Origin of the sequence: Mycolicibacterium stellerae (assembly GCF_003719305.1) — a bacterium.
Classification (GTDB): Bacteria; Actinomycetota; Actinomycetes; order Mycobacteriales; family Mycobacteriaceae; genus Mycobacterium; species Mycobacterium stellerae.
Genome location: NZ_RARC01000004.1, coordinates 1 through 56,521, shown reverse-complemented (window position 1 = coordinate 56,521; position 56,521 = coordinate 1). Strand labels below are relative to the sequence as shown.

59 protein-coding genes (1 of these 59 cut by a window edge) are annotated in these 56,521 nt (G+C 65.4%); 27 read left to right on the top strand and 32 right to left on the bottom strand.

The window, feature by feature from the left end; genetic code table 11:
* The 15 genes from D6M19_RS07470 to D6M19_RS07400 form a co-directional block, all read right to left on the bottom strand.
* Positions 1–884: the 5' portion of a M24 family metallopeptidase gene (locus D6M19_RS07470; RefSeq protein WP_123024567.1), read on the bottom strand. Its footprint begins 382 nt before the window's first position; only the first 884 of its 1,266 coding nucleotides appear in the window; the start codon lies at positions 882–884; its stop codon lies beyond the left edge, outside the window.
* On the bottom strand, positions 881–2,047 hold the full coding sequence (locus tag D6M19_RS07465; RefSeq protein ID WP_123024566.1) for an amidohydrolase family protein: 1,167 nt from the start codon (positions 2,045–2,047) through the stop codon (positions 881–883). The genes D6M19_RS07470 and D6M19_RS07465 overlap by 4 nt, the downstream gene beginning before the upstream one ends.
* Positions 2,048–2,080: 33 nt before the next feature.
* Entirely contained in the window at positions 2,081–3,319 is a 1,239-nt protein-coding gene (locus D6M19_RS07460; RefSeq protein WP_123024565.1) for a cytochrome P450, read from the bottom strand.
* Between the two features lie 11 nt (positions 3,320–3,330).
* Positions 3,331–3,525 (bottom strand): ferredoxin, encoded by a 195-nt coding sequence (locus D6M19_RS07455; RefSeq protein ID WP_123024564.1) that lies wholly within the window; start codon positions 3,523–3,525, stop codon positions 3,331–3,333.
* Between the two features lies 1 nt (position 3,526).
* Entirely contained in the window at positions 3,527–4,237 is a 711-nt protein-coding gene (locus tag D6M19_RS07450) for a TetR/AcrR family transcriptional regulator (protein ID WP_123024563.1), read from the bottom strand.
* An 83-nt stretch (positions 4,238–4,320) separates the two neighbouring features.
* Entirely contained in the window at positions 4,321–5,133 is an 813-nt protein-coding gene (locus D6M19_RS07445; protein ID WP_123024562.1) for an SDR family NAD(P)-dependent oxidoreductase, read from the bottom strand.
* Positions 5,134–5,221: 88 nt separating this feature from the next.
* Entirely contained in the window at positions 5,222–6,061 is an 840-nt protein-coding gene (locus D6M19_RS07440) for an alpha/beta fold hydrolase (protein WP_123024561.1), read from the bottom strand.
* Positions 6,046–6,636 carry an NADPH-dependent FMN reductase gene (locus D6M19_RS07435; protein WP_123024771.1) on the bottom strand — a complete coding sequence of 197 codons (591 nt, stop codon included), beginning with the start codon at positions 6,634–6,636 and terminating at the stop codon, positions 6,046–6,048. Before D6M19_RS07435 ends, D6M19_RS07440 begins: the two co-directional genes overlap by 16 nt.
* 9 nt (positions 6,637–6,645) lie before the next feature.
* Positions 6,646–7,635: a cyclase family protein gene (locus D6M19_RS07430; RefSeq protein WP_123024560.1), complete on the bottom strand. Its 990-nt coding sequence runs from the start codon at positions 7,633–7,635 to the stop codon at positions 6,646–6,648.
* Positions 7,619–8,464, bottom strand: a complete 846-nt coding sequence (locus D6M19_RS07425) for a coniferyl-alcohol dehydrogenase (RefSeq protein WP_123024559.1) — start codon at positions 8,462–8,464, stop codon at positions 7,619–7,621. Before D6M19_RS07425 ends, D6M19_RS07430 begins: the two co-directional genes overlap by 17 nt.
* 23 nt (positions 8,465–8,487) lie before the next feature.
* Positions 8,488–9,825: an LLM class flavin-dependent oxidoreductase gene (locus D6M19_RS07420; protein ID WP_123024558.1), complete on the bottom strand. Its 1,338-nt coding sequence runs from the start codon at positions 9,823–9,825 to the stop codon at positions 8,488–8,490.
* A complete protein-coding gene (locus tag D6M19_RS07415; protein ID WP_123024557.1) occupies positions 9,822–11,585 on the bottom strand; it encodes an FAD-binding protein in 1,764 nt (587 codons plus the stop codon). The genes D6M19_RS07420 and D6M19_RS07415 overlap by 4 nt, the downstream gene beginning before the upstream one ends.
* Positions 11,582–12,502: a 3-carboxyethylcatechol 2,3-dioxygenase gene (locus tag D6M19_RS07410; protein ID WP_234834747.1), complete on the bottom strand. Its 921-nt coding sequence runs from the start codon at positions 12,500–12,502 to the stop codon at positions 11,582–11,584. Before D6M19_RS07410 ends, D6M19_RS07415 begins: the two co-directional genes overlap by 4 nt.
* Positions 12,450–14,156, bottom strand: a complete 1,707-nt coding sequence (locus D6M19_RS07405; protein WP_123024556.1) for a bifunctional 3-(3-hydroxy-phenyl)propionate/3-hydroxycinnamic acid hydroxylase — start codon at positions 14,154–14,156, stop codon at positions 12,450–12,452. Before D6M19_RS07405 ends, D6M19_RS07410 begins: the two co-directional genes overlap by 53 nt.
* A complete protein-coding gene (locus D6M19_RS07400; protein WP_123024555.1) occupies positions 14,153–15,016 on the bottom strand; it encodes an alpha/beta fold hydrolase in 864 nt (287 codons plus the stop codon). The genes D6M19_RS07405 and D6M19_RS07400 overlap by 4 nt, the downstream gene beginning before the upstream one ends.
* A gap of 131 nt (positions 15,017–15,147) precedes the next feature.
* On the opposite strand from D6M19_RS07400, the gene D6M19_RS07395 reads away from it, so the two are divergent.
* Both D6M19_RS07395 and D6M19_RS07390 read left to right on the top strand, forming a co-directional pair.
* Complete coding sequence (locus D6M19_RS07395; RefSeq protein WP_123024554.1) at positions 15,148–15,849, top strand: IclR family transcriptional regulator; 702 nt, start codon at positions 15,148–15,150, stop codon at positions 15,847–15,849.
* Between the two features lie 29 nt (positions 15,850–15,878).
* Entirely contained in the window at positions 15,879–17,492 is a 1,614-nt protein-coding gene (locus D6M19_RS07390) for an FAD-dependent oxidoreductase (RefSeq protein ID WP_123024553.1), read from the top strand.
* On the opposite strand, the gene D6M19_RS07385 is transcribed toward D6M19_RS07390, so the two are convergent.
* Both D6M19_RS07385 and meaB read right to left on the bottom strand, forming a co-directional pair.
* Positions 17,489–18,724, bottom strand: a complete 1,236-nt coding sequence (locus tag D6M19_RS07385) for a cytochrome P450 (protein ID WP_234834746.1) — start codon at positions 18,722–18,724, stop codon at positions 17,489–17,491. The two genes, D6M19_RS07390 and D6M19_RS07385, sit on opposite strands and share 4 nt — an antisense overlap.
* Before the next feature lie 40 nt (positions 18,725–18,764).
* Positions 18,765–19,640, bottom strand: a complete 876-nt coding sequence (gene meaB, locus D6M19_RS07380; protein WP_123024552.1) for a methylmalonyl Co-A mutase-associated GTPase MeaB — start codon at positions 19,638–19,640, stop codon at positions 18,765–18,767.
* 103 nt (positions 19,641–19,743) lie between these two features.
* Here meaB and D6M19_RS07375 point away from each other — a divergent pair, with 103 nt between their 5' ends.
* Positions 19,744–20,508 carry an SDR family oxidoreductase gene (locus D6M19_RS07375; protein ID WP_123024551.1) on the top strand — a complete coding sequence of 255 codons (765 nt, stop codon included), beginning with the start codon at positions 19,744–19,746 and terminating at the stop codon, positions 20,506–20,508.
* On the top strand, positions 20,505–21,239 hold the full coding sequence (locus D6M19_RS07370) for an SDR family NAD(P)-dependent oxidoreductase (RefSeq protein WP_123024550.1): 735 nt from the start codon (positions 20,505–20,507) through the stop codon (positions 21,237–21,239). Before D6M19_RS07375 ends, D6M19_RS07370 begins: the two co-directional genes overlap by 4 nt.
* Positions 21,240–21,386: 147 nt before the next feature.
* On the opposite strand, the gene D6M19_RS07365 is transcribed toward D6M19_RS07370, so the two are convergent.
* The 9 genes from D6M19_RS07365 to D6M19_RS07320 form a co-directional block, all read right to left on the bottom strand.
* A complete protein-coding gene (locus D6M19_RS07365) occupies positions 21,387–22,304 on the bottom strand; it encodes a TauD/TfdA dioxygenase family protein (RefSeq protein WP_123024549.1) in 918 nt (305 codons plus the stop codon).
* A gap of 21 nt (positions 22,305–22,325) precedes the next feature.
* On the bottom strand, positions 22,326–23,396 hold the full coding sequence (locus D6M19_RS07360; RefSeq protein WP_123024548.1) for a PhnD/SsuA/transferrin family substrate-binding protein: 1,071 nt from the start codon (positions 23,394–23,396) through the stop codon (positions 22,326–22,328).
* A gap of 35 nt (positions 23,397–23,431) precedes the next feature.
* Entirely contained in the window at positions 23,432–24,163 is a 732-nt protein-coding gene (locus tag D6M19_RS07355; protein WP_123024547.1) for an ABC transporter ATP-binding protein, read from the bottom strand.
* On the bottom strand, positions 24,150–25,022 hold the full coding sequence (locus tag D6M19_RS07350) for an ABC transporter permease (protein WP_123024546.1): 873 nt from the start codon (positions 25,020–25,022) through the stop codon (positions 24,150–24,152). Before D6M19_RS07350 ends, D6M19_RS07355 begins: the two co-directional genes overlap by 14 nt.
* Position 25,023: 1 nt before the next feature.
* Complete coding sequence (locus D6M19_RS07345) at positions 25,024–25,962, bottom strand: TauD/TfdA dioxygenase family protein (RefSeq protein WP_123024545.1); 939 nt, start codon at positions 25,960–25,962, stop codon at positions 25,024–25,026.
* 257 nt (positions 25,963–26,219) lie between these two features.
* The gene (locus D6M19_RS07335; protein WP_123024543.1) at positions 26,220–26,987 is read right to left on the bottom strand and encodes an enoyl-CoA hydratase/isomerase family protein; all 768 of its coding nucleotides are present in this window, start codon (positions 26,985–26,987) and stop codon (positions 26,220–26,222) included.
* Positions 26,988–27,017: 30 nt separating this feature from the next.
* Complete coding sequence (locus tag D6M19_RS07330; RefSeq protein ID WP_123024542.1) at positions 27,018–28,109, bottom strand: acyl-CoA dehydrogenase family protein; 1,092 nt, start codon at positions 28,107–28,109, stop codon at positions 27,018–27,020.
* Positions 28,096–28,908, bottom strand: a complete 813-nt coding sequence (locus D6M19_RS07325; protein ID WP_123024768.1) for an acyl-CoA dehydrogenase family protein — start codon at positions 28,906–28,908, stop codon at positions 28,096–28,098. The genes D6M19_RS07330 and D6M19_RS07325 overlap by 14 nt, the downstream gene beginning before the upstream one ends.
* Positions 28,886–30,289, bottom strand: a complete 1,404-nt coding sequence (locus tag D6M19_RS07320) for a class I adenylate-forming enzyme family protein (RefSeq protein ID WP_123024541.1) — start codon at positions 30,287–30,289, stop codon at positions 28,886–28,888. The genes D6M19_RS07325 and D6M19_RS07320 overlap by 23 nt, the downstream gene beginning before the upstream one ends.
* A 110-nt stretch (positions 30,290–30,399) precedes the next feature.
* On the opposite strand from D6M19_RS07320, the gene D6M19_RS07315 reads away from it, so the two are divergent.
* Positions 30,400–30,681, top strand: coding sequence for a 2Fe-2S iron-sulfur cluster-binding protein (locus tag D6M19_RS07315; RefSeq protein ID WP_123024540.1), 282 nt, complete (start codon positions 30,400–30,402; stop codon positions 30,679–30,681).
* On the opposite strand, the gene D6M19_RS07310 is transcribed toward D6M19_RS07315, so the two are convergent.
* The 4 genes from D6M19_RS07310 to D6M19_RS07295 are packed head-to-tail and all read right to left on the bottom strand — an operon-like array spanning position 30,636 to position 34,680.
* Entirely contained in the window at positions 30,636–31,715 is a 1,080-nt protein-coding gene (locus D6M19_RS07310) for a CaiB/BaiF CoA transferase family protein (RefSeq protein WP_123024539.1), read from the bottom strand. The genes D6M19_RS07315 and D6M19_RS07310 overlap by 46 nt on opposite strands.
* Complete coding sequence (locus tag D6M19_RS07305; RefSeq protein ID WP_123024538.1) at positions 31,712–32,668, bottom strand: LLM class F420-dependent oxidoreductase; 957 nt, start codon at positions 32,666–32,668, stop codon at positions 31,712–31,714. The genes D6M19_RS07310 and D6M19_RS07305 overlap by 4 nt, the downstream gene beginning before the upstream one ends.
* A 1-nt stretch (position 32,669) precedes the next feature.
* Positions 32,670–33,071, bottom strand: coding sequence for a cobalamin B12-binding domain-containing protein (locus D6M19_RS07300; protein WP_123024537.1), 402 nt, complete (start codon positions 33,069–33,071; stop codon positions 32,670–32,672).
* A 31-nt stretch (positions 33,072–33,102) separates the two neighbouring features.
* The gene (locus tag D6M19_RS07295; protein WP_123024536.1) at positions 33,103–34,680 is read right to left on the bottom strand and encodes a methylmalonyl-CoA mutase family protein; all 1,578 of its coding nucleotides are present in this window, start codon (positions 34,678–34,680) and stop codon (positions 33,103–33,105) included.
* A 187-nt stretch (positions 34,681–34,867) separates the two neighbouring features.
* Between D6M19_RS07295 and D6M19_RS07290 the strand changes: the two genes are divergently transcribed.
* The 5 genes from D6M19_RS07290 (at position 34,868) to D6M19_RS07270 (ending at position 39,736) form a co-directional block, all read left to right on the top strand.
* Entirely contained in the window at positions 34,868–35,707 is an 840-nt protein-coding gene (locus D6M19_RS07290) for an SDR family oxidoreductase (protein ID WP_123024535.1), read from the top strand.
* Positions 35,704–37,197: a class I adenylate-forming enzyme family protein gene (locus D6M19_RS07285; RefSeq protein ID WP_123024534.1), complete on the top strand. Its 1,494-nt coding sequence runs from the start codon at positions 35,704–35,706 to the stop codon at positions 37,195–37,197. Before D6M19_RS07290 ends, D6M19_RS07285 begins: the two co-directional genes overlap by 4 nt.
* Entirely contained in the window at positions 37,194–37,496 is a 303-nt protein-coding gene (locus D6M19_RS07280; protein ID WP_123024533.1) for a hypothetical protein, read from the top strand. Before D6M19_RS07285 ends, D6M19_RS07280 begins: the two co-directional genes overlap by 4 nt.
* Positions 37,497–37,595: 99 nt before the next feature.
* Complete coding sequence (locus D6M19_RS07275) at positions 37,596–38,420, top strand: putative hydro-lyase (RefSeq protein WP_123024532.1); 825 nt, start codon at positions 37,596–37,598, stop codon at positions 38,418–38,420.
* Between the two features lie 2 nt (positions 38,421–38,422).
* A complete protein-coding gene (locus D6M19_RS07270; RefSeq protein WP_123024531.1) occupies positions 38,423–39,736 on the top strand; it encodes an MFS transporter in 1,314 nt (437 codons plus the stop codon).
* Here D6M19_RS07270 and D6M19_RS07265 read toward each other — a convergent pair.
* The gene (locus tag D6M19_RS07265) at positions 39,726–40,808 is read right to left on the bottom strand and encodes an NAD(P)H-dependent amine dehydrogenase family protein (protein WP_123024530.1); all 1,083 of its coding nucleotides are present in this window, start codon (positions 40,806–40,808) and stop codon (positions 39,726–39,728) included. The genes D6M19_RS07270 and D6M19_RS07265 overlap by 11 nt on opposite strands.
* Before the next feature lie 126 nt (positions 40,809–40,934).
* Between D6M19_RS07265 and D6M19_RS07260 the strand changes: the two genes are divergently transcribed.
* The 15 genes from D6M19_RS07260 to D6M19_RS07195 all read left to right on the top strand — a co-directional run bounded on the left by D6M19_RS07260 (position 40,935) and on the right by D6M19_RS07195 (position 53,402).
* Entirely contained in the window at positions 40,935–41,531 is a 597-nt protein-coding gene (locus D6M19_RS07260; RefSeq protein ID WP_123024529.1) for a TetR family transcriptional regulator, read from the top strand.
* Positions 41,532–41,631: 100 nt separating this feature from the next.
* Positions 41,632–42,357, top strand: a complete 726-nt coding sequence (locus D6M19_RS07255; protein WP_123024528.1) for a hypothetical protein — start codon at positions 41,632–41,634, stop codon at positions 42,355–42,357.
* A 12-nt stretch (positions 42,358–42,369) separates the two neighbouring features.
* A complete protein-coding gene (locus D6M19_RS07250; protein WP_123024767.1) occupies positions 42,370–42,975 on the top strand; it encodes a TetR/AcrR family transcriptional regulator in 606 nt (201 codons plus the stop codon).
* A gap of 145 nt (positions 42,976–43,120) precedes the next feature.
* On the top strand, positions 43,121–44,650 hold the full coding sequence (locus D6M19_RS07245; protein WP_123024527.1) for a nitric oxide reductase activation protein NorD: 1,530 nt from the start codon (positions 43,121–43,123) through the stop codon (positions 44,648–44,650).
* 14 nt (positions 44,651–44,664) lie between these two features.
* Entirely contained in the window at positions 44,665–45,441 is a 777-nt protein-coding gene (locus tag D6M19_RS07240; RefSeq protein ID WP_123024526.1) for a CbbQ/NirQ/NorQ/GpvN family protein, read from the top strand.
* A 14-nt stretch (positions 45,442–45,455) separates the two neighbouring features.
* Positions 45,456–45,584, top strand: coding sequence for a hypothetical protein (locus tag D6M19_RS35095; RefSeq protein ID WP_268812303.1), 129 nt, complete (start codon positions 45,456–45,458; stop codon positions 45,582–45,584).
* Positions 45,581–46,309 carry a hypothetical protein gene (locus D6M19_RS07235; RefSeq protein ID WP_234834745.1) on the top strand — a complete coding sequence of 243 codons (729 nt, stop codon included), beginning with the start codon at positions 45,581–45,583 and terminating at the stop codon, positions 46,307–46,309. The genes D6M19_RS35095 and D6M19_RS07235 overlap by 4 nt, the downstream gene beginning before the upstream one ends.
* A 20-nt stretch (positions 46,310–46,329) precedes the next feature.
* Complete coding sequence (locus D6M19_RS07230; protein WP_123024524.1) at positions 46,330–46,752, top strand: hypothetical protein; 423 nt, start codon at positions 46,330–46,332, stop codon at positions 46,750–46,752.
* Complete coding sequence (locus tag D6M19_RS07225) at positions 46,752–47,972, top strand: cytochrome P450 (protein WP_123024523.1); 1,221 nt, start codon at positions 46,752–46,754, stop codon at positions 47,970–47,972. Before D6M19_RS07230 ends, D6M19_RS07225 begins: the two co-directional genes overlap by 1 nt.
* A gap of 16 nt (positions 47,973–47,988) precedes the next feature.
* Positions 47,989–48,426, top strand: a complete 438-nt coding sequence (locus D6M19_RS07220) for a hypothetical protein (protein WP_123024522.1) — start codon at positions 47,989–47,991, stop codon at positions 48,424–48,426.
* The gene (locus D6M19_RS07215) at positions 48,419–49,594 is read left to right on the top strand and encodes a cytochrome P450 (RefSeq protein WP_123024521.1); all 1,176 of its coding nucleotides are present in this window, start codon (positions 48,419–48,421) and stop codon (positions 49,592–49,594) included. The genes D6M19_RS07220 and D6M19_RS07215 overlap by 8 nt, the downstream gene beginning before the upstream one ends.
* A complete protein-coding gene (locus tag D6M19_RS07210; protein WP_123024766.1) occupies positions 49,591–50,817 on the top strand; it encodes a cytochrome P450 in 1,227 nt (408 codons plus the stop codon). The genes D6M19_RS07215 and D6M19_RS07210 overlap by 4 nt, the downstream gene beginning before the upstream one ends.
* Positions 50,817–51,374: an EXPERA domain-containing protein gene (locus tag D6M19_RS07205; protein ID WP_123024520.1), complete on the top strand. Its 558-nt coding sequence runs from the start codon at positions 50,817–50,819 to the stop codon at positions 51,372–51,374. The genes D6M19_RS07210 and D6M19_RS07205 overlap by 1 nt, the downstream gene beginning before the upstream one ends.
* A 2-nt stretch (positions 51,375–51,376) precedes the next feature.
* Positions 51,377–52,198 (top strand): SDR family NAD(P)-dependent oxidoreductase, encoded by an 822-nt coding sequence (locus tag D6M19_RS07200; protein ID WP_164478379.1) that lies wholly within the window; start codon positions 51,377–51,379, stop codon positions 52,196–52,198.
* Positions 52,199–52,256: 58 nt separating this feature from the next.
* Positions 52,257–53,402 carry an aromatic ring-hydroxylating oxygenase subunit alpha gene (locus tag D6M19_RS07195; RefSeq protein ID WP_123024518.1) on the top strand — a complete coding sequence of 382 codons (1,146 nt, stop codon included), beginning with the start codon at positions 52,257–52,259 and terminating at the stop codon, positions 53,400–53,402.
* Here the strand turns inward: D6M19_RS07195 and D6M19_RS07190 are convergent.
* Positions 53,383–54,588: a lipocalin-like domain-containing protein gene (locus D6M19_RS07190; RefSeq protein WP_123024765.1), complete on the bottom strand. Its 1,206-nt coding sequence runs from the start codon at positions 54,586–54,588 to the stop codon at positions 53,383–53,385. The genes D6M19_RS07195 and D6M19_RS07190 overlap by 20 nt on opposite strands.
* A 70-nt stretch (positions 54,589–54,658) precedes the next feature.
* Between D6M19_RS07190 and D6M19_RS07185 the strand changes: the two genes are divergently transcribed.
* Together D6M19_RS07185 and D6M19_RS07180 are read left to right on the top strand one after the other, a co-directional pair.
* Positions 54,659–56,107 carry an aldehyde dehydrogenase gene (locus tag D6M19_RS07185; protein ID WP_123024517.1) on the top strand — a complete coding sequence of 483 codons (1,449 nt, stop codon included), beginning with the start codon at positions 54,659–54,661 and terminating at the stop codon, positions 56,105–56,107.
* Positions 56,108–56,202: 95 nt separating this feature from the next.
* Positions 56,203–56,521: DUF222 domain-containing protein (locus D6M19_RS07180; protein ID WP_123024764.1), on the top strand; the 319-nt coding region annotated here is incomplete at its 3' end.

The window sequence follows — 56,521 nt, the reverse complement described above, 5'->3', positions numbered from 1 at the left end:
AACTGAGCCTGCTGTCGGTCGGACACCTCGTCGCCGACGAGCCAGGTGCGGCCGAAGTCCGAGCAGTAGCCGTTGTAGGTGATGCTGACATCGGTCCACAACACGTCGCCGCCCTGGAGCTCACGCTCCGTCGTCAGCAGCGGCAGCGCCAGATCGCCAGTGGTGGTCCAAACGGCGCCACTGGTTTTCGTCGTTGGCATCACCTGCCAGATCGCCTCGAGCATGTTGGCGGTTGCGCCCAGCTCGAAGGCACGCCGGACGAACGCCGCCGACAGGTCGACCTGCCGCACCCCCGGTGCGAGCGCCTTGTGCACGTCCACCATGGCTTCTTCGGTGATCCGGCAGGCCCTGCGGACGCACGAGATCTGGTCTGGCGTCTTGACCAGCTTCGCGGGCCCGACCACCTGCGCGGCATCCGAGGGCGGACCCGACGGGAACAACCGTGCCTGTGCGCGGCGCATGGCGCCCGTCAGCTCGTCGACGGCCACGGCGGCACCCGCGGGGACGAGGTCGGCCAGCACCTTCGCGAAATGCTCCACACCCTCGTCGAATTCGAGGTAGAGCGGCCCGTGCAGGTGATCGGCGGGGACTTCGCTCACCGACACCGAACCCTCCCGCATCGGCATGAACAGGTGTGGGTGTTCGTCGTCGGCGAGCACGATGGCCACCGGCCGCTCGACGTGCGAAAGCCCGGCGTCCAACAGTCGCCAGCTGACACCGGTGGCGTACACGACGTTGCCGTTGCCGAGCAGGACGAGCGCGTCGACACCCTTGTCCTTCATCGAATCACGCAGCCGGGCACCGCACTCGCGGTACATGCGGGCCATGTCGGGGAGTTCGGGAACCTCGATGGCGGAACCGTTGACCGTCGCGAACGTCGTCATTGGACACCCAGGAAGCTCTTGATGTTGGAGCTGACGATCTTCGTCGCAGCCTCGGGTCCCACGGCGTCGACGACGGTCTTCAGCGATATCTCCGAGTAGCCGAACGTAGATTCGTTGTGCGGGTAATCGGAAGACCACATCACGTTCTCCACACCGATCTTGTCGATCAGCTCGAGACCGAGCGGATCGACCATGAACGAGGCGCACATGTGGTCACTCCAATAGTCACGCACACCGCGGGTGAGCTGATGGTTGAACATGTGGCGGTAGGAGGCCAGCATGTGTTCGGCATCCTGCAGGGCCGTTGGCACCCAGGCGATTCCACCCTCGAACCACCCGATCTTCAGGCTCGGATGCCGATCAAGGATGCCGGAGAACACGTACTTGGCGAACTGCTCGCGGAACGAGTCGACGTTCACCATCATGCCGACGACGACGCTGTTGTTCTGACACGGCGTCTTTGGCGGCGTCTCACCGATGTGGTGGCTGACCGGGATGCCGGCCGCCTCGATCTCGTCCCAGACGGCATCCATATCGGTGCTGCCGTAGTCGTAGATGTTGCCTTCGTCGTCCTTGCCGGGGTTCAGCGGAAGCAGGAACGTCTTCAGGCCGAGCGCCTTCAGCTCCTCGAGCGTGCTGCGAGTGCCCTTGGGATCCCACCAGTTGATCAGCCCGACGCCGTAGAAGTGTCCCTTGCTGCGCTCCTGCAGGTCGGCGATGTGCTCGTTGTAGATGCGGAACACCCGCTCGCGCAACGACTTGTCCGGGTAGTGGAACAGCGCCAGCACGGCGTTGGGGAATGCGAGCTCTTTGTCGATGCCGTCCTCGCGGAGTTCCTTGATGCGCGCCTCGATGTTGTTCGACGCCGCGCCTGCCAGATCGTCGTACTGCATCAGCACCCGGCCGAAGTCACCGCCGGTCCATGCCTTGCCCTTCATGCCGACCATGTAGGCGCCGTCCTCGTACCAGATCCGCGGCGCGGCCCCCTTCAGCTCCTCTGGGAAGCGCTCGTAGAAGATGTCCTCGGCCACCGAGATGTGGTTGTCGGCGGAGAAGATCTCGGTGCCTGCGGGCAGGCCGAAATCGCCCGTGGCATGGCCTTTGCGGTGTTTGGGCGCGCCGAAGCCCTCCGGCGGATAAAGAGTTGCAGTTGGGGTAGACATCGTTGGTACTCCAATCGGGCTGTGGTGCAAGACTTACCAGGTGACGGGGAGTTCGTATACGCCGTACGCGAGGCGATCGTGCTTGAACGGCACCTCGTCGAACGGCACCGCGAGCTTGAGGGTGGGGATGCGTCGCAGCAGCGTGTGGAACACGATCTGCAACTCGGCACGGGCAAGCTGCTGTCCGACGCATTGGTGCCTGCCGTAGCCGAAGCCGAGCTGCTGCCCCACGTCGCGACTCAGGTCCAACTTCTCGGGTTCGGGATAGGCGACACTGTCCCAATTGGCTGGAGCGAGGTCGATGATGATGCCATCGCCTGCGCGAATCGTCTCGCCGCCGATCTCGATATCCTCGACGGCTACCCGCCGTTGGCCGTTCTGGATGATCGACAGATAACGCATCAGTTCTTCTGCGGCGTTGGCGATGAACTTGGGGTCATCGGAATCGCGAAGCAGCGCGGCCTGTTCGGGGTTCTCGAGCAGGGCGAGGATTCCGATGCCGATCATGTTCGCGGTGGTCTCGTGGCCCGCGATCAACAGCCCGGTGCCCAGCTGCGCGGCCTCCTTGACGCTGATCTCACCGGCGTTGACGCGTTCGGCCAGGTCGGAAACCGCGTCCTCTGACGGATTCTCCATCTTCTTCTTGACCAGGTCGATCAGGTACTGGTGGAGGCTCATCGCCCCCTTCTGCCCGGCCTCGGCGGTGGCGTACCTGGCCAGCCCGACGTTGGCGTGGTGCTGGAAGAACTCATGGTCTTCGTATGGAACGCCGAGCATGTCGCTGATCACCCTGGTCGGCACCGGCAGTGCGAGTTTCGTGACGAGGTCGGCGGGCTGCGGACCGGCCAGAATCGCGTCGATGCACTGATCGGTGACCTCCTGAATCACCGGACGTAACCCCTCGACGCGCTTGAACGTGAAGGGCTTCGACAACATCCGGCGAAACCGGGTGTGCTCCTCGGCATCGGAGGTGAACACCGACCGGGGCCGCTTGTTGACGGTGGACAGCATGTGCTCGTTCCAGTGCGGGAAGCCGTCCTTGCGATCGTCGACGCTCACGCGCGGGTCGGCGAACAGCTCACGGGCCACCTCGTGTCCCGTGATCAGCCAGGGTGTCGTGCCGTTCCAGATCCGCACCCGGGACAGCGGCTTGGCCATGCCCATCTCGAGCATCTGCGGTGGGGGTGCGAACGGACACCGAGCGTCACGTTCCATCGGATACTCGGGGACGTCGGCGGTGACGTCGGACGCGGCGGTCAGTGTGTCGGACATAGGCCTCTAGTTCATTCCTCGATGTCGATGGCCAGGGCCGGGCAGGCCGCGGCGGCGTTTCGGACGTTGTCTTGCTGCGCGTCGGCCGGGCTGTCGTCGAGCAGGACCACGACACCGTCGTCGTCGCGCTGGTCGAATACGTCGCTCGCATTGAGCACGCACTGACCGGACGACACGCACTTGTCCTGGTTGACAGTCACTCTCATGTCAGGGCTTCTCCGTGACGGGTGCGCGCCACAGCCCGACAATGGCGTCGATCAGGCCCGACGCGACAGCCGTCCAGCTTGCTCGCGGCACGCCATCGCCATCGGCGAAGGCACGCTCGAAGTCGGCGCAGGTGTGCATCATCAGGTTGCGCACCATGATGTTGCGTTCGGCAACTACGGCCATCGGCAACTCGGGCAGGCAGCGCGTGATGCCGTCGACGACGGCGACCAGCGATGGCGACGCGAGAGCGTCGCGGACCACGATCTTCTGATAGGCCGGATCGGCCAACGCCTGGGCGGCGAACCGCGCGTACCAGGTGGGGTTGCCGAGTTGCGCCAGGTGCTCGGTCAGCGAGCACACCATGCACGTGATCCAGTCGCGCAGCTCGGTCGAGTCGCCGATATCGGCCACCATGCTTTCGAGCAGCCGCTCGATCGACGCGCGGTGCTTCTGCTCGATCGCCCGCACCAGGTCGGTCTTGGTGCCGAAGTGGTAGCCCACCGCGGCGTTGTTGCCCTGGCCCGCGGCCTCACTGACCTGCCGGTTCGATACGGCAAATACGCCATGCTCCGCGTACAGCCGCTCGGCTGCTTTCAGGATCGCTTCTTGCGTGCTGCTCGCCCGGTCGGCGCGGACAGCTCTGGCCGTCGTCACCACATCAGTCAACTCGCCCGTAGCGATTAAGTCAAGCGACTGCTTTAAAATGGTCACCCGTCCGCTCCGCGACGGTGCGTGTCTGCACACGACACGCCGCAAAAATTTGACAGTTTGTGCACGCTCGCGCAGAGGGGCCGTCACGGTTTCGGCTTGCGGACGATCACCTTGCCCGCCACCGTCCCGCCGTCTACCGGCAGCACCGTCCCCGTCACATACCGAGACCGGTCAGTGGCGAAATACAGCGCAGCCTCGGCGACGTCGTCGGCCGTTCCTTCGCGCTTCAGGGGGCGGTCGTTGCGCATCGTTTCGCGGATCTTCTCCTCGAACTCCTCGAGCTTCTCGAGGTCCTCCCCCGACGCCGACTTACGCACGATGGCGGTCCGGATGTTGCCGGGCGCGATGGCGTTTACCCGAATCTCGTAGTGCGCCAACTCGATAGCGGCCGACTTGGTGAACTGGATGACCGCCGCCTTCGACGCCCGGTAGGTCATCACACCGCCGCCTGCCAGGATGCCGCCGATCGAGGTGATGTTGATGATCGATCCGCCGGTGCCGGCCTCTCGCATGTGGCGCGCGGCGTCGCGGGTGCCCGCCATCACGGCCCGCAGATTGACGGCCATGATCTTCTCGAAGTCTGCGAGGTCGTCGTCGAACAGGCTGCGATGCATCGTGCCCGACACCCCCGCGTTGTTGACCATCACGTGCAACCCGCCGAACCGCTCGACCGCCGTGGTCACCAGCCCGCTGATCTGGTCGAGCTGCGACACGTCTGCCTCGACGAAGAGCGCATTGTCGCCGATGTCGGCGGCAAGGGCCGCACCCGCGTCGCCGTCGACGTCGGCGATCAGCACCTTGGCGCCTTCGGCGGCGAATCGCCGCGACATCCCTTCGCCCAGTCCCGCTGCGCCGCCGGTGACTACCGCGACCTTGCCCTCGAGTTCGTTGCTCACCTAGCTAAACCCTTCTCGCCCAAACCAACGTTTGGGCGCAAAAGTGCGAGTAAGTAGCGCCAAAACGTCGATCTCGGCGCGGTGCCACTCAACTCACCTCGCCGAAAAACTCCAACAGCAATTCGTTGACGGCATCGGGTTGTTCGATCTGCGGGCAGTGACCCGCCCGGTCGATGACGGCCGAGCGGCCGTTCGGGATCTGCTTGGCGATCTCGGCCGCCCAGCCATCGGGCAGCAGCTTGTCGCTCGCACCCTCGATCACCATCGTCGGCACGGCGATCCGCTCGTAGCACCGCTTGCTCGACGGAAGTGGCGGTGGTTCCAGGCCCGGCCGTCGGAACCTGGCCGCCGCCAGCGCCTCCCACGCGCCAGGCGCAATGCTGGACTCGTAGCGCCGCGCCACGTACGCGACGTCGTTCGGGTAGGCCGGGTCCGCGAAGAGCGCCTCGACGATCCGCTTCATGCCGGGCAACGTCGCGTCGTAGTCGTACAGCGCGGCCGAGTGCTCGTTGCGCTGGATCTCGCCGCCGCCGCAGATCATCGTCAGGCTCGCGGCGGGCAGCAGCGGGGAATCCGAAGTCGCGTCGATGAACATGTTGACCGCGCCCATCGAGTTTCCGACGAAGTGCGCGCTGTCGACTCCGACAACATCGCAGAACCGGGCGATGTGCCGGATCCGCATGCCGCGGCCGTCGTTGAAGTCGATCACCTTGGCCGAGCGCCCGAAGCCGAGCATGTCGAGGGCCAGCACACGGTAGTGCTCGGCCAGCGCGGCAATATTGCGCTCCCAACCCAGATCCGCGCTGACGCCGAACTCGCCGCCGTGCAGTAGCACGACCGGATCGCCCTGCCCCGCTTCGAGATAGCCGGTGGCGAGCCCGTCGACCAGCACCGTCTTGCGGTGGGCGTCGGTCACGCCGTCTCCCATGCGGTGCGGGCGAAGGCGAGCACCTGCGCGGCCAGCATGTCGAGTTGGTTCCGCACGGCGGGGTCGGCGACCTGGCCTTCGGAATCCCAGATCTCGTCGGCCGAGTTGATGGCCACCCCGAGCGGGGTCGGCCAGGCGCGCAGCGCATGCCCGATGCTGCGCAACTGGCCGAGTGTGCCGACGGCGGCCTGCCAGCCGTACGCACAGCTGATGCATCCCCAAGGGGTGTTGTCGAGATACACCCGCGGGTCCTCGCGGAGGTCCTCGATGTAGTCCAGCGCATTCTTCACCAGACCGGAGACCGCTCCGTGGTATCCGGGCGAGCCGACGACGACGGCGTCGGCGCCACGCAACGCGCCCACCAATTCGAGCGCCTTGGGCGTGCGCTCCAACTCATGCGGGGCGTACATCGGTAGGTCGAGGTCCTCGGCGGAGAACAATCTGGTCTGCCCGCCCTGCCGTTCGACAGACGCGAGGCAGTAGCGCAGCGCCCGCTCGGTCGACGAGTTGGCCCTCAGCGTTCCGCCGAGCCCAACGATCAGCGGTGCTCCGCCCGTTGTTGTGGTTGCCGTCATCGTTGCCACCTACTTGATTGCAATGGGATTCACCGGTGATCCGACCGCGCCGGTCACCCGCAGCGGCGGTGCGACGAGCTGGAATTCGTATACCCCGTCGGCCGCGCAGTCCTCGGCCAGCGCTGTGAGATCCCAGTACTCGCCGAGCATCAAGCCCATGTCACGCAGACACAGCATGTGCATGGGCAGGATGGCGCCGTCGACGGCGGAGACGGGGTTCTCGACCATCAGGTTGTCGGCGGCGACGGCGGCGATCTCGTGGTCGTGCAGCCACGATGCGCACGTCCAGTCCAGCCCGGCACCGGGCTCGCCGCCGTCGCCGGTCTGCAGAAACCTTGCCCACCAACCGGTCCGGATAAGCACGATGTCGCCACTGCCGACGCTGACGCCCTGACTCCTGGCCGCCTCGTCAAGCTCGGCGGGGGTGATCGGGTCGCCGAGCTCGCAGTATGTGTCCACCCCGCGCAGGCGCACGATGTCGAGCAGCACGCCGCGCGACGTGATGCCCTTGACGTCGACCTTGTCGATGCCGCAGTGAATCGCACCGAGACTGGTGACCGATTCCGCGGGGAACCCGTTGTACAGCTTGTCCTCGTAATAGACGTGCGAGAGCGCGTCCCACTGGGTGGCCGCCTGCAACGGCATGATGATCATGTCGTCGTTGAACCGCATCGGGCCGGCGTCGGAGTATCCGCTGAGCTGGACGGCCGACGGGTTCTGCAACCACTTGGAGCCGTACTCGAGCAGTGTCCTGGCGTCGCCGCCGTCGACCGTCATCACGTGTGTCGGGTTCTGCCGATAATGGAACGCGCCCTGTGGGCCCGACGAGCCGAAATCCACACCCAACGCAAAGACCTTGCCGTGCTTGACGAGCGACGCGGCCTGTTGGACCTTGTCGGCGGTGATGAGGTTCAGCGTGCCAAGCTCGTCGGCCTCCCCCCACCTTCCCCAGTTGCGGACTTCATCGGCAACGCAACGAAAGTCACTCAGGTCGGCCATGTTCCGCCCTTCTCCGTTCGTCGGCCACGTCGCCGATAACTCTTTGGGCAACCGAGCCGCCGTCGACCCAGATCACCTGTCCGGTGATATACCTGGCCGCACCGCTGTTGAGGAAAACCAGCACGCTGGCCTGCTCGTCAGGGCCGGCGACGCGACCGATGGGTGTGGAGAAAGAATCGAGGAACTCCTGGCCGTACGCGCTGCGCAGTTGGTCGAGGATGGGTGTGTCGGTGACACCCGGTGCGGTGCAGTTGATCCGGATGCCCTTGGCACCCAGAGTCGCGACGTTGGCCATGCCGTAGAGGATGATCGCCTCCTTCGACAGTCGATACCCGCCGCCGTCGGCGACCGGCTGCGGATTGCGCTCACACCAAGCGACGCCGTCGGCCATCGACGTGGTGTCCAGCAGCCCAGCGGTCACCGCGGCATTGCTGCGATATTCCGACGCGGCGAGCGACGACACGTTGGCGATCGCCGCCCCTGACGGCATCGACGGAATGAGCGCTTCGGTGAAATGCCGGGTGCCGAGGAAGTTGATCGTGACGACCTTGCGTGGATCGCCGATGCCCGACGACACACCCGCGATGTTGAAGAGCGCATCGACCGGACCGTCGATCGCGGCGACGGCACGATCGATCGAGACCGGGTCGGACAGATCGAGTTCGTGGAACTCCTTGAGCTGCAGCGCAGGACGCTGCAGATCCAGACCGACGACCTCTGCGCCCAGCTCGGTGAGCTGCCGCGCGGCTTCGGCGCCGATACCGGAGCCGCAGCCGGTGACCACCGCGCGTCGGCCGTCGTAGCGCCAGAGGTCCTCGATCTGTCCCATGTCCTAGCTCGCGTCCGCCCCGGTCATTCGCTCCTCGCGTCCGCAGAAGGGTTCCTGCTGTCCCATCCTTGCCCCGACTTGAGCTTCGCCGCAGCAGCTTCGATACCTGCGTTCATCTCGTCCATCGCCAGCGACACCTCGTTGGCGGTGTAGTTCTCGCGTCCGGTCGGCAGACCGCCGAACGCATAAGTCTCATCGAAGGTGGGTGCATTCGACGCAGGCCTGCGGGCCTCGGCCCTCTCGAGGATCGGCTCCATCCTCTTGGCCTTCTCGGCGGCCGACTTCTCGTGGCGTTCGATGAACTCGGGCAGCACGTCGGAGCCCATCAGCTCGATGGACTCCATCGTCTCTTCGTGGCGGCGGGGAGTCAGCAGCAGGATCAGTTCGTCGACCCCGGACTCTTCGTAGCCGCGCAGGAACTCACGCACGGTGGCTGGGCTGCCGATGGGCCCACGGTCGGGGCCGTAGACGATGCTGGGATCCTTCTCGATCTCCTCGAGGTGGCGCTTCCACACGCCGGTCCGGCCCGGCGTGTGCATGCCGGTCATGTAGTAGTGCATGATGCCGAACGCGAAGAACCCGCCGCCCTTGCCGAGCCGCTCGATGGCCTGCTCGTCGGTGGGCGCCACCATCATCGACAGGTCGCCGCCGATCGCGAGGATGTTGGGGTTCATCTGCGGCGTGACGGGCACCGCGCTTTCCTCGAACTCCTTGTAGTAGCCGTTAACCCGCTCCGCAAGGGGGCCGGGCCCCGTGTAGGCGAAACTCAACGCGCCGAGGCCCTTCTGGGCGGCCATCGACACCGACGCGGGCCTGGTGCACGCGACCCACACCGGTGGGTGCGGCTTTTGCAGCGGCTTGGGCACCACGTTGCGCGGCGGCATCTCGACGTGCTCGCCCTTGAACCCGGTGAACGGCGTTTCGACCATGCAGCGGATCGAGACCTCGAGCGCCTCTTCCCACATCTTTCGCTTGTCCGCGGGATCGATGCCGAACCCGCCGAGCTCACCTACCGAGGAGGACTCGCCGGTGCCGAACTCCACGCGTCCGTTGGAGATCAGGTCGAGCGTCGACACGCGCTCGGCGACCCGGGCCGGATGGTTGACCGCAGGCGGCAGGTGCATGATCCCGAAGCCGAGCCGAATGTCGCGGGTGCGCTGGCTCGCCGCGGACAGGAAGATCTCGGGCGCGGTGGAGTGACAGTACTCCTCGAGGAAGTGGTGTTCGGTCAGCCACACGGTGGAGAAGCCGGCCTTGTCGGCGGCTTCCACCTCGTCGAGGCCGTCCTGGAAAAGCTTGTGCTCGTCATCGTCACTCCACGGCCGCGGCAGCGGGAATTCGTAGAACAGCGAGATCTTCATTTGGTCACCTTTCGATGCGAATCGAGTGTCGAATCGGTTTTATTGCCACCGGTTTCCGGCAGCCGGTCTTCGATGTGCTTGGCGGCCACGTAGCCGAAGGTCATCGCGGGGCCGATGGTCGCGCCCGCGCCCGCGTAGCTGCGGCCCATCACGGCGGCAGAGGTATTGCCGACTGCGTAAAGGCCCTTCACGGTGCTGTCGTCGGCGCGCAGGACGCGGGCGAACTCGTCGGTGCGCAGCCCGCCAGAGGTGCCGAGGTCGCCGAGGATGATCTGGAACGCGTAGTACGGCGGCTTGCCAAGCGGATGCAGGTTGGGATTGCCCAGCGTGGGATCGCCGTAGTAGTTGTCGTACTTGGAATCACCCCGGTTGAAGTCGTCGTCGTGGCCCTTGTGCGCCAATTCGTTGAAGCGGTCCGCGGTCTTGCGGAGTTGCGTGGGCGGCACGCCGATCTTCTCGGCGAGCTGCTCGAAGCTGCTGCCTTCCTTCACGATGCCCGACTCCAGCCATGCCTTCGGCACTTTCCATCCGGTGGGGACCGGAGCGAACGGCACCTTGGGAATCGGAAGGTGACCCCCGACGACATACCGGTGGAATGACCGGATATCGGTGATCAGCCAGCACGGGATGTGCGCGACACCCGATTCTTGTCCCTTGATCATCGCGTGCGCGAAGTCCATGTAGGGCGCCGCCTCGTTGATGAAGCGCTCGCCGTCGCCGTTGACGACGAACTGCGCGGGCATCATCCGCTCGTTGAGCATGAACTGCAGGCGGCCGTCGGGCCAGCACATGGCGGGGAACCACCAGGCCTCGTCGAGAAGTTCGGTCGATCCGCCCGCCTTCTCCCCCGCGCGGATGCCGTCACCCATTGACGCGGGATTGCCGAAGCTCCAGTCCTTCTCGAGCACCGGCAGGTGCTGTCTGCGCCACTCCATGTCGTGGTCGAAGCCGCCTGCCGCGAGAATCACGCCGCCGCGCGCTCCGATGCGCTGCTGCTCGCCGTCACGTTCCACTACCGCCCCGACGACCGTGCCGTCGACATCGGTAATCAACTCCGTCATCGGCGAGTTGAGCCACAGTGCGATGTCGTGCTCCTTCATGGCCAACCGCAGACGCGCGGCCAACGACTGTCCGATCGCCGCCATCCGGTCGCCGAACACCCGCGCCCGCAACATCCGCCAGATCAACTTCAGCAGAACGGCTTTGCCGCGCCAATTCTGCCGCACTTGGTAGAACAGCCGAAGATCCTTTGGAGCGAACCAGATACCCTTCGGCGCCAACGCGAGTGGCTGCAGCAGGTTCTGCTCCTCGTCGCCGAGGCGGCGAAGGTCGATGGCGGGCACGTTGATCGTGCTGCCGAGCTCCGACCCGCCAGGCAGCTCCGGGTAGTAGTCGGCGTAGCCGGGTTTCCAGACGAACTCGAGCCAGCGGCTGCGCCGCTCGAGGAACTCCATCATCTTCGGCGACTTGTCAACGTACTGACGCAGCCGCGCGTCGCTGACGAGACCGTCGGTGATCGTCTTCAGGTATTCGAAAACCCCGTCGGGATCGGGAACGTAGCCTTCTTTGCGCTGTGACGGAGCGCCGGGCACCCAGATGCCGCCGCCGGACAGCGCGGTGGATCCGCCGAAGTGCGCCGACTTCTCGACGACGAGCGTGTCGAGTCCGGCCGCGTCGGCGGTGAGCGCGGCCGTCATGCCGCCGCCGCCGGAGCCGACGACGAGAACGTCGACCGTCGTGTCGAATTCGCCTGCGGTCATCGGGAGGGCACCGCCGTCCGCACGGCGAATCCCGCGATCAGCTCGGGAGCGGCGCGGTAGAACCGGCTCTCGGTCCGATACTGTCCCTGGGTTGCGAGTGCGGAAAAAGCGGCCACCCACGTGCGCACCTCGTGGGCAGAGTGGCCGGCCTCGTGCGCCATCCATGACGTGGACCAGCCGTCGACGTCGGATAGGTGGCCGCTGTCAACGATTTGCAGGAAACGGTGATCCCATTCCGGGTTGAGCGGTTGTAGCTTGCTCTCGCCGTGCGCGAAGTTGTGTGCGGCCTCCATCACCGCGACCTGACGCGCCTGGCGTTGCTCGGCCGACATCGGCTCTCCGCCGACGATCCGGCCAAGCGCGGCGGGCGGCGCCGTCGCGAGCGTCGGGACAGGCGGATCGTGGGATAGCCCGCCCGATCCGATGACGAGCACCCTCTTGTCCAACGTGGCCAGGTAGTTGCCGACCGCTGTGCCGAGCGCACGCGAACGACGCAGCGGCCCAAGGGGTGTGGCGACCGAGTTGATGAAGATCGGGATGACCGGTCGCATGGTCGCGTCGCCGAACAGCGTCTGCAGCGGCTGCACCGTGCCGTGATCGACGTCCATGCTCGCCGAGATCGCGACGTCGACGTCTGCGGCGAGCACCGCTTCCGCCAGTCCGGTTGCGATGTCTTCAGGTACGTCGAGCGGACCGGCCTGGGTGCCGTAGTCGCCGACCCCGGTGGCCTTCGTGCTGATGCAGAACGGCGGCATCATCCGGTAGAAGACGCCGTTGTAGTGGTCCGGGGAGAAGATGACCACGAGTTCGGGGTCGTAGGCGGTCACGACGTCCCTGGCGGAGGCAAGGGCGGCGTCGATGTCGTCAAGGAGATCCTGCGACGGTCCCGGAAGATTCAGAAGTGGACTGTGGGACATACAGCACAGTGTCAGCGGCATCGTTGCCTCCTCCCTGGGTCAGGTAGAGAACCTTGAACAGCGACGCGCTCAGCGGGGCCGCGCGCTGGGCGATGCAGGCGCCTGCAATGCATCGGTCAGGGCGCAGGAAGAGCACGGACTCGGTGTGGGCGTCGAACCACGCCTTGAGGGCGCCGGTGCGGTCGCCGACGATGACGACGTCGGGATCGTCGTGCCCGGTCCAGCGAAGCTGTGTCATCGGCCGCACCGCAACGAACTTGGCCCCCAACGCCTTCCATCGTGCGAACGCCTCGTCACCGAGTAGGGCGCGGGGGTTGTTGCTCCAGCACAGCACGGCGAAGCCTGCGCCGAGCACGTCGTCGAGCAGCACGTTCTGCTGATCGCGGGTGTCGACGCGGGGCTGGATGAAAAGCGTCCCCGTCGGGGAGGTCTCCGCTCGAGGCTCCGAGTGGCAGACGGCACCCTGCTCGTAACGCGGCATCGGCTTGAACCGCATCTCGAGTATGTAGCGCTTGAGGGTGGGAACCAGCGAGGCGCCGTGAATCACCTTGTCGCGCAGGGCGGCAACCCGCCGGTTCGTCGGCGAGATGACGCGTCCGACCATGGTGGACAGGTCGATCATCGCCCTCGCGTGCTTGCGGCGTTCGACATCGTAGGTGTCGAGCAGTGCGTCCTCGGCCTGGCCGGTCACCACCGCCGCCAACTTCCAGCCGAGGTTGGCCGCGTCGCGGATGCCGCTGTTGTAGCCCTGGCCCTGCCACACCGGCATCAGGTGCGCGGCATCGCCTGCGATCATCAGGCGGCCATGCCGGAACGCGCCTGCGATCCGAGAGTGATGGGTGTAGACGCGGTGTCGAATGATGTCGACGCGATCGGGGTCGGGAACCATTTGGGCCAGCATGCGTCTGACGAATGCCGGGCTGTCCGCCTCTTCGTCGGACTCGTCGCCGTGGATCATGAACTCGAACCGCCGGATTCCGTGCGCGATCGAGATCGACACGTATGGCCGAGCCGGATCGGCACCGACTTCGCTGTTCGGATGGCCCAGTGGGTCGTTCGCGCAATCGACCACCAGCCAGCGCGTCGGGGAGGTGGTGCCGTCGAACGACACACCCATCAGCCGCCGGGTGGCGCTGCGGCCGCCGTCGCAGCCGACGACGTAGCGGGCGCTCACCGGTTTCCTGCCGTTGGCGAACTCGACCGTGACGCCCTCGGCCGTTTCGGTGCAGTTCTCCATCTGGTGGCCCCACCGGACCTCGACGGTGTCGAAGCGATCGAGGCCCGCGTACAGTTCGGCGTCCACCATGGGCTGGACGAAGCCGTTGCGCTTGGGCCATCCGAAGCGGGCGTCCGGCGGCGCCATCTCGGCGAGCAGCTTTCGCTTCGCGTCGAAGAACCGCAGGATCTGGTTGGGCACCGTGTGAGGCAGGATCTGGTCCACCAGCCCGATGGATTGGAACGTCCGCAGCGCCTCGTCGTCCAGCCCGACCCCGCGTGGATAGTCGATGAGGCTGTCTCGTTCGTCCACGATCAGGGTGCGAACGCCGTGGTGCCCAAGGATGTTGGCAAGGGTGAGGCCGACGGGGCCTGCCCCGACGATCACGATGTCGGCGCTTGCCCCGGTCACGATGTCCTGTTTGTCGGCCACGGTCATCGCCCCAACAGGAAGTCCAGATGGAGCCGGTTGAAAGTCTTCGGATCCTCGTACTGCGGCCAGTGCCCACAACCCGGCATCACCTCGAACCGGGCGCCGGGGATCATCGACGCGATTCGCCTGCCCTCGGTGACGTCGGCGGTGGGGTCATCGCTGGTCCACACCACGAGTGTCGGAGCGGTAATCGCTCCGTACTCCTTGGGCCCGAGAAGGTTTCGCGCCCGGATCTCCGGGTCCTGTAGCGCCATGATGTCGCGCATGGCATTGACGAAGCCGGGCTGGCGGTAGATCCGCTGCCTGCTGGCGACGATGTCGTCGTAGTCCTTGGACTTGTCTGCCATCAGCCACTTGATCCGCGCCTGCACCGTTTCCCAGGTCGGCGCCTCGACCGCGGCCATCGAAAGCGTGATGATCCGCCTCATCACCTCGGGGTCGGCCTGCGATCCGCCCGCGGTGTTGAGCACGAGCCGGTCGATGCGGTCGGGGTGATCGAGGGCGGCGCGGGATGCCACCCATCCGCCGAGCGACTCGCCGCTCAGGTGCACGCGGTCGGCGCCGATGGCGTCGAAGAACGCCATCAGGTGCGCGATGTAGTGGCTGACTTCCAGCGGGTGGCCCGGCTTGTCGGTGTACCCGTGCCCGAGCATGTCGATCGACCAGGTGGAGAAGTGTTCGGCGTGCGCCTCGAGGTTGCGGACGTAGGCCTCGGCGTGACCGCCTGACCCGTGCAGCAGCACCAGTACGGGCTTGCTCTCGTCACCTGCGTGCAGGTAGCGCGTGCGCACCCCGCCCGCGTCGAGGTAACCCTGTGAGAACGCGACGCCCTGGAGATCACTCCAGACGCTTTCGTGCTCCGACACCCCGTCACCTTTCTTGACGACGAGAACCCGATTCTCGTAATTTGTAAGCACTCTGCTCATTTATCGCACATGTACGTGCACTATAGTCAGAGCATCACTCTCTAGAATCCGTCTGTCAAGGAGGGGGTGTCGTGCCAAAGGCCAGTCCCGACGCTGGAGGTAACAGTGCGCCCGGTTCACAGACCCTTGCGCGTGGACTCTCCGCACTCCAGCTGGTCGCAGCGGCCCCGAACGGGCTGACCGCACAGCAGGTCGCAGACGACATCGGTGTGCACCGAACGATCGCGTACCGACTGCTCAACACGCTTGCGCAGTACCGGTTCGTGGCCAAGGGCGAAGATGGTCGTTATCGTTCGGCGGCAGCGCTGGCGGTGCTCGGCGCGTCGTTCGACAACAATGTCCGGCAGCTGAGCGTGCCCACGTTGCGCGCGCTGGCAGATGAACTCGGCACCACGGTGTCGTTGCTCATCGCGGAGGGTGACCAGCAGGTCGCCATCGCGGTGATCGTGCCGACGAATGTGTTCTATCAGCTGTCTTTTCACGAGGGCAGCCGCTATCCGCTGGACCGCGGGGCGGCCGGAATCGCCCTGTTGGCCAGCATGCCTCCGCGCCCGGCCGAGCGCCCGCTGGTGCCGCAGACACGCAAACAGGGTTGGGTCATCACACACGGCGAGATCGAGCCGAACACCTTCGGGCTTGCGGTACCCGTCCGACGGAGTCCGCCGTCGCCGCCGACATGTATCAACCTCATCTCGCACCGTGAGGACGTGGTGATGAACGGCAGAGACTCAGTCGTAAAGGCGGCAGGAGAATTATCCGCGATCCTCGGGTGAGGGTCCGTGCGCGGGAAGGGTGAGTGACGGTGACCGATTGGGACGACGAAGTCGACGTGGTCGTGCTGGGCAGCGGCGGCGCAGGCCTGACGGCCGCGCTGGCCGCCGCGGCAAGCGGTGCATCGGTGGCGGTGTACGAGAAGGCGGCGACGGTGGGCGGTACCACCGCGGTGTCCGGCGGCATCGTGTGGATACCCGCGCATCGCCGCTCGCCCGACGGTGAGCTGACGGAAGCCGACGCGCTGCGGTATCTCGAGGCGCAGTCGCTCGGCGTGATGGATCGCGAACTCGTCGAAACGTTTGTGCACACCGGCCCGAAGATGCTCGACTTCGTCGAGCAGCACAGCGAGCTGCAGTTCGAGATCGCCGAGGGTTTCCCGGATTACAAGCCCGAGCTGCCGGGTGGGCGGCCGACGGGCGGTCGCTCGCTGAACGCCAAACCGTTCGACCTGGCCCGGCTGGGCGAATGGAAAGACCGAATCATGTCGTTTCCGGCCGACTTCAGCAATGTCGGCATCGACGCCGAGACGCGGGCGAGGATCCACGCCGCCGTCGACGACAAGGACGGTGACTACTGCGTGGCGGGCACCGCGCTGATCGCCGGGTTGCTGAAGGGCCTGCTCGATCTGGGCGTGACTCCCCACACCGAGGCAAGAGCGCTGGAGCTGATCGCCGACGACGGTGTCATCGTTGGCGTGCGAATCAATCACGGCGGCAAAGATATTCGCGTCAGGGCTCGCGCAGGCGTGGTGCTCGGCACCGGCGGGTTCGAATGGGACGAGGCGCTGGTCGAGGCGTTCCTGCGGGGGCCGATGCATGGGCCGGTTTCACCGCCGAACAACACCGGCGACGGTCTGCGGATGGCGATGGCGCACGGCGCCGACCTGGCGAACATGGGCGAAGCGTGGTGGGTGCCGATCATCCAGATCCCCGGCGACACCTTCGAGGGCAAGCCACGCAGCAGAAGCGTCCGGCTCGAACGCACCAGGCCCAGAAGCATCATCGTCAACCGCGCGGGCAAGCGATTCCTCAACGAGGCGGGCGAATACAACTCGATGGCGGGCCCGTTTCACCATCTCGACCCGCGCCACGGCTACCTCAACGATCCGGCCTGGATCGTCTTCGACGACCAGCACCTCAAGCGATACGGGTTCCTCGGGGTGGAGCCCGACGGCCCTGTGCCCCCGTGGTTCTGCCAGTCGAGGGATCTTGCCGAACTGGGCGACAAGACGGGCATCGACGTCGAGGGCCTGGCGCGAACGCTGGACGCGTGGAACGAGAACGTCGCAGACGAACACGATCCCGACTTCGACCGAGGCTCGAGTGCCTACGACGGGTATTGGGGCGACAACGACGCCGCGACGACCGCGGGAAAGACCCTCGGCCCGATCGACACCGCTCCCTACTACGCGGTCCCGGTGACGGTGGGCGCGATGGGAACCAAGGGCGGTCCGCGCACGGATCGCGACGGCCGCGTGCTGCATGTCAGCGGCGAGCCGATCCCTGGCCTATACGCGGCGGGCAACGCGATGGCCGGTGCGACCGGTAAAGCCTACGGCGGTGCGGGCGGGACCATCGGCCCGGCAATGGTTTTCGGCTTTCGTGCCGGATACGCGGCGGCGAAGGCGAAGTCGGTCTCCTAGGGTACGCGTACCGGTACGTTGCACCAGCCCAGCACGTTCGTCATGTGTACCCGCTGCAGCCCGGACCGGTCGATGTCGTACCGCGGAATCAGGTCGAGCAACGTGTCCAGCGCCATCCGGCCTTCCATCCTGGCAAGCGCGGCGCCGAGGCAGCTGTGGATGCCGTAGCCGAAGTTCAGGTTGTAGCCGACTTTGCGCTCCCGATCGATGTCGAAGCGGTCGGCGTCGGGGAAGAACCGTTCGTCGCGGCTCGCCGACCCGTTGATGAGCATGACGGGGTCATCGGCGGGGATCGTCTTGCCGTGCAACGTGACATCGCGAGTCGTGGTACGGATCTGGTACTGCGACGGACCCTCGTAACGCAGTAGCTCCTCGAACGCAGCAGGGATCTTGGAGCGGTCGTCCTGCAGCTTCTGCCATTGGTCGGGGTTGTCGGCGAACACCACGACGGCGTTGCCGACGAGCTTGGTCACCGTCTCGGCGCCCGCGCCGCCGAGCATGGTGGCGAACCCGGTGATCTCGATATCGTCGAGCCGCCTGGCCTCCCCGTCCTCGGTCACTTCCGCCTCGGTGAGCCTGCTGATCATGTCGTCTTGCGGCTTCTTGCGGCGTTCCTGAATGAGTTCGTAGTAGTAGGCGGCGGACTTCATCATCGCCTCGATGCCCTCGGGCGATGTGCTCATCTGGCCCGGCTTCCGCTCCAGGCTCTCGTCAAGCCAGAGCCGTAGTTGCTGCTGGTCGGCGGCGGGCACGCCGAGCATCGACGTGATGATCTCTACCGGGAACAGCGCCGCGAAGTCGGCGACCGCGTCGAACGACGACGGATCGAGTTGGCTCGCGTAACGATCGATGGTGTCGCGCACCAGTTGTTCAAGTGACGCGACCGCTCGCGGCGTGAAGACGCGGTTGACCAGCTTGCGCATCCGCTCGTGTTCGGGTGGATCGAGGCTGATGATGATCTTCCCGGCGAGGCTGTCCGTGTCCCCCGACGCCGCGGCCTTGACGATCTCGAGCGTGACGCCCTTGGCCGATGAGAAGGTCGCGTAATCCTTGATGGCCGCGGAGACATCCTCGTATCGGGTCAGCGCCCAGAAGTCGTACGTCTCGTTGTAGTACAGCGGCGCCTCGTCGCGCATTCGGCGATACGTCTCGAAGGGTGCTTGGAAGTAGTCGTCCGAGAACGGATCGAAGACGACGGGGCCACCCGACACTGTTGGACTCGATACGCTCACCGCTTCGCTCCGTTCCGTCGTCGCAACTTTGTGTATCAGATCAAGGCTCTACCGGGACGGCGAACAGCTGCTCCGCCGCGGTGTAGGGGTCCGATCGGCCGTCGGCGACCAGCTCCGCCAACCGGTCCAGATCGGCATGGCCCCGCAGCCTCGTCTGGGCCAGCGACAGAATTTGCCCGCGCGCACGCGCCTTGCGGCGTTCCGGGCTGTCGGCACGGGCATGCGCCTCGATGGCTTCCACCAACTCGGCGATGCCATCCCCCTGTGCGGCTATGAGTTTCAGGATGGGCGCGTTGGTCTCGGCACGAAGGTCGCGCACGGTCTGGTCGGCGCCCTCGCGGTCGGCCTTGTTCACCACGACGATGTCGGCGACCTCGAGCAAGCCCGCCTTCGCGGCTTGAACCGCGTCTCCCGCACCGGGATTGAGCACGACGACCGTCGGGTCGGCGATCGCGGCGATCTCGATCTCGGACTGACCCACGCCGACCGTCTCAGCCACGATCAGGTCGTAGGAAAGGGCGGCGAGAAGCCGGGTGGCCGCGGGAACCGCGGCGGCCAGACCGCCGAGGTGACCTCGCGTAGCGACCGAACGGATCAGCACGTCGGGATCGTTGATGTGGGCGGCCATCCGGATCCGGTCACCGAGCAGTGCGCCGCCGCTGTACGGCGACGACGGGTCGACGGCGAGCACGGCCACCCGCATATCGCGGGCGCGGTACGCGCTGACCAAGGCGGCGACCGTGGTGGACTTGCCCGCACCCGGTGGCCCCGTCAGGCCGATGATGCGGACAGGGTTGGTCGCGCCGAGCGCGTCGAGCACTTCGTCGCGGCGAGAACTCTCGACCAGGCTCAGCAACCGCCCGGCCGCCCGGGTGGACCCGTTGCGTGCCGCGTCGATGAGCTCATCGATGGTCATCTAAAAGATGATGGCTGCTGGCACTTGGCGTGACCCCGTTTCGGTCGGTGTGAGAATGTTATTCTCTCTGATTGAGAGTGTCAGTTGCAAGAAGGGGAACCATATGCAAATCGCCGGTAGCTCCGCGATTGTGGTCGGTGGCGCAGGTGGCCTTGGCGAGGCGACCGTCCGCAGGCTGCACGACGCAGGTGCCAAAGTGGTCGTCGCCGACCTCGCCGACGACAAGGGCAAGGCCCTGGAGAGTGAGCTCGGGGTTCGCTACGTACCCACCGACGCCACCTCCGAGGAGTCCGTCAACGCGGCAATCGCCGAGGCCGTGTCGCTGGCTCCGCTCCGGATCTCCGTCGACACGCACGGCGGCCCGGCTAGCGGCGGTCGGCTCGTCGGCAAGGACGGCTCGCCCCTTGACCTCGACGGCTTCAAGAAGACGATCGAGTTCTATCTGACGGCGGTGTTCAACGTGATGCGGCTGTCGGCGGCCGCGATCGCCAAGTCCGAACCCTTGGAGGAGGGCGCCCGCGGCGCGATCGTCAACACCGCATCGATCGCCGGGTATGAGGGCCAGATCGGTCAGCTCCCCTACTCCGCTGCCAAGGGCGGCGTGCTTGGCATGACGTTGGTGGCCGCGCGCGACCTGTCGCCGCTCGGCATCCGCGTCAACACCATCGCCCCGGGAACCATCAACACCCCTGCCTACGGCAAGGCCGCCGACCAGCTCGAGCAGTACTGGGGTCCGCAGGTGCCGTTCCCCAAGCGGATGGGGCGCTCGACCGAGTACGCCCAGCTGGCTGTAAGCATCATCGAGAACGATTACCTCAACGGCGAGATCATTCGCCTCGACGGGGCACTGCGCTTCCCGCCCAAGTGACGCTTCACGGCAAGGTGGCGTTCGTCGCCGGTGCCAGCCGTGGTATCGGCGCGACGGTCGCGGCGGCCCTGGCCCGCGAGGGCGCGGCGGTCGCGGTCGCCGCGCGCTCCGAGCAGCAGGGCCGGTTGCCCGGCACTATTCACGCTGTCGCCGAAAATATTTCGTCGTCGGGCGGCCGCGCATTTGCCGTGCCGTGCGACGTCACCAGAGAGGACTCGGTGGAGACGGCGGTGGCCGCCACGGTCGCCGAGTTCGGCGGGATCGACATCCTGGTCGCCAACGCAGGCGTGCTGTGGCTTGGCCCGATCGAGTCCACCCCGCTCAAACGCTGGCAGCTGTGTCTGGACGTCAACCTCACCGGCGTCTTCCTAGTGACCAAGGCGGTCATCCCACACGTGAGGGCGCGCGGCGGCGGCTCGTTGATCGCGGTCACCACCACCGGCGTCACCATGACCGGGTCCAACGCCTACTGGGTCTCCAAGGCCGCCGTCGAGCGGCTGTATCTGGGGCTTGCCGCCGACCTGAAGCCCGACAACATCGCCGTCAACTGCCTGAGCCCGTCGCGGGTCGTGCTCACCGAGGGCTGGCAGGCGGGCGGCGCGGGCATGGAGATTCCGCCCGAGATGGTGGAACCGCCGGAGGCGATGGCCGACGCGGCAATCCGCCTGGCGCAACAGGATGCCAGCGGCGTCACCGGCACCATCCAACGCTCCGAAGCCCTCACCTTTTAGTTTCTGCTCGCGCAGTCTTAGCGAAGCGACCTTCAGGTGCCGTTCCCTGCATGTCGCTGACCGATGCGGCGCGCGAAGCGTTGCGCAGCGTTCAATAGGCCGGCGTAAGTACACTCGCACACTCACCCGCGACACGCCGCGAGGGAACTAGATCGCCTCGAAGGGCTCCCCGTCCAGCGCAACCGATGGCTGGCCATCCGGGCCCTGCGGCACGTCGCCGACCAACGTCACGCGGTATAGCCGACGGTCGTGGTCCAGCGTCAGATCGGTCGGCGCCAGGTGCACGGTTGACCGGTTGTCCCAGAATGCGATGCTGCCCGGCTCCCATTTGAATCGCACCGTGTACTCCGGCCGTACCAGTTCGTCGTAGAACAGGCCGAGAAGTCGTCGGCTCTCATGCGGTGAAACACCAACGATGTGTGTGGTGAATCCGGGATTGACGTAGAGCGCCTTCTCCCCCGTCTCGGGGTGAACCCTTACGACGGGATGCTCGGTGACCAACGGACGCCGATTGACCCGCCTCTCGTAGTCCTCCGTTGCGGTCGCGCCGTCCGGCGGTGAAAACCGGTGCACCGCGCGCAGCTTGTCGGCGAGGCGCTGTAATGGGGCCGACAGCCCGGCGTACGCGGCAACGGTATTGGACCACTGGGTATCTCCGCCGTAGGGCGGAACGACCTCAGCCCGCAGAATGGACGCGGCCGGTGGATTGACCGCCGCGGTCACGTCGGCGTGCCAGTGCGGCTTGTCGAACCCGCGGCTACTGCCGTACCTCGCCTTGAACCGGTCACGGAAGATCGGATAAATCGTCGGATACTTCGGATCCGGGATGGCGTCGAACAGCGGGTGTGCCGGCGTCGGTGCGGCGAACGCTGAAGCGAACCTCAGATGGTCGTCGTGGTCGATGAACTGACCGCGGAAGAACACCACCTTCCACTTCAACAGCGCGGCACGAATCTCGGCGATCTCGTGATCGGCTAGGGGTTTGGTCAGGTCGACACCGTGTATCTCTGCACCTGTCCAACCGGACTGCGGCCTCACGTCGAGCGCTTGGGCTACCTGAGTCATATTGCTATTTCCCCTCTTTTGTCATGCGTTGATCGGCTTGGGAGTGACACCGTCGAGCTGATTCTGTGCGTTGACGATGTCGTTGTAGCGGCCGTCGACATATGGCTTGACGTCGACGTGTGTCTTCGTGGTCCCGGTGTCGTACAACCCGTCGGCCACTTTCTGGAAGAGGCCCGTGGAGACGTCGTCGATCGGGTAGTAGGCGGCCAGACCGTCCTCTTCATACAGCTTCTTGCCCTGGTCGAAGGTGATGCCCTGTTCCTTCACGTAGTACTCGTCGATCCACTGGTCGACGTGCGAGTCCTTCCAGTTGTTCGCGGCGACGGCGCGGCCGACGTAGTCACCGATCGCGGCCGCCTTCGCCGGGTTGTCGAGAATGTCCTTGCGCACGATCACACTCTGGATCCCGGTGTTGATTCCCGTTCCGTCACCGAGGATCGGCGGCTCGCCGAGTTGGTAGTACTGGTTGCCCAGCACGATTGCCGCGTCGACGGCACCGGCCGCGAAGGTCGGAACCACTTCGGAGCCAGCCAATTCCACCGGCTGAACATCGTGCCTGAGGTCAAGGCCATGCTGCTTGAGCAGCGCCGCGGTGACCATGTGGCGTCCCGAGCCCGGCGGGTACGCGACGCGCTTGCCGCGCAGATCCTCAATCGTCGTGATCCCGCTGTTGGGCTTGGCGACGAGGAAGTACCCCCCGCTGGTCCCCGGATTAGCCTGCAACCCAATGGTCACCAGGTCGGTGACCCCGCTGTCGACGGCGATCGGCACCGGCGCCTCGCCGATGGATCCGACGTCTGCGGCACCTGACCGCAAGGCCTCGATAACCGCTGAGCCGCCGCTGAAGTCCGCGAACTCCACCGAGTACGGCGCGTCCTTGCCTGCGTTGGAGAGATTCCATGGAAGTGATTGCGTGTCGTTCTGCTCGGCGACAACGAGTTTGGTGCCCGCGGGCACGTCGCTGTTCGCAGCGATCTTGACTGAGTCGATCGCATCGCCTGCATCGTCATTGGACAGCCCGCAAGCGGCGGTCACGAGTGTGATCGTGAACAGCGCCGCGAGTTTCCATCGCTTACGAGAGGGTCTGGACATGTGGTGATTCCTTAATCGGGTGCGCGGGGCACGATTCATAGCTGGACTTCTTCGTGGACACCGAGTTCGACGAGCAGGCGACGCCGTAGTGATGCGAACTCGTGGGAGTCGCGTAAACGCGGCGCGGCAACCGTCACCTCCACATCGAGAGAGATGGCCCCGTCGGTCAGCACGATCACCCGGTCGGCGAGCAGGATCGCCTCGTCGACATCATGGGTTACGAGCAGAACCGCGGGCTTGTGTCGCTTGCACAGGGCAAGCAACAGTGCGTGCATCTTGATCCGGGTGAGCGCGTCTAGTGCTCCGAAAGGTTCATCGAGCAAGAGCAATTCGGGTTCCCGCACCAGCGCGCGGGCCAGCGCCACCCGCTGTGCCTCGCCCCCGGACAACGTGCGCGGCCACACCTTGGCCTTGTTCGCGAGGTTGACTTCGCCCAGGGCCAGCCGCGCCTGTCCCCGCACCGCCGCGGTCGCGGGCAGTCCGACAGTCACGTTGGTCAGTACCCGTTGCCACGGCAGCAGTCGCGGCTCCTGGAAAACGATGGCTCGACGTTCTGGAACCCGAAGCTCGCCCTCGAAGTCGCCATCCAGAGCACCGAGCGCGCGCAGGAAAGTGCTCTTGCCCGATCCGCTACGACCCAGCATGGCGACGAATTCGCCCGCCCTGATATCAAGATTGAAACCATCGATGACGATGTGGTCGCCGAATCTCTTTCGGATATCGCGGGCGGTGACGACCGTGTCGGTCGTCAGATCAGTCGCCGTCATACGCACGTCTCCAGGTGAGCAGCCGCGCTTCCAGGAAGCGCACAATGAGAATCGAGGTCAGACCGAGAATCGCGTACACCGCGATGAGCACGAAGACAACGTCCATCCGGAAGTACTCGCGGGCGTCGGTCATCATTCGGCCCAGTCCCCGCTTCGCGTTGATCGTTTCGGCGAAGATCAACGACAGCCAAGACGCGGTGAGCGCCAGCCGCAGACCGACGAGGAACCCGGGAAGCGAGCCCGGAACGATCACCCGGTAGATCAGTTCGGCGCGTCGAGCGCCGAAAGAACGCGCGGCCTCGACCAAGCCGGCGTCCACACTGCGGATCGCGCTGAAGGTGTTGATGTAGATGGCCACCGCTACCGCGAGGGTGATGAGGGTGATCTTCGGCACCTCGCTGATGCCGAACCAGACGATGAGCAGCGGCACCAGCGCGAAGTTCGGAACTGCCCGCAGCACTTCCATATTCGCATCGACGAAGTTCTCCCCCACCCTGGACAGGCCCGCGACCAACGCCAGCCCCAAGCCGAGCACAAGACCGAAAGCCAGGCCATAACCGACCCTCAGCAGGCTGGTGAACAAGTGCTCCTGCAACGAGCCGTCGGCGATGAGACGTATTCCGGCGCTGAGAACCCTCGTCGGCGGCGGTACCGTGCGCTCGTCGAAAACCCCAGTCGTGGAGAGGATCTGCCAGAGTGCGACCAGCAGCACGGGACCAAGGAGCCGCTGCAGTGCGCGCGGCACCACTTGTCGCCGTTGGCGCTTGCCGAATACCGCCCGGGGGTCGACAAGCCCGCGCTCACTCGCCCTGGCCGTGGGTTTCGTGGTCGCCCTAGGACGGGAGAGCACGGTCGCCATGTCAAGCGGCCCCGAAGAACTCGCCTGAAATCGACTCCGAGGGGCGGCCGTCGACCCCGACCGGCACATCGCCGACGAGCGTGATGCGGTGCAGTATCCGGTCCCCGTCGACGTGTTCGAAGTCCTGCGGGGCAAGATGCAGCGCTGCGCGGTTGTCCCAGAACGCCACGCTGCCAGGCGCCCACTTGAACCTCACCGAGTACTCGGGACGGCCGATCTCCTCGAACAAGAGGTCCAACACGTGACGACTCTCGCGTGGTGCGAGGTCGACGATTTCACGCGTGAACGACGGGTTCACGTAGACGACGCGCTCGCCGGTGTCCGGATGCACTCGGACAACTGGATGGATAGAGGCGAGCGGATTGGTACGCACCAGGTCGCCGACCTTCTCCGAGCTGCGATCGGCGGCGACGTCTGCACCGAAGCGATGTTCGGCACGGAGTTCGTCGATCAAGGCGCGAACGGATTCGGAGAGCCCTTGGTAGACCGCCGCGATGTTGACGAACTGGGTGTCCCCTCCGTAGGGCGGCACCGCTTCGGCGCGCAGGATCGAATGCGACGGGGGGTTGATGAGCGGCGTGACATCGGCATGCCACTTGGGGCCGTTCGGGCTCTGCTTCTTTCGATATCTGCTGCCGTAGCGGTGGTCATATGCCGCAGGTGAAACCGTATGGATCTGCGGGAACTCCGGCGGTGCGGAATCTCCCTCGTATGGGTGTCCAGGGGTCACGTCACCGAACTGCGCGCCGAACGCGATCTGGGCAGCATGGTCGAGCACCTGATCGCGGAAGAACACCACCTTCCACTGGTGCAGCGCGTCCTGGATGACGGACCTCGCCTCGCTGGACAGGGGCACAGAAATGTCCACTCCATCGATCAGTGCGCCCGTCCACCCCGACAACGGCCTCACCTGCAGCGCGGTGTCCGTTACAGCGGTCATCAACTCGTCCCCTCGAAAGTGCTTGCAGATCAACGATTGCGACGTTAACGGTGATGCCGGAATGCGATACCGGTTTGAATCCACGTGATGGTAAAGCGCCGCCGCCGTTCCCCCGATGCAATGGCCATCGACGCGCCGATTCGAGGCGCCGACGCGGCTAACAGAGCACCGTCAAACCGCCGCGAGCAGACGCAAAAGTCCCGTTTTCGAGGCCTTTCCGGGTACTTTTGCGTCTGCTCGCGAGGGAAAGGCGAGGGCTACTTCTCCTTGGCGATCAGGCCGTCGACGATCTTGTTGAAGTCGGCGGTCCCGAAAGACACGTACTCGGCGAGGTTGGCGTAGTCCAGCGACGCCATCACCGCCTTCTCCAACTGGATGTTCATCAACCGCTTGGTGGCCTCGACCGCCTGTTGCGGCAGTGTCAGCAGCTTCTTGGCGCACGCGATCGCCTCGGCCAGCGGATCCTCCACGACGTGGTTGGCCAGCCCCAACTCGACGGCACGCTGGGCCTTGATCCGCACGCCCGTCAGCGCGAACTCCTTTGCCTGCAGCAGGCTGATCTGCGAACCCCACACCAGCGGGCCGCCGTCGGCGGCGACCAAGCCGATCTGCACGTGCGGGTCGGCGAAGTGCGCGGTCTCGGCGATGTAGACGATGTCGGACAGCGCGGCCAGGCTGCAGCCAAGCCCGACGGCGGGGCCGTTCACCGCAGCGATCACCGGTATGCGGCAGCGCAGCATGCCGATGACGAGGTCGCGGCCGTGCTTGATCGTCTTCTGCCGCAACGCTTCGTCGTTGCGAAGCTCGTCGAGGTAGTTGAAGTCACCACCCGCCGAGAACGCCCTGCCCGCGCCGGTGATGACCGCCGCCCGTGCGCCGGTGTCCTCGTTGAGCGCCTCCCAGATCTTGGCCAGCCCGACGTGCAGGTTGTCGTTGACCGCATTGAGCGCATCCGGCCGGTTGAGCGTGATGATGCGCAGGGCGCCGTCGGCCTCGACGTCGATTTCTGATGGCATGTCGTACATTTCAGCTCCCTTTGCTCTTCGCGCATGCGCTCATCGCGTCCCCAACCCGAGAATTCGTTGCGCGATGATGTTCTTCTGAATCTGGCTCGTGCCGCCCATCACGCTCTGGGCGCGGCTGTACATGTAGGCGCCGAACATCTCGTCGTCGCCCGACCCCACGGTCGCCAGCGCGGCGTGCCCGACCGACTGTTCGACCCAGGTCATCAGCAGCTTGTCGAGCGACCCCTGCGGGCCATGGGTAAGACCGTCCAACTGCTCGGACAGCCGCCTGCGCACATGCAACCGCAGCATCTCGGTCTGCACCCACGCCCACGACAGCTCTTCGGGCAGCGGGCCGTCCACGCGGCCTGCCAACTGGCGCACCGTCTTTCCATAGCGCGCGGAGAAGCCCAACGTCGACGGCTCGCGCTCGTGGCTGACAACCGTCATCGCCAGCTTCCACCCGTCACCTGGCGCGCCCACCATGTTGGCCGCCGGCACCCGCGCGCCGTCGAACTCGACCTGGCCGAACTCCTTGGTGACGCCGCTGATCATCTTCAACGGCCGCTGCACGATCCCCGGCTGATGCATCGAAACGATGAACGCCGAGATGCCCTTGTGCTTCGCCACGTCCTTATCGGTACGCGCCAGCACCAGGCACCAGTCGGCCACATCGGAGTAACTCGTCCAGATCTTGTGACCGGCTATGACGTACTCGTCGCCGTCGCGGGCCGCCGTCGTCGTCAACGAGGCCAGGTCCGAACCCGCGCCCGGCTCGCTGAAGCCCTGACACCACCGCTCTGTCCCGTTGATCATTCCGGGCAGGAACCGCTGCCGCAGTGCCTCATCCCCGTGGTGGCTCAGGCCGACGACGAGATAACCGAGGCTGGGCCGCGCAGGCGCTCCCGCCTTCGCGATCTCCTCGTCGACGATGACGTCATACACCGGCGGAAGATCCTGACCCCCATACGCCTTGGGCCACGACGTCCCGAAGAAACCGGCCTCGTACAACGCGACATGCCAGGCACCCGCCTTGGCCCAGTACTCGTCGCCCGATGTCGGGAACTTGCCCTTCTGCTCGGTCAGCCAGCCGCGCAACCGATCCCGGAATGCGGCCTCCTCCGGCGAATCACGAAAGTCCAATGGTCAACTCCTCCAGCTTGACCGGCCACGTCTCGGTGGCGGCGAGCACTCGGCGCAGGTACACGTGCGCCAGGCATTCCCACGTGTTGCCGATACCGCCATGCACTTGAATGGACGTCTCACAGACGGCCAACGCCGAACGCGCGCAATAGATCTTGGCGACCCGGCCCGCTTCGACGGCCTCCACAAGGGGCAGTTCGTCGACCGCCCACGCGGCGTGCCGCGACACGCTCACGCACCCTTCGATCAGCGCCCGACTCTCAGCAAGCAGGTGGCCGACCGCCTGATACGACCCGATCGTCGCGCCGTACTGTTCGCGCATCTTCGCGTACTCGGTGGCCAGAGTCAGGGTGCCGCGGGCGGCGCCGATGATGTCGGCCGTCGTCGCGGTGAGGGCAAGCGCGTGCCAACGTCCCGCGTCCTCCTCCGATAACTCCCCCAGCTCGACCGGTGACTCGGCAACTCCGGCAAGGCTTCCCGTCAAATCGACGGATGAGATTTCAGGGGCCGCCGACGGCTCACGACCGATCCGGCGCGCAAGGTCGTCGACCAGCACCGGGCCGAGAAGCGGGACGTCGACCAATCCCCTTGCGAACTCCTCGGCGACGATGGCCACCTCAACGCCGGAGGCGCCGTCGCTGCGCAGGCTGCGGAACCCCGTCCCGTCGACCGCTTTCTCCAGCCGTGCGACGCGGCTGGCGTCGTCCAGGTCGGCGACCGACCCAGGCCCGAGCTCGTCGGCCAGTTCGGCGGCGGCCTCGCGCAGTTGCCGCTGCTCAGCGGTCAGACGAACATCCATACGCCTCCTTCAACACTCGGCGCAATACCTTCCCAGAAGGCAATCGCGGAATCTCGGGAACCATCACCACGCGGCTCAGTTGTTTGTATGACGCCAGCCGTTCGGAGACGAGGGCGACGAGTTCGTCGGGATCGACCGAACCATGCGTTGCGACGGCGGCGACGACCGCTTCGCCGTTGGCCTCGTCGTCGACGCCGAAGACCGCGCAATCGTCGACGCCTGGATGCCCGTGCAGCACCGCCTCGATCTCGGCAGGGGCCACTTGAAATCCGCGAACCTTGATCATCTCCTTGGCGCGGTCGGTGATGCGCAACCAGCCGTCGGCGTCGAGGTAACCGACATCGCCGGTGCGATACCAGCCGTCGGAAAACGCCTGCGCCGTCGCCTCTTCGGGTAGGTAGCCCGACATCACCGAATCGGACCGCGCCGCAATCTCGCCGATCTCTCCTGACCCGACGGGCTCGCCATCGTCCAAGGAGACGACCCGAACGTCGACGCCGGGCACCGGGCGCCCCACTGTGTCCAGCTTCGCCCCTTCGAGCGAATTGCACGCGATGACAGGCAACTCGCTGGTGCCGTAGGCGGTCACCCAATTGACTCCGACCTTGGCGGTAACGGCCTCGGCGATGCTCTGCGTGACGGGCGTCGCGCACCACATCACATAGCGCAGCGACGACAGGTCGTAGGAGTCCAGCTTCGGATGGGCGGCCAGCGCAAGCGCGATCGGCGCGACCGCCATCTCGATGGTGATCCGGTCGGCTTCGATGTGATGCAGCATCGCGTCGATGTCGAAGCGGCGGTGCAGCCGGATCCACGCGCCGCTGTTCAGCGCCATCACGATGTTGAGCAGGCCGAGGATGTGCGACGGCGGTGTCACGATCTGCATGCGGTCGGCCGACGTCAGCCCGAGGGCGTCGCGCCAGTGCCGCACGGCGACTGCGAACCCACCGTGGGTGTGCCGGACCGCCTTGGGCATACCGGTTGTGCCGGAACTGAACACGAACAGCGCGTCGGCATCGGCGGCAGGCGATTCAAAGGCGCGTCGCCCAGGGGTCACCGGATCGTCCAGCGACAGCATCGGCAATTGGCCCGCGAGCACCGGATGGTCCCCGACGGCGTGTGACGGCTTGGTCACCGCGAGCGCATGCTCGACTTCCGTCTCCCGCCATGCCGGGCTGAGCAGGACCGCCGCGGCGCCCAGCCGCCAGATGGCCCGAAGGGCGACGACGAACTCGGGCCGGTTCGACGACATCAACGCCACCCGGTCGCCTGGTCGCACCCCCCGATGCTCGAGCGTCGTCGCCATACCGTTGGCCAGCGCATCGAGTTCCGCCAAGGTGTACTGACGCTCGTCGAAAGCCAGGGCGACCGGCTCGCTCACGTCAACTCACCCCTTCCCTCGCCGTTGCGGAACGAATGGAGAACACACTATCCTAAAGTGAGAATAGTATTCTCGCAGGAGCAGAATCTCAACGGCGCAAGGGAGGCTGGATGACCGTCGAGGGGACCATAACGATCCTGCTCGACCGGCAGAAGGCTTCGGTGCCGCGTGTCGAGAAAGAGACCCTGCTGGACAGCGCCAGGCGGGCTGGCCTTTCGCCACCATTCAGTTGCGAAGCCGGCAACTGCGGCACTTGCATGGCCAAAATTGTCGAAGGCAAGGCGACCATGCGCGTCAACGATGCATTGGATGAGGACGAAGTGGCCGAGGGGTACATCCTGACCTGTCAGGGCGTGCCGGACACGGAGTCGGTGACCGTCGAGTACGAGTGACCGTGCTCATCTAACCGCGGCGGCGGTCGGTACTCGGGCTCGTAGCCCGAGACATGTATCGGGCTACCCACCAACCGGAACTGGCCCGCCGTCACGACCACCTCCGGGGTCGCATCGAGGGCGTCGGGCAGCGTGCGCACCGCCGCAGCCGGGATGCCGAGCGGACGCAGCCGGATCTCCCAGCTCTTCGCGCTGTCGGTGGCCAGCGCCGCGGTGACGACCGCGAGCACCTCGTCGCGCTGCGCCGCGCGCTCCGCCATCGTCGGGAATCCGGATATACCCGCCTCCGCCGAGAACAACCGCCAGAACGCATCGTGGGTGATGAACAGTGCCAGATAGCCGTCTGACGTCGGAAACAGCTGCGCGGGAACATAATACGAGTGCGCGCCGTTCGGATGTCGCTGCGGCTCGACCCCGTCGTTCAAATACGCCGAGGCGCGGTAGTTCAACTGCGACATCACCACATCGCGCAGGGACACCTCGACCTGCCCGCCACGACCCGACACGATCTGGGCCAACAAGCCCAGCGCGGCGGTGAGCCCGGTGGAGTTGTCGGCCGCCGAATAGCCCGGCAGTGTCGGCGGGCCGTCGGGATCGCCCGTCATCGCCGCAACCCCGGTGCCCGCCTGGATCACGTAGTCGAATGCCGGATCGTCGCCACCGTCCATCCCGAACCCGGTAAGGGCGACGCAGACGATCTTCTCGTTGTGCCGACGCAGGGCATCGTAGGTGAGCCCGAGTCGGCGAATCGCCGACGGCTTCATATTGACAAGCAGCGCATGGGAATTCGCGACGAGCTCGCCGAGCTGCTTCTGGCCCGCCTCCGAGCGCAGGTCCACGCAGACGCTCTGCTTGTTGCGGTTGAGGCTGGCGAAGTAGCTGTCGCTGACCTGACGGGAGATCTCGCCGTCCGGCGGCTCGATCTTGATGACTTCGGCGCCGAGGTCGGCGAGCAGCATCGTGGCGTAGGGCCCTGCGAGCATGACGCCGACCTCGAGAATGCGGATGCCGGCAAGCGGACCAGGCGTGCTCACCGCACCGCCTTGGCGAGTTCGGCGATCACCTCGCGCGTGCGGTATTTCGACGCGATCAACTCGTCGCGGTTGTCGCCGATCGGCAGCAATCGCACGGACAGATCGGTGACACCCGCATCGGCGAACTGCTTGAAACGGGCCAGGATGGCATCTTCGTCGCCTGCTGCGCACAGATCGCCGACGTCACGCGCTTCGCCGCGATCCAGCAGCCGCTGATAGTTCGGCGACGTCTCCGCTTCTGCGAGAATGCGATTGGCCCGATCCTTGGCCGCATCGATCTCCGAGTTGGCGCACAGACACACCGGAATGCCCGCGACGATGCGGGGCGCGGGCCGCCCCGCGTCGGCGGCCGCCTTGGTGATCTTCGGCGCGATGTGGTCACCGATGGCCTTCTCGTCGGCCATCCACAGCACGGTGCCGTCGGCGTGCTCACCCGCGATCTGCAGCATCACCGGCCCGAGCGCGGCGACCAGCACCGGCATCGGCGTCTCGGCGCCCAACACGGTCGGGTTGTGCACGGTGAACGAGTCGTTCTCGACGTCCACCGGGCCAGGTCCGCCGATCGCGGCGTTGAGCACCTCGAGATAGTCGCGGGTGTAGGCCGCAGGCTTCTCATAGGGGATTCCGAGCATGTCCCGCACGATCCAGTGGTGCGAAGGGCCGACGCCGAGCGCCAACCGCCCGCACGCCACCGCGTGCACCGAAAGCGCTTGCCGGGCAAGGGCGATCGGATGCTGGGCTTGCAGCGGAACCACCGCCGTGCCGAGCTCGATGCGCGACGTGCGCGCGGCCATCAGGGCGACCATGGTCAGCGCGTCGAAGTCGTCGGGCACCTGCGGCATCCACGCGGTGTCCAGGCCCGCGGCTTCGGCCCACTCGATGTCGGCCACCAGTTTGGAGACCTTGCGCACCATATCGCCGCGTTCGGCCCCGATCATCACGCCAAGGCGCATATCAGTCATCCACCTTCTCCGAAGTCAACGCGCGCACGTCGCGGACAAGGGTGTCCAGTGGTGTGCCGGTCGGGAACACCGCCGCCGCACCGGCGGTCAACAGCTTCGCTACGTCGGCCTCGGGGATGGTGCCACCGACTACCACCGCGATATCGCCGGCGTCGGCGGCGCGCAACGCCTCGACGGTGCGAGTGGTCAGCGCGACGTGGGCACCCGAGAGGATGGAAAGACCGACGACGGCCACATCTTCTTGCAGCGCGATCGACACGATGTCCTCGATGCGCTGACGGATGCCGGTGTAGATGACCTCGAAGCCGGCGTCGCGCAGTGTGCGGGCGACGATCTTGGCGCCGCGGTCATGGCCGTCCAAACCGGGTTTCGCGACCAGCACTCGGGTGGCCATCAATGCCCTCGCTTCTTCGCGCAAGCGCTCATCAGAACACCACCGGCTGCTGGAACTCGCCCCAGACCGCTTTCAGCGCGTTCACCATCTCGCCCACGGTGCAGTAGGCGTTGGCGCAGTCGATCAGCTTGTGCATCAGATTGTCCTCACCGTCGGCCGCTCGCGACAGGGCCGCGAGACTCGCTGCCACGGCCGCCGAGTCACGGTCGGACTTCACCTTCGACAGCCGCTTGAGCTGGACGTCGCGGCCCTCGGCATCCAGCTCATACATCGACACATCCGGTGCGGGCTCCTCGGAGACGAACCTGTTCACCCCGATGACGGGCCGCACACCCGATTCCACTTCCTTGTGGATCTTGAACGCCTCGTCAGCGATCAGGCCCTGCAGATAGCCGTCCTCGATCGCAGCCACCATGCCGCCGTGCGCCTCGAGATCGGCCATGATCTCGATGATCTTCTCCTCGGTCGCATCAGTGAGCGCCTCCACAAAATAGGAGCCACCCAGCGGATCGGCGACGGCGGCCACGCCGGTCTCATACGCGAGGATCTGCTGGGTGCGCAGCGCCAGCGTGGCGGACTCCTCGGTGGGCAGCGCGAACGGCTCGTCCCATGCGGCGGTGAACATCGACTGCACTCCACCGAGCACAGAAGCCATCGCCTCGTAGGCCACCCGCACGATGTTGTTCTGCGCCTGCGGCCCGTACAGCGAGGCACCGCCCGACACACACCCGAACCGGAACATCGACGCCTTGTCATTGGTGGCGCCGTAGCGTTCGCGCACGATCGTGGCCCACCGCCGCCTGCCCGCCCGGTACTTGGCGATCTCCTCGAAGAAGTCGCCGTGTGTGTAGAAGAAGAACGAGATCTGCGGCGCGAACTTGTCAATGGTCATCCGGCCGCGCTCGACGACGGTGTCGCAGTAGGTGACGCCGTCGGCCAACGTGAACGCCATCTCCTGGACGGCGTTGGCCCCGGCGTCGCGGAAGTGCGCACCGGCCACCGAGATCGCGTTGAACCTCGGCACCTCCGCCGCGCAGAACTCGATAGTGTCGGCGATCAGCCGCAGCGACGGCTCCGGCGGCCAGATCCAGGTACCGCGCGACGCATACTCCTTGAGGATGTCGTTCTGAATGGTGCCCGTGAGCTTCTCGCGCGGCACACCCTTCTTCTCGGCGGCCGCGACGTAAAACGCCAGCAGGATCGCCGCCGTGCCGTTGATCGTGAAACTGGTGCTGATCGCCTCCAACGGAATGCCGTCGAACAACACCTCGGCGTCGGCCAGAGTGTCGACCGCCACGCCGACCCGGCCGACCTCCTCGCTCACCTCAGGATCATCGGAATCAAAACCACACTGCGTCGGCAGGTCAAGTGCGACCGACAAGCCGGTTCCACCTTGCTCGAGCAGATACCGATACCGACGATTGGACTCCTCGGCCGTCCCGAAACCCGAATACTGGCGAAACGTCCACAACTTGCCGCGGTAACCGCTCGCGAAGTTGCCGCGGGTGAACGGATAAATACCCGGCGACGGCGGTTCACCGGCCCGGTCACCGGGCCCGTAGACCGGCTGCAGCGGGATGCCAGAGGGGGTCTGAACTGGGTCGCTCATCAATGGATAACGTACTTGCAAAAAATGAGAATGCCAATACCGCAAGCCGGAAACGCGCACGGAAGAGGGCGTGCGGAGACGCCGGGAAGAGGGGCGAAGACGCGGTACACGGCGATTATGGCACTTGCGCAAAATGAGAACGCCAATACCGATTTGTTAGGGTGGGGCTTCATCGACAGGAGGCTTGATGTCTCGTCAGCCAGGCCAGACCTTAACCGACCGCACCCTCGTCATCTCCGGCGCAAGCCGGGGCATCGGGCTGGCCATTGCACTCGGTGCGGCCAGGCGTGGCGCGAACGTCGTGCTGCTGGCCAAGACCGCCGAACCGCACCCGAAACTCCCCGGCACCGTGCACACCGCGGTCGCGGAGATCGAGGCCGCCGGCGGCAAGGGCGTTGCCGTGGTCGGCGACGTGCGAAACGAAGAGGACGTGGCGCGCACCGTCGACAACGCGGTGGCGCACTTCGGCGGCGTCGACATCTGCGTCAACAACGCCAGCGCCATCGCCACCGACCCGACCGAGAAGCTGGCAGCCAAGAAGTTCGACCTGATGATGGACATCAACGTCAGGGGCACATTCCTGCTGACCAAGGCGTGCCTGCCTCACCTGCGAAAATCTTCGTCAGCGCACGTGCTGACGTTGGCGCCGCCGATGAACATGAGCCCGCACTGGCTGGGCGCGCACCCGTCGTACACGCTCTCCAAATACGGGATGACACTGCTGTCGCTGGGCTGGGCAGCCGAATATGCGGACGCCGGCATCGGTTTTGCCTGCCTCTGGCCCGAGACCTACGTCGCCACGTCGGCGGTGGCCAACTCGCCCAACTTCGAGTCGATGCTTGCCCGCTCACGCGACCCGCAGATCATGGGCGACGCCGCCGCAGAGATATTCTCCCGGCCCGCTGCCGAGGTGAACGGCAAGTGTTACATCGATTCGCAGGTCCTCGTCGAGTCCGGCGTCACCGACCTGTCGGGCTATGGCGGCGGCGATGACCCCATCCTTGATATCTTCGTCGACAAATCATGAGCTTTTCTTTGCTGCTCGAGATGGCCTCCTCGAGCGATCCCGACCGGACCGCGGTGGTCTCCGGCGACATCCGGTTGACCACAGAAGAACTCAGCGCACTTGCCGACGGTGGGGCCGGGGTCATCGCGGCGTCCGGCGCGCAGCACGTCGCCTACGTCGGCACCGGCGGGGCGATGCTGCCGCTGTTGCTCTTCTCCGCCGCGCGGGCCGCAGTTGCGCTCACCCCGCTCAACTATCGGCTCAGCGGCGACGGACTGCGTGAGCTGATCGATCGGCTGCCAACACCGCTGGTCGTCGCCGACGCCGAATACCTGGATGTCGTCGCGGGCGCGGGCAAGCTGGTTATCGCCGCAGACGAGTTCGTCGAAGCGGCCCGCACCGCTGAGCCGGCATCCGAGTTCGCCGACCCCGACGAGATCGCCGTCGTGCTGTTCACGTCGGGCACCACTTCGCGACCCAAGGCCGTCGAGCTGACGCACAACAACCTGACGAGCTACGTGACCGGCACCGTGGAGTTCGGCTCGGCGTCGCCCGATGACGCCGCACTGATCTGTGTGCCGCCGTATCACATCGCGGGCGTCAGCGCGGCGTTGTCGAACTTGTACGCGGGCCGGAAGATGGTCTACCTCAACAAGTTCGATCCCTCAGAGTGGGTTCGGCTGGTGGCCGACGAGGGCATCACCACGGCAACCGTCGTGCCGACGATGCTCGATCGCATCGTCTCTGTGCTCGAACGCGACCCAACCGACCTTCCGACGCTTCGGAACCTCGCGTACGGCGGGTCGAAGGTCGCGCTGCCTCTTGTCCGCAAGGCGCTCGAGCTGCTGCCAAGCGTTGGTTTCGTCAACGCGTACGGCCTCACCGAGACCAGTTCGTCGATCGCTGTGCTCACGCCCGACGACCACCGCGAGGCGCTCACCGCGGCGGACCACGCTGTCGCCCGCAGGCTCGGCTCGGTCGGTCAGCCGGTGCCCGGCGTCGAAGTTCAGATCCGGGCCGACGACGGCACGGTTCTCGGCGCGGGAGAGACGGGCGAGCTGTTCGTCCGCGGCGAGCAGGTGTCGGGCCGGTACGCCGAGATCGGTTCGGTGCTCGACGCGGAGGGCTGGTTCCCGACCAAAGACGTTGCGATGCTGGACGAAAGCGGATACCTGTTCATCGGTGGCCGCTCCGATGACACCATTATCCGTGGCGGCGAGAACATCGCGCCCGCCGAGATCGAGGACGTCCTCGTCGAGCACCCTCATGTACACCTGTGCGCCGTCGTCGGACCAGAGGACCCCGAGTGGGGCCAGATCATCGTTGCGGTTGTGGTGCCCGCCAAGGGCGCGAACCCCGACCCCGACGAGCTGCGCGAGTACGTTCGAAAGAGTCTGCGCGGATCCAGAACACCCGACCGGGTGGTCTTCCGTGAAGAGTTGCCTACCACCCCGACCGGCAAGGTGCTGCGGCGCGAGCTTGTCGCCGAATTCACAAGGAGCACAGCATGATCAAGAATGGCACCCGCTTACAGAGCCAAGTGTGCGACACCCAGGTCATCGTCGTTCGATCTGCCGACAGCCTCGACGACCTGCGGGCGGGCGGCGCGCCGATGGTGCCGATCGACCAAGAGGTCTCCGCCGATCTCACGCTTGACCCGACGTTGTCGGACGGGAACTTGATGGGCAAGCGCTACGTCGACGAGAACGGCGCCGAGGTGCTCGTGACCAAGGCGGGTAAAGGCACGCTGTCGGTCGGGACGACCGCGTTGACCATCAAGGAAGCCAAGCCACTTCCGGCCAGCGACTGAGCCGATGCCCGCGCAGTCGGCCGCTTCGACGCGGGCGTCGCGCCCAAGTAGTTAGACGCGTGAAGTTAGTTCGCGGGCCTAACAGGGAACACCGGCTTCATGGGCGGACACAGTCCGGCGACCGCGCACGTCGCAGAGTCCGGCATGGCCGATGCGCGCGCCCGCATTCGCCTCGGCGAGCACACCGGACCGACCAGCGGGCTGGCGACCGGATACGCGCAGGCCAACCTGGTCATTCTGCCGGAAGAGGACGCACTCGACTTCGCGCGCTTCTGTGTGCGCAACCCCAAGCCGTGTCCACTCCTCGAGGTCACTGACGCCGGTTCACCGAACCCGACCGCGCTGTCGCGCGACGCCGATCTGCGGACCGATCTCCCCCGATACCGCGTGTTCTCCGACGGTGCACTGGTCGACGAGCCGACGGACGTCACACGCTACTGGCGCGACGACCTGGTGAGCTTCCTGCTGGGCTGCTCCTTCACGTTCGAATTCGCTCTCGCCGCCGCCGGTATCCCGCTGGCACACCAGCGCCAGGGCGTCAACGTTCCGATGTACACCACCGATCGCCGCTGTATGGGTGCGGGCGCGTTCGAGGGCCCGCTGGTGGTGTCGATGCGGCCTTTCGCGCCCGACGACGTCGGGCACGCGGCCAAGATCTCCTCCCGGTTCCCTGCCATGCATGGCGGACCCGTGCACATCGGCGATCCCGCGGCGCTCGGCATCACCGATCTCGGCGCACCCGACTTCGGCGACCCGGTGACGATCGCACCGGGCGAGGTGCCGGTGTTCTGGGCGTGCGGCGTGACACCTCAAGCAGTCGTCATCGCGGCCAGAACGTCACTGGCCATCTTCCACGCCCCCGGCCACATGTTCATCACCGACCGACCGCACGCCGACTACGACTCCCAGGGAGAAGCGCCATGACAATGCATGACGAGCAGGTCTCACATCGGCATCCCGAAGCGTCGGATGTTCGAAAGGCGGTGCGGGGCGCGGCGATCGGCAACACGGTCGAGTGGTTCGACTTCGCGATCTACAGCGTCCTCGCCACTTTCATCGCCGATAAGTTCTTCCCGTCCGGCAATGACACCGTCGCGCTGCTCAACACCTTCGCGATCTTCGCGGCGGCATTCTTCATGCGGCCGATCGGCGGCTTCTTCTTCGGACCGTTGGCGGACCGAATCGGCCGCCAGCGCGTGCTGGCGATCGTGATCCTGCTGATGTCGGCCTCGACGTTCGCGATCGGCCTGGTGCCGAGCTACGACACCATCGGCGTGGGCGCCCCACTGATACTTCTGCTTCTGCGCTGCCTGCAAGGCTTTTCGGCGGGCGGCGAGTACGGCAGCGGCGCCTGCTACCTGGCCGAGTATGCGCCGGACAAGCACCGCGGCTTCGTCGTCTCGTTCCTGGTGTGGTCGGTGGTCGTGGGCTTCCTGCTCGGCTCGATCACCGTCACCGTGCTGCAGGCGATTCTCTCCGAGGACGCAATGAGCGCCTACGGGTGGCGCATTCCGTTCCTGCTTGCGGGCGTGCTCGGCAGCGTCGGCCTCTACATCCGGTTGCGGCTGAGCGACACCCCGGAATTCGAAGAGCTGCGCGACGAAGGTGAAGTTTCCGAGTCGCCGCTGAAGGAAGCGCTCACGACGTCGTGGCGGCCCATCCTGCAGATCTTCGGGTTGGTGGTCATTCACAACGTCGGCTTCTACACGGTGTTCACTTTCCTGCCGAGCTACTTCACCAAGACGCTCGAATTCACCAAGATGGATGCGTTCATTTCGATCACTGTCGCCAGCGCCGTAGCACTCGTACTCATCCCTCCGTTGGGCGCCCTTTCCGACCGGATCGGACGCAAGCCCATACTGATCGCGGGCGCGGTCGGATTCATCGTCTTCGCCTATCCGCTGTTCCTGCTGCTGAATTCGGGCTCGCTGGCCGCGGCGATCGCCGGGCACGCGGGGCTGGCGGTGGTCGAGGCGGTATTCGTGTCGGCGTCGCTGGCCGCGGCGGCGGAGTTGTTCGCCACCAGGGTGCGCTCGGGCGCCTACTCCATCGGCTACAACATGTCGGTCGCGATCTTTGGCGGCACGGCACCATATGTCGCGACCTGGCTGACCGACCGCACAGGCAATCCGCTTGCGCCTGCGTACTACGTGATCATCGCGGCGGTCGTCTCGCTCGCGACGGTGTTGACGATGCGTGAGACGTCGAAGCGTCCCTTGCGCAAACTCGTCACGGACTAGTCCACATGAGTCCGCGCATCGTCGCGGACTGCGGGATGTCGTCGACGGAGATCAGCCCCTTGGGGGCGTTGCAGACCCAGTCGATCGCGTTGACGACGCGACCTGCCGTTGAGATGCAACCGGCATCTGTGGAATCGAGTAGCGGATGAGATACGTGGGTGTTGATCTCCACCCTCGGCTCGCCCTCGACGATGACGCGGTGTACACCGGTGTGACCATCGGGCGGATATTCCCATTCGGGCGCCGCGGCGTTGGTCAGCCGCGTGACGTGCTCGAGGGTGATCACCGGTACACCGTCGCGAACACCCTCGGTGGCGAATCGAACCGCAGCCATCCCACCGGGTTCCACCGTCATCATCGTGCAGTCGATGCGCTCCTTGGTGTACCACCGCTCGGACCGCTCACGCACTTCGTCGAGTTCGATGCCGAGATTGCCTGCCAGGCTGCGCACCTGACCGCCCCACATCGACATGATGACACCGGGCAGGAAGGCCAACGGCGTCTCGTCGTCGGGCGTCATCCCGAAGCCCATTGAGACACCGGTGAACTCGGCGTCGTCGTAGTTCCCGTAGTCAAAGATCTCCTGGACGAAAATGGAATCGACGCGGGTGGTCAGGCTGACGGCCGAGTGAACCAGCGTGTCGCCGGAGAAGCCGGGATCGATCCCGTTGACGTACAGTGACGAATCCCCCGCTTCGCACGCCTTCTGCATCGGACCCAGCAACCACTCGTCGGCATAGCGGGGTGCGACCAGCCAGACCATCGAGGTGGCAACCACATTCGTGCCCGCCGACAGAAACTTCGTCATCTGGTCGATGGCCTCCATCGGCCGCGTTTCCCCCCGCGACGTGTAGACGACGCAATCGGCTCCGAGGCCGACAAGCGCGTCCACGTCGTCGGTCGCGATGACGCCGGTCGGCGTGTCCAGCCCGCACAACTCGGACGCGTCCCTGCCGATCTTGTCGGGGCCAGAGGCGTGCACCCCGACCAGCTCGAGATCCGGGCGCCCGATGATCGCCTGCAGCGAATGACGTCCCACATTTCCGGTGGAGAACTGAATTACTCTGCGCATGGTCGCTCTCAGTAGTCGCGTACGGGCACGGACATCGCGCCCTCATCTAACGTCTGATGCTGACTCAGGTCAATGATCGCGCAGTAGAATCTAGCCGGGAGAGGTCCCTTGACAGAAAGACGGAGGATGGCAGCGGAGCGGCCCTCGGCACGAGAGGCGAAGCGATTGCAGACGCGCGAGCGCCTGCTGGGCGCGGCGATCGCGGAGTTCAAACGGTCAGGGATGGCCGAGGCCGATGTCGGCGCCATCGTCGCCGCGGCAGGCGTTGCCCACGGCACCTTCTTCTTCCATTTCCCCACCAAGGAACACGTTCTTCTCGAGCTGGAACAACGCGAAGAACAGCGGCTCGCCAACCAGTTCAGCCGCTTCCTGCGGACGGAGCACGACCTCAAAGCATCACTGGTGGAAGCGGTGCGGCTGGTGGTGGCGCTGGAGCGGCGACTTGGCGCGTCATTGTTCAAGGATTTTCTCGCGCTGCACTTCTCACAGACCCGCCCACCGACAGAGGACGGTAGGAACCACGCCCTCATCGTGCAGGTCGCCCAGGAGATCGAGACGGCTCAGGCCGATGGCCACGCAGCGAGCGACGTCAATCCCATGAACAGCGCCGTGTTCTTCCTTCTCGGGCTCTACGCGCTGCTGACCACCACGACTGCATGGCCGAGGCGGGCGGCGATGCTCGACGACTACGTGGCCAGGACGCTGCGCAGCATGCAGCCGTAACCCCGGCGCGGAACCGGCGCCCGGTTCGCTTACTCAAGTCATTGACTTCAGTCAGTCTTTGGACTACAACAAGGGGGCGTCGAGCCGCGGGAGGGGGAACATGAATCTGCCTACGTTGAACCTGCGCGGCCGGGGCGGCACCCCATCGGTGAGTGGGAGCATGTCGCTCGACGACCACGACGAGCAGTCGCGGCTCGCCCAACGCCAGGCCGACAAATGGCTGATCTCGGGCAGCATCCTGATCGGCACTGCGGCGCTCGGAATCTTCGGCCTCCCGCTCTTCCTGCGGGGAGTGTGGCTGCTGCGGCGCGCACAGCGGGACGGCCTGTCGGTGCGGCCGATGCTGGTCACCCTGCTCGGATATCTGGTCATCATCGACGCCGCCATCAACACGGTGGGCTGGGCCCTCGACATGGTCGCCAACCACACGCTGCTGGCCCGCGTGCTGCTGACCGGCTGGGGCAACATGTTCGACGCCGGCTACTTCTGGCACTTCAACGAGCTGTGGATCGGCGGCGCCGCAGGACCCGGCGAAAAGGGCTGGGAGATCGGCCTCATCTTCACCGTCTTCACCATGCGGATCGCGGCGGCGATCGGCTTCCTGCAGATGAAGCGCTGGGGTCAGCAGTGGATGATCATCACCTGCTGGATGGGCGTGGTGATCTGGTGCGGCTACGTCTTCAACATGACCATGTTCGCCGACGTGCGCTTCGCGGGCGTCGTGCTGCCGGTCATCGGTTGGTGGCTATACGACATCTTCTACATCACACCGTTTCTCGCGATCCCCTACCTGCATTCCGTCAATCGCGAAATCTTCTCCGACTGAGTGCCCAACGCCATGACAACCCCGGTCAAAGCCACCTCGCGGGACACCCGCAGACTGCAGACGCGACAGCGAATCCTTGGCGCCGCCATTGCCGAGTTCAAGCGGTCCGGCATGGCAGCCGCCGACGTCGGCGCCATCGTCGCCTCCGCGGGTGTCGCACACGGCACCTTCTTCTTCCACTTCCCCACCAAGGAACACGTGCTGCTCGAGTTGGAGGCCCGCGAGGAGGCACGGCTGGCCGCCGAGTTCGCCCGATTCCTGAAAGACCCTCATGACCTGGCCACCACCCTGGCAAGAGTCAAGGAGCTGGTGATCTCCGTCGAGGACCGGCTCGGCAGCCTGCTGTTCAAAGATGTTCTTGCGCTGCATTTCTCACCATCACGCCCACGCCACGACGAGGTGTGGACCGACCATCCGGTGATCGTGCAGTTGGTCGAGGAGATCGATCGTGCACGAGAACACGGTGAAGCGCATCCGGATGTGGATGCCTTCTGCAGCGCGGTCTTCTTCCTGCTTGGCGTGTATGGGGTGCTCAGCACCACGTCGAGCCAGGCGGCTCGCGACACCATGCTCACCGAATTGGTCGCCACCGCGGTCCGCAGCCTGGAGGTCCGATGACCTCATCTTCCATCACGTCCAAGGAGGTCTAGTTATGGCATATCTATGGGAGATCCTGCGCTATGTCGGCGCATGGGGCGGAACCATATTGATCATCTGGTTCTGGTACTGGATGTTCTCCAACATCGGAACGTTCTGAGTTCGCATGACCGATCTGTCGGATGCCCATGCGATGGCACTGGAGCGCAGCTATGCCGTAACGGCGGTTGCGCTGAGTGAGCAGCGTCGCGAGGGCGTCCGGTTGATCACGGGCACGCACCGGATATTCGGTTTGAACGCCGGGCTCACGCACGTCCACGTCCCCTTTCCTGCGCGTTCCGATTGGACCCGCAGGACCCTGACATGCGGTATCGCACTGCAGTGTTCGCCGTCGAAGGATCGCCTGACCGAATATCGGATCAACGAGCTGTCGGCACGCGAACTCCGTGCGCTGGTGATCGTTGAAGCAGGCGTCGCTATCGGATGGATCGCCTCGCGCTGGCCCGGGCTGCTGACGGAGCTCGCGCGGGTGGTGCCCGAAGTCAACGGAGCCGCCGCCGACACGGATGCTCCGACGATGCTGACCGAGGCGATCGCGCTGGCACAGACGAGCCAGCCGCTGGACGTTCATCCGCTGTTGGGCACACTGCCGTTGGCGTACACGATGCCGCAGGGGCTGGCCGACAAACTGCGCCGCAGCTTCGGCCGGATGCCGTGGACCACGATGCAGAAGCGCCTTCCCCGACCGTATTCCGTTCCGGTCGGCGGTGACGGTGGCGTGCGCAACCCGAATCTGCCGCCGCCGAGCCGACCGCAGGACAACGACATCGACATCACTCCGGAACACCGGCCAGGGATCCCCTATCCCGAATGGAACATGTGGACCGAGCGTTTCATGCGTGACCACGTCGCGGTACTGGAGAAGGTGGACACCCACACCACACGCCAGCCGGTGCCGGTAGCCGCGGACCTACGGAAATGGTTTGAAGAACACACCCACCGAGCGATGACTGGGCGTCTCGAAGACGGGTCCGACCTCGACGTCGCGCAGTACGTCAGCCACTACATCGACCTGACCACAGGCGAGGCAACCGAGCCGCGCATCTTCCGCGAGCTGCTGCCCAGCAGCCGTGACGTCGCCACCGCCTTGCTCCTCGACGGCAGCTCGTCGCTGGGCGTGCACGGCGGACGGATCTTCCGGCTCGAGTTGTCCTGTGCCGATGCCCTTTCCCGTGCGATGACGCTGGCCCGCGAACGGCACGGCGTCTTCGTGTTCACAGGCAACACCAGGCACCGGGTCGAGGTCCGGTGCCTCAAGGACTTCGAGGACCGCCGATTCGTCCCACCAAGCAAGCTCGGCCTTGCCACCGGCGGATACACCAGGCTCGGTGCGCCGCTTCGGCACTTGACCAGCCGGCTCCTCGCGCAGCCCTCCGAACGGCGCCTGTTGATCGTTATCGGCGACGGCCTGATCTCCGACGAGGGCTATGAGGGCCGGTACGCATGGGCCGACGCCGCCCACGCGGTCGAGGAAGCCAACGACGCCGGTGTCTCCGTGTACTACGTCGGCGTCGGGCCGACGCGCGTCGATCCGCTTCCAGAGGTGTTCGGGCCGAGGCGGTCCCAGCGCATCGGACGCGTCGAGGACCTACCCCGCGTGCTCGCCCATGTCCACCGCGAACTCGTTGCCGCGTGACAGGAAGTCGAGAAATGACATCAGACACCTACTTCGCCAACGGCAATGAAGTGCAGCTGTTCGAGCGGGCCTTCGGCCGCCACATCCCGGTCATGCTCACCGGTCCGACGGGGTGCGGTAAGACGCGGTTCGTCGAACACATGGGCGTGCTGCTCGAGCGACCCGTGGTGACGATCAGCTGCCACGACGACCTCACCAGTTCCGATCTCGTCGGTCGCTTCATGGTCACCGGCGGGGACGTGGTGTGGACCGACGGACCCCTCACCAGAGCGGTCAAGGCCGGTGCGATCTGCTACCTCGACGAGGTGGTCGAGGCGCGGCACGACTCGCTGGCGATCCTGCACTCGCTGACCGACCACCGCCGCGCCCTCTACCTGGACCGGGCCGACGAAGTTGTCGCAGCGCCAGACGAATTCATGCTCGTGTGTTCGTACAACCCCGCCTACCGCAGCTCGCTCAAGGAGCTCAAGCCATCATTTCGGCAGCGGTTCGTCACGCTTCCGATGCGGTATCTGCCTGCCGATCGCGAGGCCGAGGTGATCGTCGCCGAAGCGGGCATACCGCTGACTTCAGCCCAGCGACTCGTCGCATGCGCGGCGGGCATCCGAACCGCCGACGACGCCTTTCACTTCGAGCCGCCGTCGACCAGGGTGCTTGTCACTGCCGCCCAGTTGATCGCCGCAGGCGCAAGCGAATTCGACGCCGCAGAAGCAGCCATCCTCGCGCCGTTGAGCACCGACGGCGCCATCACCGACGGACTGCGCGAAATCGCCGCAGCAAGCCTGCTCTAGAAGGGAGTCATCGAATGGACCAGAAGGAACAGAAACGCAAGAGGGCGCTCATCGTCCTGCAGATCGTCATCTACGGCTATCTGCTGACCATGTTCGGTATCCAGCTCTACATGTCGTTCGCGAGGGGCTGGTGGGAGTTGTGAATCTGCCGTTGCTGAACCGGCGTTCGGGTGCGAAGACACCCGCGGCGCCCGACAGCCCAGTAAGCCTCGACGCGCACGACGACGAGTCACGCCATGCCCAGCGCCGCGCGGACAAGTGGATGATCGTCGGCGCGGCCCTGATGGGCATGTGGGCACCCGGCTTGATCGGCTTCCCGATCTTCATGCGCGGGGTGTGGCTGCAACGGCAGGCCCTGCGCGCGGGCCTCTCGGTACGGCCCATGATCGTCACGCTGATCGGGTATCTGGTCCTCATCGACGGGATGCTCAACAGCCTCGGCTGGGCACTCGACCTCGTCGCCAACCACACCCTGATCAACCGGGTGCTCATGGTCGGGTGGGGAAACATGTTCGACGCCGGCTACTTCTGGCACTACAACGAGCTGTGGGTGGGCGGCGCCGCCGGGCCGGGCGAGAAAGCCTACGTCGCGGGGCTGATCTTCACCGTGTTCTCAATGCGAGTGGCCGCGGCCATCGGGTTCCTGCAGATGAAGCGCTGGGGTCAGCAGTGGATGATCGTCACCTGCTGGATGGGCGTGGTGATCTGGTGCGCCTACGTCTTCAACATGACGATGTTCGCCGACGTGCGCTACGCCGGAGTCGTCTTCCCGGTGATCGGCTGGTGGCTCTACGACATCTTCTACATCACCCCCTTCCTGGCGATCCCCTACCTCCACACCGTCAACCGCGAAATCTTCTCCGACTGAACAGGTTTAAGGAGCACAGCATGACCACACCTGCCTCCACCGACGAACAGGCGCCCGCCGAGGACCTGGCGCCTGGTACCACGCCCTACTACGCCAACATGCACAAGTGGATCAAGCGTGCGGTGTTGGTGTGCCTGGTGGCACTCGTCATCGAAGGCGCCTTCACGCTGCCTTTCATGGCGGTGTATTACGGCTACCCGACCTTGAGCCTCACCCAGATCTGCAGTGAGCTGCTCAAGATCCGCTATTCCGACGACGCCCTTGAGTGCAAGTACCCCTACCCGCCACTCGGACCACCCGAGGGCGCGGAAGGCAAGGACACCGCCCAGGACCAGTGGGGCATCCAACCGACGCCCAAGTACCACCGGCTCGGCTTCCGCGAGCTCGTCAAGATCCACGACGAACGCCTGGCCCGCCAGGCCGCCGGACAGCAGGGCGGCTAGTGCGCAAGCAACCGGAAGAGCACGCGCAGAACTGGGATCTCCGCCACGAGGATTTCAACGACAACGACTTCCTCTACGACGTCTACTCGGTGATGCGGGACCGAGCGCCGTTCGCCCACACCGACGTTCCGTTTCTGTCCGCCACACCCGGTGGCGCCTGGGTGGCGGTGCGGTATGCGGACTGCTACAAGATCCTTCAGGACTGGGAACACTTCTCCAGCAACCCGACGCCGGAGGCGTCCGAACAACTCGCAGGCGACCTCATCATCACCCTTGACCCGCCGCGGCAGCAGAAGTTCCGCAAGGTGCTCAACCCCTACTTCTCGCCTGCCCGAATGAAGGCGTTGACACCTCAGATCCGTGGTGAGACGGACCGACTCATCGACACCTTCATTTCCGACGGTGCGGGCGATCTGGCCGATGTCGCGTGGCGGCAGCCTGGCATCGTCTTCTTCAAGTACCTCCTCGGCATGCCGATCGACGATGTCCCGTTGTGTATCGAGCTGACCGATACGGCGCTGAACGGACAGACCGAGGAGGCCCGGATGGCGGCATGGGGTGGGCTGTATCAGCACATCCACGGCGCGGTGTCGGCGCGATCCGGCGCGCCACCGCAGGACGACATGATCGACGTCCTTCTTGCCGCCGAGATCGACGGGGAGAAGCTGTCTTTCGCAGATGTCGTCTCCAACGCCATGCTCCTGGTACAAGCCGGCCTGGAAACCACGGCGAGCGCGATGTCGTTCGCATTCCACTACCTCGCAACGCATCCCGAGGAGCGCGACCGCCTCATTCGCGAGCCCGACATCATGCCGAAGGCCGTCGAAGAGCTGATCCGCTACGGCGGGTCGATCCACGGCATCCCGCGGACCGTCGCCAAGGAAGTCGTGTTGAACGGCCACACGTTCTGCCCAGGCGAATCGGTCCTGGTCAACTACGCCTCGGCCAATCGTGACGCCATCGAGTTTCCCGGCGCGGACCGCTGCGTCCTCGACCGTCAGGCGAACCGGCACCTCGGATTCGGCGCGGGCGTCCACCGCTGCCTCGGCTCGAACCTGGCGCGCCTGGAATTTCGTATCGGCATCGAACAGGTGTTGACGAGAATGCCCGACTACGAGTTGGCGCCCGGCAAGGATGCGGTGTTTCACGGGAACTCCGTCACCCGCGGATACCGCCGACTGCCCGTCGTGTTCAGCCCCGGCGAGAGGTCGACCGAATGACCCATCTGGTGCGCAAATGACCTCGAAGGACCCTCCGTCGCTCCATCACGTCGTCTTCGCGGTGGCGCTCGAGCGTCACGGCGCGGTGGCGCAGATGTTCACCGAACTCGGCTTCACCCTTGCGCAGGCCGAACTGACCGAGCTGGGGCTGCGTATCAACCTCGACTGGAACCGCGGAATAGAACTCATCAGCCCCCTTCCGGGATCGACCGAACCGGTCGCTGCATCGGTCAGCGAGTTCCTCGACACGATGGGCGACGGCATCTACACCGTCGTACTCCAGGTGCCCGAAGCCTCGTCGGCGCTGGCCGTTACCGACCGCTACGGCGCCAGTCTCCGATTTCGGCAGAAACTCGAGGGTGACGACAATCATCTCGAGGAGATCGACCTTTCGGTGCTCGATCTGCCATTGACCCTGCTGGACACCAACATTGGTGTGAACGCTGATGACTGACCCGAAGACCATTCCGTACGTCATGTACGAAGACCTGCCGATGGCCGCCGACCGCGGAGCGGGGTGGGCCAAGCTGCGGGAACTTGGTCCGGTCCTGCAGGGAGACGGCTGGTACTACCTCACCAACCGCGACGATGTGCTTGCCGCGCTGCGCAATCCGGAGGTCTTCTCGTCCACCCGGGCGTTCGACGACATGGTCAGCGACGTGCCGCTGGTTCCGCTGGCGTTCGATCCACCTGAGCACACCCGGTACCGCAGGATTCTGCATCCGTTCTTCAGCCCGCAGGCGCTCGGCGCGGCACTTCCGTCGTTACAAACCCAGGCGGCGGAGATCATCGCGGATATCGCGCAGCGTGACGAGTGCGAGGTGATGGCCGACCTGGCGACTCCATACCCGTCGCAGGTGTTCCTCACGTTGTTCGGCCTGCCGCTCGAGGACCGGGACAGGCTGATCGCGTGGAAGGACGCCATCATCGATCTCGGTCTCGAGCGAGATCCCGACAAGATCGACCTGGTTCCCGCAGCGCAGTTGTTCGGCTATCTCACCGAAGCTGTTAACGCACAACGACGGCAGCCCCGCGACGGAGTCCTGTCGCAGCTTCTTCACGGCGCAGAGACACTCACCGACGCCGAGGCGTTGGGGCTGTCTTTCGTCTTCATCCTCGCCGGACTGGACACGGTCACGTCGGCGATCGGCGCGACGATGGCCGAGTTGGCCCGCCGCCCCGACCTCTGTGAAGACCTACGCCAAAACCCGAACCGGGTAGCCGTTTTCGTCGAGGAGATGATCCGGCTGGATCCGGCGGCACCGGTAGTGGGACGCGTCACCACTCGTGACGTGACGGTCGCGGGCGTCACCCTGCCCGAGGGTGCGGAGGTCCGACTGTGTCTCGGCGCGATCAACCGTGACGGCAGCGACGCAGTGTCCGGAGACGACCTGGTGATGGATGACAAGCTGCACAAGCATTGGGGATTCGGTGGCGGCCCGCACCGTTGTCTGGGTTCCCACCTGGCCCGCATGGAGTTGAAAATCGTCGTCACCGAATGGTTGCGCCACATAACGGAGTTCGAGCTCGCACCCGGATACCGGCCGGAGATCAAATGGCCGTCCGCGACGTGCACACTGCCATCCCTGCCGCTCCGGATAACCGCACGGGAGGGCGCATGACAGTCAACACCGTCAAACCCAGTGTCTTCGATGCCGGGCTTCCAACACTGAGCTACGACGTCACCGACGCCCCGCAGGAGATCTACCCGCAGTTCCGTGCGGCGCAACAACAGGCACCGATCGCGCTGGGCCCCATCGGACCCGAGGTGCTCTCCTACGAACTTGCGCGGACAGTGCTCCGCGACCCACAGTTCGTGGTGCCGGCCGGCATTCATTTGTCCGCGCACGGCATCACCTCGGGTCCGCTGTGGGACCGGGTGACCCGCAGCATCTTGAACATGGAGGGCGAGGAACACCGCCGACTGCGCAGCCTGGTGTCTCGGGCCTTCACGCCGCGGGCGACAGAGCGGATGCACGACACCATTCACTCGGTCATCAACGAGCTCATCGACAGCGTCATCGGCTCTGGCCATTGCGAATTCGTTGCCGACATCGCTCGGCCGTACCCGATACCGGTCATCTGTGCACTGTTGGGTGCGCCCCGCGAGGACTGGGAACAATTCTCCGGATGGGCCGAGGACATCTTCAAGATCGTCAGCTTCGACATCAACCTCGCCGAGGAAGAACCCGTCGTGCTCAAGGCGTGGGGCGAGTTCGACGACTACATCGACGGGATGATCGCGCAACGTCGACAGCGGTTGACCGACGATCTGCTCTCCGAGCTCATCCGCATCGAGGGCGATGGCGAACGGCTCGACGCCGCCGAACTGCGCATGCTCGCGTTCAGCATTCTGGTGGCTGGGACCGACACCACCCGAAGCCAATTGGCGGCGTCCATGCAGGTGCTGTGCGATCACCCCGAGCAGTGGGCACTGCTTCGCGACGAGCCCGACCTGGCGATGCGTGCCGTCGAGGAGACCATGCGTCACTCGCCCTCGATGTGTAGCACCGTGCGAAGCGCGATCGACGACGTTGCGATCGGCGAATACACGTTCCCTGCAGGCACATTCATCATCGTCAATACCTATGCGGCCAATCGCGATAGCGCCGTCTACGACGACCCGACGCGATTCGACATCACCCGCGACGAGCCTCCACCGATTCTGACCTTCGGCGGGGGTGTGCATTACTGCCTCGGCGCGAACCTGGCGCGGCTGGAACTCGCCGAAGCGCTGAAGATCCTCTCCCAGCGATTCCCGAACCCACGTCGGGTGGGAGAAGTGCCGTGGAAACCATTGCTCGGCCTGAGTGGGCCGACGAGTCTGACGATGGAGTTCGGTTGATGACCAACATATCTGAGGCACCGCCCGCCGTTGTCGCCCGCGAGGTCATCCCGTTCCGTGAGCGCAAGCAGGACATCGTGTTGTGGATCTTCTTTCTGGTCAATGTCATCTTCGTGACGTATCAGGCGGACATCGAGCAACTCGTCATCGGCGACCCGGACAACTTCACCTACCCGATGTGGCCCCCGGCCTACATGATCGACTTCCTGCACTGGTATTTCGAGAAGTACGACCCGCTGCTCTACGAGCGGCCCGTCTGGTACACCACGATCGTCTGGATCGACCAGGTCGTCTACGGCCCCTTCTACATCGCTGCGCTCTACGCGTTCTGGAAGGGCAAGGAATGGATCCGCAACTGGTCGATCATCTGGGCTTCGGTGATGCTCGCCACGGTCACCGTCATCCTCGGTGAGGAGATCGCCGGGCCGTTCGCGAGCGAGCACCTACCCCTCGTGCTTGCCACGAATGCGGGCTGGGTGATTGTCCCGATATGGGTGCTGATCCGGATGTGGCGGGAGCACCCGTTCACGCGCCCCGTCACAGCGAAAGTGAGCTAGCCATGGCGACGTTCGCAGCGCGCTACGGCTCTTGGGCCGTAGTAGCAGGCGCATCGGAAGGGCTCGGTGAAGCACTCGCACGAGGATGCGCCTTCCGCGGACTCAACGTCGTGCTCATCGCACGGCGCGTCGAGCTCGCGCAGCAGATCGCCGACGATATCGCCGCCACGACAGGCGTGCAGACGCGCGCGTTGCGAGCAGACCTCGCCGACCGTGACGACCTCGACAGAATCCTCGCCGAGCTCGTCGACCTGGACATCGGCCTGCTCATCTACAACGCCGCATTCTCCGTCGTCGGACCGTTCTGGAACTTCGACATCGACACTCACCTCAAGGAGATCGACGTCAACGTGCGCGGGCCGCTGGTGCTCAGCCACGGCTTCGGCGAGCGGTTCCGTGCCCGTGGTCGCGGCGGGATCATCCTGCTGTCGTCGATGGGGGCGCTGCAAGGAATGGTGCGAGTCGCGAATTACTCCGCGACCAAGGCGTACAACCTGGTGCTGGCCGAGGGGCTCTGGGCCGAGCTCCGCGACGACGGGGTCGACGTCCTGGTCAGCTGCGCGGGAGCGACACGCACCCCGAATTACGTGGCATCCGAGCCGGAGGACGCCAACGTGCCGGTCCAGGAGCCCGAACAGGTCGCCACCGAGACGCTCAACGCTCTCGGGAAGAGACCGACGGTGTTCCCTGCGCCCGTGCTACGTGTGACCCACTTTGCGTTCCGACATCTGATGGGACGCCGTATGGCGGTGCGCCTGATGGCCTATGCGAGCAACCGAACCTACAAGGAGCAGGACAGCTACAGCACCGGGGACCGCAACTGACCGACATCATCGTGGTGCGCCCTTGTCGCCATCTTTATAAAGATAATAAGATGGGCCGATGGATCGCGATCTGCTCGTCGACCTGACGGGTCGTGCACTCAAACTGGCGCGAGACAAGACGACCGACCTGGCCCCGGCCGAATACACCGTCCGAGCCGACACCTACACGTCGACCGAGCGGCACGCGCGGGACGTGGAGATGGTGCTCGCCAGCCCCCAGCTCGTCGGGTACGTCTCCGAACTGGCCAAGCCCGGCTCCTATTGCACGAAGACCGTGATGGGCCGGTCGATCCTGCTGACCCGTACATCGGACGGGTCGGTGAAGGCCTTCGAGAACGTGTGCCTGCATCGGCAGTCACAGATCACCGAAGGATGTGGCTCGGCGCGTCGACTCGTTTGTCCGTACCACGCGTGGAACTACGACCTCGACGGTAACCTGGTCGGCGTTCCCGGCAAGGAGGGCTTTCCCGAAAGTTCAACGGGCAGACAGAAGTTGGCCGAGCTCCCGACCACCGAATGCGCCGGCTTCCTCTGGATCGCGCTCGACCCCGACGCCACGCTCGACATCCCCGAATTCCTTGGGCCATTGGCCGACGAACTCGACTCGTGGGGCATCGGACGCTGGGCGCCGCTTGGCGAGAAGGTGCTGGACACGGCGATCAACTGGAAGCTCGCGATCGACACCTTCGCAGAGAACTACCACTTCGCGACCGTGCACAAGACCACCTTCGCAACCATCGCGCGCAGCAACTGCACGGTGTTCGACTCGTTCGGGCCACACCACCGGTTGGTGTTCCCCCTCAACGGCATCCTCGACCTCGAGGACGTCGGCGAAGAGCAGTGGGACCCGCTGCAGAACATGGTGGTCATCTACGCCTTGTTCCCCAATATCGTGCTGTCGGCGACGATCGCCAACGGCGAGCTGTTCCGGGTCTACCCGAGCGATGTGCCCGGTCGCTCGATAACCGTGCACCAGAACTCGACGCCGCTGGACCTGTCCGATGAGGCGACCGCCGCCGGTGCACAGGCCGTGTTCGAGTACGCTCACGGCACAGTCCGCGACGAGGATTACGCGCTGGTCGAGAAGCTACAGGCCAACCTCGCGTCCGGCGTGCGGGAGCATCTCGTGTTCGGCCGCAACGAACCGGGGCTGCAACATCGGCACGAGACGTGGGCGAACGCCGTCAGCGCTGCTCCTCGATGAGCCGCGCCACTTCTTCGCGCTCCCCCGGCTCGGCCGCATCCAGCACGTCGGCCAGTTCCCATGCCCGATACAACGCCAGGGACCGTTCGTAGAATGCGAAGCCGCTGACCGGCTCCCCGCGAAACGTGCCTCGATACCGATACGGGCCCTCCATGTATTCCAGCGGCAAGCCGTGCGCGGGAGCAGGCACCAGCGGCTCCCCCGTCAAGTCCAGGTCGAGCTTTCGCGACGTCAGGCGGTGGCGGTCGGGCATGAACCGCGCCTTGGCCGGCGGCGGTACCAATGTGCGGATCGACTCGGGCCAGCGCACGTAACTGGTGACGGTGACCTCGATGTCGTCCGCATACTCCGGGTCGGCGTCCGGCGAGCTCGTCGTGGCACCCGAAAACGGCTGCAGCGCATTGCCGTTGGTCCGATCGAACTGCCGCCAGATGCTCAGGTCGACGTCGTTGTCCAGGTTGATCGTGCGCCATTCGTGGGCCCGGAAACGGATGTCGCCGGTTCCGCCACCGTCGTTGGCCACCAAGGGAAACCACTGCCGGTCGACGTGTCCGGTGGTCCCGGTGACGTTCTCGGCCACCGGACCCCACGACAGCGTGCCGGTCATCGTCATACCGGTCTGAAAGTAGGAGTACGTGGTCGCCTGCCCGAAGCATTCGACCACCCCGTTGTATGCCGCGGCACCCAGCGGCACCGGCGCGCGCGACGGCGTCACGCGCAGGTCCAACCGCATCTCTGCACCGTCCTGGTCGGTCCCGCAAAAGGTCACGTCGTACGTGTAGGGCAGCAGTTCGCCCGCCTCGTCCCTGCAGGTGCGCCACACCGCGGTCCCAACACCGCTGTCATACGTCAAGTCCAGGTGCTCGTCGACCACCGTGAGCTTCGGCGGCACATCGCTGTTCTTGGTCGTCGACGGCATGTCGTAGTCGGTGTAGGTGCCATACGTACCGTTGTCGAGATCGAAAAGCGCGAGCGTGTAGAAGTCCGCGACGATGGCCTGCCCGGGCCGGTTCTTGTTGAAGATGGTCAGGAAGGCGAACTTCCGATCGGAATCACCGGTCAATTCGCCTGCGAGAAACCAGGTGTCCGACTCGCATGCGGGGTGGTTGGCCTCGGCGGCGGGAAAGACGAAATGCGGGTCACCCGGCACCAACTCGAACGGATACCGACGCCAGTCATCACCCACGGGCACTCCCAGATTTCCTTTATTGCTATGTTAGCAGTAATAGCAACTTTAGCCGACGGGCGGTGACGCCGTGAGATCCCTCACCTACGACCAGCTCTACATCGGTGGACGCTGGCAGGAGCCAGCGACCGGACAACGGATCTCGGTGATCTCCCCGCACACCGAGAAGCCGATCGGCGACACGCCGGAAGCCGCCCCCGAGGATGTCGACCGGGCAGTACTGGCCGCGCGCAAGGCATTCGACGAGGGTCCGTGGCCGCGGCTCCCGGTCTCGGAACGGATGGAGAAGATCGAGAAGCTTGCAACCGTCTACACCGCCAACGCCGAAGAGATGGCCGATCTCATCACCGCCGAGATGGGGTCGCCGCGCAGCTTCAGCAGGCTGGGCCAGGCGAACGGGGCCTTGTCGCAGATGTATCTGACGTTGGCCACCGCCAAGGACTTCGGCTGGGTCGAGCGCAGGCAGGGACTGTTCGGTGAGGTTCAGGTGCGGCGCGCTCCCGTCGGCGTCGTCGGCGCGATCGTGCCCTGGAACGTGCCTCAGGTGCTGATCATGCCGAAGATGATCCCCGCACTGATCGCCGGTTGCACCGTGATCGTCAAACCGGCCCCGGAGACTCCGCTGGACGCGATGTGGCTGGCCGAGATGCTGGACGATCTCGACCTTCCGGAGGGCGTGGTGTCGATCCTGCCCGGCGGTAGGGAGACCGGCGAGAGCCTCGTTCGTCACCCCGGCGTCGACAAGGTCGCGTTCACCGGATCATCGGCCACCGGAAGGCATATCGCCGCGGTGTGCGGTGAACAGCTCAAACGGGTCAGCCTCGAACTCGGCGGCAAATCTGCGGCGATCATCCTCGACGACGCCGACATCGACCACACCGTAAAACACCTCAAGATGGCCGGCCTGATGAACAACGGGCAGGCCTGCGTGGCGCAGACGCGAATCCTGGTCAGCGAAACCAGACACGACGAGGTCGTCGATGCGCTCGCCGACATGATCTCCCGCCTTGTGGTCGGCGATCCCGCCGACGAGTCGACCGACGTCGGGCCCCTTGTCGCCCAGCGCCAGCAGCAGCGCGTCCAGGGCTACATTCGATCAGGGATCGACGAAGGCGCCAAAGTCGTTGTGGGAGGACCTGATAAGCCGTACAACCGCGGCTGGTACGTCCGGCCGACGCTTTTCAGCCACGCCACCAACGATATGAAGATCGCCCGCGAGGAGATCTTCGGCCCGGTGCTGACCGTACTGCGCTACGCCGACGAGGCGGATGCGATCCGGATCGCCAACGACAGCGACTACGGACTGGCCGGGTCGGTCTGGACAGCCGATGTCGCCCACGGGCTGGAGATCGCCGCCGAGATCCGCACCGGCACTTACGGAATCAACATGTACCAGCTCGATACCAGTGCACCGTTCGGCGGGTTCAAGCAGTCGGGCATCGGGCGCGAGTTCGGACCCGAGGGGCTCGCGCAGTACACGGAGACGCAGTCGACGGTGACGGCGGGCAAGCTGCCGTAGAGCCGAGAGCCGCCGGTTATCCACAGTTGCGAGTTCATCCACAGGCAGCGGTTGACCTGGTGGTTTCGTCTGGGACTCAGAGTATATTCGTACATATGTTCGATTCGGAGTTCGCGGCGGCCAGCGATGCAGACGTCATCGCCGCGATCGAGGATGGGGTGCGCCAGGAGGCGATCGCCGGTGCGCGCCGGCTGGCCGCGATCGCCGAGTTGACCCGCCGCCGCGTCGACGCCGATGACGAGCGGGTGTGGTGGGCGTTCGACCCGTGGGACTCGGCGTGTGCCGAAGTGGCCGCGGCGATGGCGATCGGGTCGCGGCGCGCCTCGGGGCAGATGCGCATCGCCCAAGCGCTGCGCGACCGGCTACCCCAGGTTGCCGCGCTGGCGGGCAAGGGCGCACTCAGCAGCCGGCTGG

Coding starts and splice junctions, on each gene's coding strand:
- D6M19_RS07465 (WP_123024566.1), bottom strand. CDS start 2,047: ATGTCTACCCCAACTGCAACTCTTTATCCGCCGGAGGGCTTCGGCGCG.
- D6M19_RS07460 (WP_123024565.1), bottom strand. CDS start 3,319: ATGTCCGACACACTGACCGCCGCGTCCGACGTCACCGCCGACGTCCCC.
- D6M19_RS07455 (WP_123024564.1), bottom strand. CDS start 3,525: ATGAGAGTGACTGTCAACCAGGACAAGTGCGTGTCGTCCGGTCAGTGC.
- D6M19_RS07440 (WP_123024561.1), bottom strand. CDS start 6,061: ATGGGAGACGGCGTGACCGACGCCCACCGCAAGACGGTGCTGGTCGAC.
- D6M19_RS07435 (WP_123024771.1), bottom strand. CDS start 6,636: ATGACGGCAACCACAACAACGGGCGGAGCACCGCTGATCGTTGGGCTC.
- D6M19_RS07430 (WP_123024560.1), bottom strand. CDS start 7,635: ATGGCCGACCTGAGTGACTTTCGTTGCGTTGCCGATGAAGTCCGCAAC.
- D6M19_RS07425 (WP_123024559.1), bottom strand. CDS start 8,464: ATGGGACAGATCGAGGACCTCTGGCGCTACGACGGCCGACGCGCGGTG.
- D6M19_RS07420 (WP_123024558.1), bottom strand. CDS start 9,825: ATGAAGATCTCGCTGTTCTACGAATTCCCGCTGCCGCGGCCGTGGAGT.
- D6M19_RS07415 (WP_123024557.1), bottom strand. CDS start 11,585: ATGACCGCAGGCGAATTCGACACGACGGTCGACGTTCTCGTCGTCGGC.
- D6M19_RS07410 (WP_234834747.1), bottom strand. CDS start 12,502: ATGTCCCACAGTCCACTTCTGAATCTTCCGGGACCGTCGCAGGATCTC.
- D6M19_RS07405 (WP_123024556.1), bottom strand. CDS start 14,156: ATGACCGTGGCCGACAAACAGGACATCGTGACCGGGGCAAGCGCCGAC.
- meaB (WP_123024552.1), bottom strand. CDS start 19,640: ATGACCATCGATGAGCTCATCGACGCGGCACGCAACGGGTCCACCCGG.
- D6M19_RS07375 (WP_123024551.1), top strand. CDS start 19,744: ATGCAAATCGCCGGTAGCTCCGCGATTGTGGTCGGTGGCGCAGGTGGC.
- D6M19_RS07365 (WP_123024549.1), bottom strand. CDS start 22,304: ATGACTCAGGTAGCCCAAGCGCTCGACGTGAGGCCGCAGTCCGGTTGG.
- D6M19_RS07360 (WP_123024548.1), bottom strand. CDS start 23,396: ATGTCCAGACCCTCTCGTAAGCGATGGAAACTCGCGGCGCTGTTCACG.
- D6M19_RS07355 (WP_123024547.1), bottom strand. CDS start 24,163: ATGACGGCGACTGATCTGACGACCGACACGGTCGTCACCGCCCGCGAT.
- D6M19_RS07350 (WP_123024546.1), bottom strand. CDS start 25,022: ATGGCGACCGTGCTCTCCCGTCCTAGGGCGACCACGAAACCCACGGCC.
- D6M19_RS07345 (WP_123024545.1), bottom strand. CDS start 25,962: ATGACCGCTGTAACGGACACCGCGCTGCAGGTGAGGCCGTTGTCGGGG.
- D6M19_RS07335 (WP_123024543.1), bottom strand. CDS start 26,987: ATGTACGACATGCCATCAGAAATCGACGTCGAGGCCGACGGCGCCCTG.
- D6M19_RS07325 (WP_123024768.1), bottom strand. CDS start 28,908: ATGGATGTTCGTCTGACCGCTGAGCAGCGGCAACTGCGCGAGGCCGCC.
- D6M19_RS07315 (WP_123024540.1), top strand. CDS start 30,400: ATGACCGTCGAGGGGACCATAACGATCCTGCTCGACCGGCAGAAGGCT.
- D6M19_RS07305 (WP_123024538.1), bottom strand. CDS start 32,668: ATGCGCCTTGGCGTGATGATCGGGGCCGAACGCGGCGATATGGTGCGC.
- D6M19_RS07300 (WP_123024537.1), bottom strand. CDS start 33,071: ATGGCCACCCGAGTGCTGGTCGCGAAACCCGGTTTGGACGGCCATGAC.
- D6M19_RS07295 (WP_123024536.1), bottom strand. CDS start 34,680: ATGAGCGACCCAGTTCAGACCCCCTCTGGCATCCCGCTGCAGCCGGTC.
- D6M19_RS07290 (WP_123024535.1), top strand. CDS start 34,868: ATGTCTCGTCAGCCAGGCCAGACCTTAACCGACCGCACCCTCGTCATC.
- D6M19_RS07285 (WP_123024534.1), top strand. CDS start 35,704: ATGAGCTTTTCTTTGCTGCTCGAGATGGCCTCCTCGAGCGATCCCGAC.
- D6M19_RS07280 (WP_123024533.1), top strand. CDS start 37,194: ATGATCAAGAATGGCACCCGCTTACAGAGCCAAGTGTGCGACACCCAG.
- D6M19_RS07275 (WP_123024532.1), top strand. CDS start 37,596: ATGGGCGGACACAGTCCGGCGACCGCGCACGTCGCAGAGTCCGGCATG.
- D6M19_RS07270 (WP_123024531.1), top strand. CDS start 38,423: ATGCATGACGAGCAGGTCTCACATCGGCATCCCGAAGCGTCGGATGTT.
- D6M19_RS07265 (WP_123024530.1), bottom strand. CDS start 40,808: ATGCGCAGAGTAATTCAGTTCTCCACCGGAAATGTGGGACGTCATTCG.
- D6M19_RS07260 (WP_123024529.1), top strand. CDS start 40,935: ATGGCAGCGGAGCGGCCCTCGGCACGAGAGGCGAAGCGATTGCAGACG.
- D6M19_RS07255 (WP_123024528.1), top strand. CDS start 41,632: ATGAATCTGCCTACGTTGAACCTGCGCGGCCGGGGCGGCACCCCATCG.
- D6M19_RS07250 (WP_123024767.1), top strand. CDS start 42,370: ATGACAACCCCGGTCAAAGCCACCTCGCGGGACACCCGCAGACTGCAG.
- D6M19_RS07245 (WP_123024527.1), top strand. CDS start 43,121: ATGACCGATCTGTCGGATGCCCATGCGATGGCACTGGAGCGCAGCTAT.
- D6M19_RS07240 (WP_123024526.1), top strand. CDS start 44,665: ATGACATCAGACACCTACTTCGCCAACGGCAATGAAGTGCAGCTGTTC.
- D6M19_RS35095 (WP_268812303.1), top strand. CDS start 45,456: ATGGACCAGAAGGAACAGAAACGCAAGAGGGCGCTCATCGTCCTGCAG.
- D6M19_RS07230 (WP_123024524.1), top strand. CDS start 46,330: ATGACCACACCTGCCTCCACCGACGAACAGGCGCCCGCCGAGGACCTG.
- D6M19_RS07220 (WP_123024522.1), top strand. CDS start 47,989: ATGACCTCGAAGGACCCTCCGTCGCTCCATCACGTCGTCTTCGCGGTG.
- D6M19_RS07215 (WP_123024521.1), top strand. CDS start 48,419: ATGACTGACCCGAAGACCATTCCGTACGTCATGTACGAAGACCTGCCG.
- D6M19_RS07210 (WP_123024766.1), top strand. CDS start 49,591: ATGACAGTCAACACCGTCAAACCCAGTGTCTTCGATGCCGGGCTTCCA.
- D6M19_RS07205 (WP_123024520.1), top strand. CDS start 50,817: ATGACCAACATATCTGAGGCACCGCCCGCCGTTGTCGCCCGCGAGGTC.
- D6M19_RS07200 (WP_164478379.1), top strand. CDS start 51,377: ATGGCGACGTTCGCAGCGCGCTACGGCTCTTGGGCCGTAGTAGCAGGC.
- D6M19_RS07195 (WP_123024518.1), top strand. CDS start 52,257: ATGGATCGCGATCTGCTCGTCGACCTGACGGGTCGTGCACTCAAACTG.